The following is a 57,671-nucleotide window of genomic DNA, read 5'->3' as shown; positions in this document are numbered from 1 at the left end:
TGGATTGAGGGATATGATAGGGCGCAACGCGACCCTGCACCGCGCAGTTCCGGATTGAATGTTGGAATGGTCGCGGGGGCGGACCAACCCCATATTGGTTTTTATGCAACACCTTTTCATTCGCAATAGAGTGCGGGAACCATTCAGCAGCACCGCGTGTTGGGGAGACAATAAATGATCGCATCAAACCGCAAGATCGCGACGCCGAGAAGGAGCACTACACCGAAACGAAAGAGTTGAGCAGAGCACATGGACCCTATTTCAAAAAACCTCAAGCGCGCCTATCGCGAGACAGAGCCGCCACAGTTGCCACCCGAGCTGGCAGAATTGCTGCGCAAGCTGCGAGAGCAGGACGAAGGCGGCCAGAGCTAGACCGGTATCCCATGGGACGTCACGGCTAACGTGGGACCGTGTCCGCATATTGCACTTCGGAACCTGCACCTCGCCCCCTGCGTTAACGTTGGCCACAGTGTCTGAACGCGGCAGAGTCTAAGAGGCGGCATGGCGGATCAGATTTCTCAGAATTATCAGAACTTTCTGGACGACCTGCCAGATGTCTCGGTGCTGTTGACAGCGTCCGAGGTTTATCCGGCGATGGAACGTGCCTTTCTCGCAGCGCAGGACCAGATTTCCGCAGGTTACCGCGTGTTTGATCTGTCGACTAAATTGCGCAGCAACGAGGGCCGCGCGATCGGTGAGGACTGGTTTGATCTGATCGTGTATGTCCTGCGGCAAGGCGTCGAGGTGAAGTTCGTCATCTGCGATTTCGACGCGGTTCTGGCACCCGAGCTTCACCAAGATTCGTGGAAAACGCGCCGCGCCTTTGTCGCCGCCCGCGAACTGGCTGGGCCGGATGCGCGGCTGAATGTCACCAACGCCGCCCATTCCGCGCGCACCGGCATCCTGCCACGGCTGCTTCTGTGGCCGCGCCTCGTCAAAGAGGTGAACAAGACGGCGGCCAAGCTGAACGACATGACCCCATCTGCCCGTGCGCGCGTATTGGAGTGCAGTCCCGGACTGCGTCCTATGCTGCGCGATACGGGCGACGGCACGCTGGCTGCGCGGCGCTGGCCCATACCGAAGCTGATCCCCGGCACGCATCATCAAAAGATCTGTGTGATTGACCAGCGCGTCGCCTTTATCGGTGGTCTGGATCTGAACGAGCGACGCTATGACGACAAAAGCCATCAGCGCGATCGGGAAGAGACGTGGCAAGACGTTCAGCTACGTTGCACCGGCCCGGTCGCCAAGGATGTGCACAGCCATCTGGAGGAATTTCTGGCCGTCGTCGCGGGCACCAAGGCAGCCACCGCCGAGGGCCGCCTGCTGCGCACCCTCTCGCGCAAGCGCAAGACGGACTGGCGCTTTCTGGGGCCAAAGCCGCTGGTCCACACGATCTCGGACGATCATCACCGCCTGATCGCGCGCGCGCGCGGGCTGATCTATCTTGAAACGCAATTTCTGCGTGACCGACCGCTATGCGATCGACTGGCGCGGGCAGCGCGGGATAATCCAGCGCTGACGCTGATCGTGGTCGTGCCCGCCGCACCCGAAGAGGTCGCGTTCTATGGCGCCACCGGATCGGACAAGCGGTATGGCGAATTCCTGCAGGCCAAATGCGTGACCATGCTGCGCGGCGCCTTTGGCGAGCGGATGACGATATGCTCGCCCGTTCGACCCAAGGCACTGGAGTCCAAAGCGCGCGACACGCTCTGCGGCTCGCCCATCATCTATGTGCACTCCAAGGTGTCGATTTTTGACGCAGATCGCGCGATCGTATCATCGGCTAACCTGAACGGACGCTCGATGAATTGGGATACCGAGGCGGGCGTCATGCTGAACGACCCGGCCCATGTCGAGGATCTGCGCCAGCGCATCTTTGGTCACTGGCTGGGCGCGGATGCCGGCCCCGAGTTCTTCGCCGCCGAGAGCGCCGCTGCCCTCTGGGCGGAACGCGCGCGCCGCAACGCCGAGATCGCGCCAGAGGATCGTCGCGGATTCCTTGTGCCCTATGAAGTGCGTCCGGCTGTGGAATTCGGACGCCGCCTGCCCGGAGTCCCTGAATCGATGGTTTGAGACGCACCAACCGCGCCCGACAACAGAGTTTACAATAAGGAGACTACCATGACCGACCAATACACCCCCCATGATCCCGCAATGCCGGACACCCCTGCCTCCGAAGCGGCGTATGCCGCCGGACAGGAGGCCGCACATAACAAATGGTTGCTGCTGATCATCGGTATCGTCACGCTGATCGGTGGCCTGCTCGCTATCGCCATGCCGCTGATTGCATCCTTCACCGCCGCGTTGGTGATGGCTTGGGTGCTGATCGCCAGCGGGATCGTCGGCATCATCGCCGCGTTCAGGCGTCGGCACGGTTGGCACATGCTGGCCGCGTTTCTCAGTGCCGCGCTGTCGGTGGTGATCGGCCTCTTGATCCTGGCGCAGCCGATGATCGGCCTCATCACGATCACGGCGCTGATCATCGTGTTCTTTGCCACCAGCGGCGCGCTGCGCATTTATTATGGCGCGCGCCTGATAAAGACCGGCGCAGGCGGTGGCTGGATGATCGCGGGCGGTGCGCTGTCGCTGCTCCTTGCGGTGATGCTGATCAGCGGCCTGCCGTTCAGCGCCGCGTGGGTGCCGGGCGTTCTGCTGGGCATCGACCTGACGATCTGGGGCGCGATCCTGATTGCCATCGGCACGCGCGCAGCACAGCTATCGGCGGCGCGCGACATATCTGTCACCGCGTCCTGAGGCGATGACGTCACGGTTACCGGCGCAAAGAGGGGCGGAACAATTGGGCTTTCCTGAACGTTGAAGGCGGTACAGCGCGCATTCCCGAAAGGACACGCTATGGATTTTCTAAGAATCATTATCGCCATTTTCCTGCCCCCGCTGGGCGTTTTTCTACAGGAGGGGCTGGGCAAGCATTTCTGGATCAACATCCTACTGACGCTGCTTGGCTATATCCCCGGCATCGTGCACGCGGTCTATATCATCGCCTCGCGGGGGCCGGGCCGTGCGTCGACCTGACGAATTGGCGGGCGACACGCGCGCCGTAGCAGAGCGGGGCGTTCAAAAAACCAAAGTCGCGCGTGATCTGGACCGGATCGACCGTATGGCGCGGTTGATGGATGCGCAGTTTCGCCTGCCGGTGGTGGGTGTGCGTATCGGCCTTGACGGGTTGATCGGGTTGGTGCCGGGGGTTGGCGATATGGTGACCTTTGCCCCATCGGTCTGGATGATAGCCAAAGGCTGGCAGCATGGCGCGCGCAAGCGCACGATTGCGCGCATGGTCGCAAACAGTGGCACGGATCTGATCATCGGCATCGTGCCGCTGGTAGGCGATCTGTTCGACATCGGCTTCAAGGCGAATTTGCGCAACGCCCGGCTTTTGCGCCGTGATCTGGATCGCAACCCTGACGGACGGCGCTAGTGACGCGGCCTGCGCAGCGGGCCGTCCGGTGTGATGCTGTCCAGCGCCAGCGTCTGGTCCATGTGTCGCATCCGGTGACGTAGCATCGCGCGCGTCATGCGTGCCAGATCGGCGGCATAGTCAGACCGGTCGGCCACGTTCAGCGCCAGTCCCTCGCGCGTGTCCAACAGGATGGGTGGCAGATCGGCGGCGAACTCCACCAGCGTCAGTTGCTCTTCGCGCAGGATAGCGAGGTTCGAGGCGCAAATGTCCGCGCCCAGCGCCTTCTGCCACAGTGAGGGCGCATTCGGGTTGCCGAAATCCAACTCCGAGTACGTGTGCGTGCGCCAGTCCTGCGGTGCCTCGCCCCGGAGCAGCGGCAACAGCGAGTGCCCATCCATCGAATTCGGCGGCACCGCTCCCGCCCATTCCAGAATCGTCGGTGCAATGTCGATAGATTCCGTTGGCAGGTCCAGTTGCATGCCTGCGCGTGCCGCATTCCCGGGTAGACGGACGACCAGCGGGGTGTGAAACGCTGCGTCATGCACGTTCATTTTGCCCCATGCGTGCCTGTCGCCCAGCATTTCGCCGTGATCGGCAGTCAGCACTATCAGCGTGTCGTCATACTGCCCGCTTTCTTGCAACCATTCCATCACGCGACCGATATGGTGATCCACCTCGGCGGCCAGCCCCAGATAGATCGCGCGCAAGGCCTGCACAGTCTCGTCCGTCGCGGGCAGATCGTCCAGCCCATGCACCATGCTATCCGGCGTCGCAGCTGCCAGCGCGGGCGCAAAGAACGGATGCTGCGCGACCTCATCCTCAGGCCTCTCCAGCCTGCGGGGCAGCGGCAGGGTGGCGGGATCAACGATGCGATTGTAGGGCGCGGGCGCGACCAGTGGTGGATGCGGGCGGATATAGGTCAGATGCGCGCACCACCCCTCGCCGGTGCGGTCCGCCATATGGCTGAGGAAACTGTCGGTGAGAAACGCGGTATCACTATGCGCCGCTGCATAGACTGCCGGGTCGTCGATACGCGGCGCGCGCCCCGGCGCGGACTTGGGCCGGTAGAGGTCCATATATTCAGCAAATTCATAGCCATTGTCGCGCAGATATCCGCGCCATGGCATCGAGCGGCCCAGCCGCATTTCGACCGCCTCATCAAAGCCGCGCATCGGCATTTCGTAGCTGGTCAGTGCTGGATCACCCGGCGGATAGGCGCGCGGATCGGGCGACGTGTCGGTATAGCCAAAGAGCAGGGGCAGATGCCCGACTTGCCTGAGTTCGGTAGCGAGGTTCGGTATGCCCTCACGCAGCGGCGTGCCGTTGCGCACCGAGCGGTGGTTCATCGCATATTGCCCGGTCAGGATTGACGCGCGCGACGGCCCGCACGGATTGGCGACCGAAAAATGCCGCGTGAAGGTGACGCTGTCGGCCATCAGCGCGCGCATGTTCGGCAAGTCCACATGCGCCGCCAGATCGCCCAACAGGCAATCTGCGCGCAGTTGGTCGATGATGATGAAAAGAATCTTGGTCGGCGCGGTCATTTCATGGCCTCGAAGCAGACAGGTGTCAGTTGTCGCCCCCCAGATTGGTGGGATTGAACACGCCACCAAAGCCGGTTTTGGCCTTGGGTTGGTCAGGTTCGGGCACAGGCTCGGGCTCGGACTCACCGCCCAGATTGGTGGGGTTGAACACGCCACCAAAGCTGGAATTGCCACCGCCAGTGCGGGGACTGGGCGTGCTCTCGTCCGGCTCGCGTGCCTCGCGTGCGGCGCGCAGGGCCTCGACGGCCTCTTGAGCCTTCAGGCGCTTGGCCGCGCGGATGTCAGCGACGCATTGATCAGGGCTGTAGGTCATCGCTGTGCCGACCACAGTGATGGCGGCAATCGCGCAAAGAACCAGCAGGATGGCGGCGGGATTGCCCGACAGGATACGCGGCAGGCGCAGGCCGGTTTTGGGCGCACTACCAACCGTCGGGCCAGCAGCAGCCAGTGCCTTGCGCCGGATATTCGCCTCGTTCGCGAGGGCGGCAAAGATTGTCAGCGCGACGATGATAAACGCCAGCGCCGAGATGGCGGGCGTAATCCCGTAACGCACCTTCTGGGCCAACTCGATTGTCAGGGTCGGATATTCACCGAATGTAAATGTGGTGGTGTTGTAGTTCTCAAACGAAGCGAGGAACGCCAGCACGGCAGCGGATGCGAGGGCGGGCCGCATGAAAGGCAGCATGATCTTGCGAAACGCCTGCGCGTGTGTCGCGCCAAGGTCCAGCGCGGCCTCGGTCAGCGAAACATCGTAGCGTTGCAGCCGCGCGACGAGGACGAGCATGCAGTAGGAGGCGATGAATGTGGATTGACCGATGATTGTCAGAAAAATGCCGTTGGACAGGAAGCCGCCCGGCTGTTGACCCAGCATCCGTGCGACCCGGTCCCAGAACACGAGGGTCGAGATGCCCAGAACCACACCGGGGATGAGGATGGGCGCGATGATCAGCGTGTAAAAAGTGGCGCGCAGTTTTGGCCAGATCTGCGTCAGCATCAGCGCCGCCGCCAGCCCCATCGTGACCGACAGGATCACGGTGCCGAGGCCGACGATCAGGCTGTTCTTGATCCCGTTCAGGATACGCTCGTCCCGGAACAGTGCGCCAAACCAGTCGAACGTAAGGCACTCCCACGGGGTCATGCGCGGGAAGGACGGTGAATTGAACGCGGTGATCGACATGATGACCAGAGGGCCCAGAAGGTACGCGAAAAAGAGGGCGAGGTAGAGCCAGAATGACAGGCGCAGGAACGTCAGCTTCATTTGCCGATGTCCCCCATGTTCACCTTAAAGAGGCGCATGACGGCCATGACCAGCAAGATACACGTGACCAGCAGGACCACTGCATAGGCCGCGCCCTGCGGCCAGTTGCTGTTGTCGTTGAACCATTGATAGATGATCTGCGTGAACCACAGACTACTGGGTCCACCCAGAATCTGCGGCGCGGCCAGCGCACCTGCCGACAGCATAAAGACGATCGTGCAACCGCTGCTGATGCCCGGCTTGGCATAGGGGATCACGACGCGGCGATGGATGCGGACCCATGACGCGCCCATATCGCGCGCCGCCTCGATCTGGTTTCGATCAAGGCTCTCGATCACGTTGTAGATGGGGAAGATCATCAGCAGGATGTAGGCATAGCCAAGGCCGGCATAGAGCGCGATGTCGTGCCGAATAAAATCATAGGGCTGATCAAAGATGCCAAGATTAACAAGGACGATGTTCAGCACGCCGGTCTGGCCAAAGATGATGCGCAACGCAAAAGCACGCAGAATTTCGTTGATCCAATAGGGGATGATCAGCATCAGCACAAAGATGCGGACCTTGTTGCCACGGCTCTGGCCCAGATAATAGGCGATCGGATAGCACAGGATCAGGTTAAAGATCGTGATGCAGATGGCGGCGACGATGGTGCGAAAAAACACCTCAAGGTCGACGTAGTTGTAGGCGGCGCTGGCACCTTCGGGACCAAAGATCAGATGGCGATAATTTTCGAGCGTATAGACGTCCTTGGGTCCGCCCATTTCGGGCGGTGGCAGGTTCGGGCGGAATGAGAAATCCAGCATCGACAGCTGTGGCAGGATGATGAGGCCGATGGTCCAAAACAACACTAGCCCCAGCATGAGGCTGCCCATGAGGGTGCCGTTGCGCTTGTAGAATTCTTTCAGGAAAGCCGGCATCCGCGCCCCCTCATTCGGTCGCCATCGGCCCGGCTGGCATGGCGACGGCGTTTTGCACATCGTATTCCAGCGCGATGGTCCGGCCCTGGCGCGACTCAAAGGATTGGCCCAGATTGGGGATCGCCACCTTGATCTGCTTGCCCTGATCGCCCTCCATAAAGATGTTAAAGGCGCTGCCCTCAAATTCCTCGTTTGTCACGCGCGCGGTCACGCGAGTGTTGCCGTCTGACTGGCTCTCGGCCAGCGAAAATGCCTCGGGGCGGATAAAGATCATCGCGTCGTCGCCGGGTTTCAACAGACCCTGATTGGCACCAGAAATGCGCGCGACCAAGTCGCCACTGCGGTTGGTTGCGATCGACGCCTCGGCACCGTTGACCGATTTCACCTTGCCTCGAAAGACATTGTTTTCCCCAACGAAGGACGCAACAAAGGGCGTCGCGGGATCGTTGTAAATCTCCTTACCCCTGCCGATCTGGTCGATCACGCCGGCCTTCATCACCGCGATGCTGTCGGACATGGTCAACGCCTCGCCCTGATCGTGTGTAATGTAGATAAACGTGATGCCAACGCGCTGCTGGATCTCGCGAAGCTCGGTGCGCATGTGCTGGCGCAGTTTCAAATCCAGCGCGGATAGAGGTTCGTCCAGCAGCAGCACGTCCGGCTCGGCACAGAGCGCGCGGGCGATGGCGACGCGCTGGCGCTGGCCGCCGGATAGCTCGCTGGGCAGCTTGTCACCCTGATCCGACAGCGCGATCATGTCCAGCAGCTCGTCCGCACGCTTGCGACGCGCCTTGGCGCTGGCGCCAGAAATCTCCATGGAAAAGGCGATGTTCTCCCAGACCTTCATCAGCGGAAACAGTGCGAGGTTCTGAAAAATTAGCGCCGTCGGCCGCTTGTTCGGGCCGATCCCGCGCATCGAGTTTCCGCCGATCAAAATGTCGCCCTCGCTAGGGTCGAGAAAGCCTGAAACCGCCCGCAGGATTGTTGTTTTGCCACAGCCCGAGGGGCCAAGAAAGCTGAAGAATTCGCCGCCTTTGACGGCGACATTCGCGTCCCTGACGGCCACGAAATCACCAAAGCGGATCCACAGATCCTTGAGGTCGACGCCCACCCCTGCGCTCATGCACTATCCCCCTGCCGCGTCTGTGCGGTCTGATTGCGGCCCTCGGGCCGGACATTCTGATGTAATGAGACACCCCCCGACACTGCCGAGGGGTGCGTTTTTATTAGGCGCTGACGAAACGGTTCACGAACTCGGTCCGTACGTCCGCATACCACGGTGCCTCGGCTGGCCAGGGGTTAAGGTTTGCCAGCGCATCGCCGGGATAGGCCTCGGCAAAGTTCTTCTTGTAGGCGTCGCCGGCGAACTCGTCCGCGCCCAGCACGGGCGAGTTATAGCCGTGATCGTCGATCGCCTTGCCAGCCGGTTCCTTTTGGTAGGCATAGTCGATGAAGGCATAGATCTGGTCGATATTCTCGGCACCGATTGGCAGCGACATACCATCAACCCACGCCATCGAGCCTTCTTTCGGGGCCTGATACGTCACCGGCTCGCCTGCCGTCTTCAACGCCAGAGGCGGGCCATCCCAAGTCTGGCCAACAATCACGCCCTCGTTCAGCAGGCCGTTTTTCTGGGTGTCGGCGTCGTTCCACAGCAGCTTGATGCGGTCCTTACGCTCGATGCACCAGTCGGCGATCTGGTTCCAAACCTTGCGCATCGTTTCCTCGTCCTCGTAGGCAGCCCAGACCGATCCCGGCTCCATCTCGCCCGAGGCTTCCATAAAGAGGCCCGCGCCCAGCAGCATTGAATGGGGGCGACCCATCGTCTTGCCCGCGTTCGCCTCGGCCCAGACATCTCCATAGCTGGGAATATCGCCCTCGGGCAGAAACTTGTCCGTACGATATGCGATGCCTTCGGTGCCCCAAATATGCGGCAGCCAATGCGAGCCTGAATCACCGAAATTCCAGGCCGTCTCACCGATTTGCGACATGGCCGGATTGACGGCATCCAGATTGACGCGACTCATGTCGAAGGGCTGAAGCAGTTCCAGCGGGCCCCATTGCAGCGAGCGGTTGTTGGTGGGCGATATAATGTCAACGCCCTGCCCCTTGGAGGCTTTCATCTTGTTGATGATTTCCTCGTTCGAGCCGATGCCGGTATAATTCACCTTGATGCCCGACTCTTTCTCGAACCCTTCGAGGAAGGCGGGTGGCAGGTAATCCGACCACATCAGGATGTTTAGCTCGCCCGACGAGGCGCGGGCAGATTTACTGTAGAGCGGCGCGGCGAGGGCGGCACCACCCAATGCGGCACCTCCGCGCAAGACCGAGCGGCGGCTGAGGCCATTTTTCATTGTCATTTTCGACTCCCTGTTTGTTTTTTAATTGGGCGCAGTTTGCGCGCCATCGGACTCAAAAGCAATTCTTTGGTAAGGAAGTCGCTAAACCGCTGTAGTGCTTTTTATTTTTCCGCAAAGGCGCGACTAGCTGGGGGGCACTCGGTCGTTTCCTTGGCTGGCTGGATAGGCTGAAAGCAGGTGTCACATCTTTGATCCTTTAAAGTTGACCAGATGGTCTTAAATTAGACAGAAGTGTCGCAGCAATCGCAGCCCGGTTATGACGACTGCGCGTTACAGACCCTTCGGCCGAGAATAAGGAAATCACAGATGAGCGAAGTTAGATCCGCACCCGGCCGCCCGCGCCAGTTCAACGAAGGCGACACGCTGGCAAAGATAATGCAGCTGTTCTGGGAGCATGGGTATGAGGCGACCGGGCTGAGCGACATCATCAAGGCGACCGGACTGGGCAAGGCCAGCCTCTACGCGACGTTCGGCAACAAGCAGTCGATGTATCTACGCGCATTGGCCGCGTTCGAGACGCAAATGATCGACGCGGGCGTGCGCACGCTGCGCGAGGGCCACGGGTCTGCGATGGACCGGATCGGGGCGTTTCTGGACGCCCCCATAGCCGCGCTGCGCGACGCGGGCGACGCGCGCGGTTGTTTCCTGTGCAATGCGTCGGCGGACCGTGCGGCGCTGGACCCGAAAACCGCCGAGATCGTGCAACGCTGTTACGCCAAGTTGGGCAGTGCGCTGGAACATACACTGGCCGAGATCATGCCACCGGCTGACGCCCAGCGCCGCGCGCAGATGGTGCTGGCCGTCTATTCTGGGCTGCGTGTAATGGCGCGCTCTGGCATGGATATCGCCGCGCTGGGACATGCCCGCGACGATGCACTACGCAGCCTTGGCACCCGCTGAGCCGCGTCACTTTTCGAACAGGCGGGCGGCGTCGAATATGCTGTCGAGCCGCTCGTATCGGCTGCGCGTTTCGGGCCAGTTCACCTCCTGCGCGGCGGCGATCAGCGCCTCAAGCAACATCATGGTCGACGTATTGCTGTCCCATGCCGAGGGGATCTGCGTCCAGCAATGAAAGGTATGCGCGGCATGGCTAGCCACCGGGCTGGCCCATTGATCGGTGATCAGGATGATGCGCACGCCGCGTTCAGTCGCCAGTTGGGCAAGGCGCAGTAGGTTCGTCTCGTAGCGGCGCATGTCGAACAGCAGCAGCACGTCGCCCTCATTCATGTCCAGCACGTAATGCGGCCATGTGGCCGAACTGGACGTCATATGCGTGATGCGCTGGCGCACCGCCTGAAAATGCGTAAACGCATACTCGGCCAGCGCGCGGCTGATACGCCCGCCGACGACATAAAGCCGCCTGTCTGTGTCGGCCAGCATCTGCACGGCAGCGTCGAATTGCGCGCTGTCGATGTTGGTCAGTGTTTGCTCGATATTATCGCCGATAGCGGTGGCAAAGCGGTTCAGCAGGTGGGATTCCGGCACGTCGCTGGCCCATTGATCGCGCCGCCGGGTCGGGCCAGAAACCTTGGCCTCAAGCTCGGCCAGTAGTGCCTGCTGGAATTGCGGATACCCCTTAAAGCCCAGCTTTTGCACCAGACGAGCCAGCGTCGGTGTCGAGACGTCCGCATTCGCGGCCGAGATGGTGATCGAGGCGAGGCCCGCTGCGGGATAATTGTCCAGCAGCGCCTGCGCGAACTTGCGCTCGGACTGGGTTAGCGCGGCGTAACGGGTGCGGATCGCCTCGCGCACGGAAGTAGCCGGTTTGCTCATGGGTCCGAATGCCTTTGGAAGGGGCTGCGTGCAAAAAATGTCTGGAAAGATATTGACAGAAATTCTGCGCCGTGAAAACAATTTTTCAGAAATCAGGGGGATGCGATGCCGGGCGAGTCTGTGGCCGAGGGTGTGGTGGAGGTGATCGGGGCGGATGCCAAGGGCGCCGCGCTGATCCTGTGCGAACATGCGGCGCATCATATTCCCGACCGCTATAATGGTTTGGGCCTCAGCCCAGAGGCGGCAATCAGTCATGCCGCGTGGGATCCCGGCGCGCGCGATCTGGCGCTGCATCTGAAGGAGTGCCTTGACGGCACGGTCGTTGCCAGCACCGTCTCGCGGCTGGTCTATGATTGCAACCGCCCGCCCGAGGCGGCCAGCGCCATGCCCGAGAAATCCGAACTGATCGAGGTGCCTGGCAATGTCGGTCTAAGCGCCAGCCAGCGCGATGAGCGAATTGAGACTATCTATGGCCCCTTTTGCGACGCCGTCGCTGCGCAGGTTGAGGTACGCCGCGCCCGCGCGCAGCCGACCGCGCTGATCACGGTCCACAGCTTTACCCCTGTCTATTACGGCGCACCGCGCGAGACGGAAATCGGCATCCTGCATGACAGCGATACCGCGCTGGCCGACCCGATGCTGAAGGCCGGCAAAAAGCTGACGCACCGCGCCGTTCATCGCAATCGCCCCTACGGTCCCGAGGATGGTGTGACCCATTCGCTGCAAATCCACGGGCTGGCCCATGACCTGCCCAACGTCATGATCGAGGTGCGCAACGACCTGCTGCGCACACCCGAAGGTATCGCCACCATCGGCGGCGAGTTGTGTCGCATGATCGCATGCGCGCTGGTCCATCTGGGGCTTCAAACCCAAGGAGCGGCGCATGCCTAGGGTCATTCGCGGCTTTGTACACGGCGTCGACGCGCTGAACTATTTCATCGGGCGCATTGCGATGTACCTGATATTCGCACTGATCGGCGTGCTTATGTGGTCGTCGGTCTCCAAGACCTTCTTTGATCCGACCCTCTGGACGCTGGAAATGGCGCAGTTCATCATGGTCGCCTACTACGTTCTGGGTGGTCCCTATTCGATCCAGATGGGATCGAACGTGCGGATGGACCTATTTTATGGCAACTGGTCTATTCGGCAAAAGGCATGGATGGATGCGTTTACCGTCCTGTTCCTGATGTTCTATCTGGGCGTTCTGCTATATGGCGCTATCGGGTCGGCCGCCTACTCGCTGGGGCATTTTGACGGCGAGCCGTTCGTATTCTTCTGGGATCTGTTCACGACGTTCGTCACCGAAGGCCCGTCTGCGGCCAAGGACAAGATGGGCTTTATGGAGCGCAGCCCGACGGCGTGGCGCCCCTATATCTGGCCCCTCAAGGCCATCATGATCGTCGGCGTCACGCTGATGCTGTTGCAAGTGCTCGCTGAATTCTTCCGCGATATTGGCCGTATCCGCGGGGTGGAGATTTAATGTCATACGAAATGATCGCCACCCTGATGTTCAGCTCGATGATGCTGATGTTGCTGACGGGTCAGCGCGTGTTCGGCGCTATCGGATTTGTCGCCGCTGCCGGGGGGATGCTGCTGTGGGGCACGGGTGGCGCCGACATGCCGTTCTCCGCCGCGATGAAGCTGATGAAATGGTATCCGCTGCTGACGCTGCCGATGTTCATTTTCATGGGCTACGTGCTGTCTGAGTCGCGCATCGCCGATGACCTCTACAAGATGTTTCATGTCTGGATGGGGCCGGTGCGCGGTGGTCTGGCTATTGGCACGATCGGCCTGATGGTGCTGATTTCGGCGATGAACGGACTGTCGGTCGCAGGCATGGCCATCGGCGCGACTATCGCGCTGCCCGAGCTGCTGAAACGCGGTTACGACAAGGTCATGGTGACGGGCGTCATTCAGGCGGGATCAAGTCTTGGCATCCTCGTGCCGCCGTCGGTGGTGCTGGTGCTATACGCGATGATCGCGCGCCAGCCAGTGGGTCAGCTATGGCTGGCTGGTGTAATCCCCGGCCTGATGATGGCAACGATGTTCATCATCTACATCTATGTGCGGTGCCGGATGCAGCCGGACTTGGGCCCGCCCCTGCCCGTAGAAGAGCGTAACGTGTCGACCCGCGAAAAGCTGCGCCTGCTGTCGGCGGGCGTGCTGCCGCTGGTCATCTTTGCGGTGATGATGGTGCCTTTCGTCAAGGGCTGGACCTCGCTGGTCGAGAGCAGCGCGATCGGTGCCATGGCCGCCTTTGTCGCCGCCGTTCTCAAGGGGCGAATGACGCGCGAAGTGTTCGAGAATTCGGTGCGCAATACCCTGGGCATCAGCTGCATGTTCATGTGGATCATCCTCGCCGCGCTGGGGTTCGGCGCGATCTTTGACGGGCTGGGCGCGGTCAGGGCGATCTCGGATCTGTTCACCGCGCAATGGGGGCTGGACCCGTGGATCATCCTGATCCTGATGCAGCTCAGCTTTATCGTGATGGGCACGTTTCTGGACGATACCGCGATGCTGGTCATCGTGGCACCGCTATACGTGCCGCTGGTGGGTGATCTGGGTTTCGATCTGGTGTGGTATGGCATCCTCTATACGATCACTTGCCAGATCGCCTACATGACGCCGCCCTTTGGCTATAACCTGTTCCTGATGCGCGCCATGGCCCCGCCCGAGATTTCGATACGCGACATCTATCGCTCCATCATTCCGTTCGTTGGGGTGATGGTGGCGGCATTGGCAGCCGTCATGGCATTCCCTGAAATAGCGCTATGGCTGCCCAATCTGGTGTATAATTGAGCCACAACCAGAACTCCGCAAAGGAGCGTATAATGACCTCAACAAGGAGAGAAGAGATGACCACACGCAGAAAATTCCTGGCCTCCGCCGGTATCGGCACAGCGGCCACCGCGCTGGGCGCGCCCGCAATCGTCCGCGCGCAAGCGCCGATCAAGTGGCGTTTCCAGACCTACGCCGGCGCAGCGCTGGGCGAAGAGGTGACGAAACCCGCCATCGACTACATCAACAATGCCGCCAACGGCGAGATGGAGATCGAACTTTATTACGCCGATCAGATCGTCCCTACCGGAGAGCTGTTTCAGGCGCTTCAGCGCGGCACCATTGACGCGGTCCATTCGGACGACGATTCCATGGCCTCGCCCACGCCGCTGCAACGGTTTGGCGGGTACTTTCCGTTGGCGACCAAGCATATCCTCGACGTGCCAGTCCTGTTCAACCAATACGGCCTCGCCGATATCTGGCGCGAGGAATACGAAAAGGTTGGCGTCACGTGGCTGTCGGCTGCGGGCCAAGACCCCTGCAACTTCAACACCACCCGCGAAATCACGTCGCTTGAGGATCTGGACGGGCTGAAGCTATACACATTCCCCACAGCGGGGCGGTTCCTGGCGCAGTTCGGCGTCGTGCCGGTCAGCATCCCCTACGAGGATGCCGAGGTGGCGGTGCAAACCGGCGAGTTGGACGGCATGGCATGGTCGGGCATCACCGAGGATTACACGGTCGGCTGGGCGGACGTCACGGATTACTTCCTGACCAACAACATCTCGGGCGCGTGGATCGGGTCGTTCTTTGTCAATCCGCAGCGCTGGGCCGACCTGCCTGAGCATCTGAAGCAGATCGTCATGGCCGGTATCGAGGCCAGCCATACCTACCGCAACCAGTGGTACTGGGGCGGCGAGGCGCGCCTGCGCGCCCAAGGCGACAAGCTGCAGCTGCGCACCATCCCGCAAAACGAATGGAAGGCCGTCGAAGAGGCTGCCGTCACCTTCTGGGACGAGATCGCAGAAGAAGGCGAAGTGCACCAGAAGGTCGTCAAGATCTTCCGCGACTATAACGACGTGATCAGCAAGGCCGGACCTCCCTACACCAACGGCTGATCCGTCATAAAAAAAAATTGGGAGGCCCCGGCACATCGCCGGGGCGCGTCCCGTTCACAACATGCTTTCCTTGAGGTGCATCATGCCTGCCCAGACCCCTGCCCTGACCTTTGATGATCTGAAAAAACAGGTAAAGGACGGCACGATCGACACCGTTCTCGTCTGCCTTGTCGACATGCAGGGGCGCCTTATGGGCAAACGGTTTCACGCCAAGCATTTCGTGAATGGTGCCTACAAGGAAACGCATTGCTGCAACTACCTGCTGGCCACCGATCTGGAGATGGCCACACCCGAAGGCTACGCCAGCACCGGCTGGGAAACCGGATATGGCGATTATGTCATGCAGCCCGATCTGGACACGCTGCGCCCCGTGCCGTGGCTGGAGGGGACCGTCATGATCCTGTGCGACGTGCTGGATCACGACACGCATGAGCCGGTCCCACACTCGCCCCGCGCCGTGCTGAAAAAGCAACTGGCCCGGCTGGAGAAAATGGGGTTCACCGCCATGATGGCGACCGAGCTGGAGTTCTTTCTCTTTGAGAAAAGCTTTGACGAGATCCGCAAGGGCGGCTTTCGCGACCTAGCGCCGATTTCCGGCTATAATGAGGATTACAACATCTTCCAGACCACCAAGGAAGAACACGTGATGCGCCCCCTTCGCAATCATCTGTGGGATGCAGGCCTGCCAATTGAGTGCACCAAGGGCGAGGCCGAGGCCGGTCAGGAAGAGCTGAATATCAAATACGCCGCCGCGCTGGATACGGCGGATTATCACACCATCGCCAAGCACGCGACGAAAGAGATCGCTTGGCAACAGGGTCACGCCGTCAGCTTCTTGCCAAAATGGAGCCCCGACCGCACCGGCAGCTCGTCGCATGTGCATCAATCGCTGTGGAAGGACGGCGAAAACGTCTTCTTCGACAAGAGCGATGGTTTGGGCATGTCCGATATGATGAAGACCTACATGGCCGGAATGCTGAAATACGCGCCCGACTACACCTATTTCCTCGCGCCCTACATCAACAGCTACAAGCGGTTCGTCAAAGGCACATTTGCCCCCACGCGCACCATTTGGTCGGTCGACAACCGCACCGCCGGGTTCCGCCTTTGCGGTGCAAGCACCAAGGCGGTTCGCGTCGAATGCCGCGTTGGCGGATCGGATATCAACCCCTACCTCGCCATGGCCGTGCAGCTGGCCGCCGGAATCGCCGGGATCGAAGAGGGGCTGAAATTGGCCCCACCGTTCAAGGGCGACGCCTATTCGGGCGACGAGGGTATGATCCCGACAAACTTGCGCGACGCCTTTGTATCGCTAAAGAGTTCGGACATGTTGCGCGCGGCGCTGGGGGATGACGTGGTCGACCACTACGCCCGCGCCGCCGAAGTCGAAATCGAGGATTTCGAGGCCGCCGTTACAGATTACGAAATCGCGCGCGGATTCGAGCGGTGCTAGGCTAGGGCGGGTGACTACACCGACTGTGAGCGCCGGAGGCTCCAACGGGGGTATTTGAGGCCACAAGATGCATTGGCCTTTGTGAATGACTGGATAGGTTTGGAATGAGCAAGACACTGACCTGCATTTCGCCGATCGACGGATCGGTTTTCGCCACGCGCGAGACGCTGGATATCGACGGCGCGCGCGCGGCTGCGCATCGGGCGCGGATAGCGCAAGTAAACTGGGCGGCCCGGCCCCTGGACGAGCGTATCCGCCTGGTCATGGCCGGGGTCGCCGCCGTGGGTGCAATGAACGACGAGGTGGTGCCCGAGTTGGCCCTCATGATGGGACGGCCAGTGCGCTATGGCGGCGAATTCGGCGGCTTTGACGAGCGCGCGTCGCACATGGCAAAGATCGCTGGCGAGGCGCTGGCCGATATCGAAGTGGGCGAAGATGCGACGTTCAAGCGCTACATCAAACGGCTGCCACATGGTGTCGTTCTGGTCGTCGCGCCGTGGAATTACCCCTACATGACCGCGATCAACACGGTCGCGCCTGCGCTGATTGCAGGGAATACCGTGCTGCTGAAACATGCCACACAGACACTGCTGGTGGGCGAGCGGATGGCGCAGGCATTCCATGCGGCTGGTGTGCCGGAGGACGTGTTTCAGAACGTGTTTCTCGGCCACGACACCACGTCACAGCTGATCGCGGATCGCGCGGTGGATTTCGTGAACTTCACGGGCTCGGTCGGTGGCGGACGCGCGATGGAGAGCGCGGCGGCCGGCACATTTACGCCCGTTACCACAGAGCTCGGCGGTAAGGATCCAGGTTACGTCATGGACGACGCTGACCTTGATGCCGCCGTCGATACGCTGATCGATGGGGCCATGTTCAACTCGGGCCAATGCTGCTGCGGGATCGAACGGATCTATGTGCACGAAAGCCTCTACGACGCCTTTGTCGAGAAGGCGGTGAAGATCGTTCAGGGCTATAGTCTGGGCGATCCTCTGGACCCCTCCACCACCATCGGCCCGATGGCGCATCTCCGCTTTGCCAAAGAAGTGCGCAACCAGATCGACGAGGCCGTGAAGGCGGGCGCGACCGCGCATATCGAAACGATGGCCGCCGACGATGGCGGCGCTTATCTCACGCCCCAGATCCTGACGAACGTAACGCATGACATGCGCGTGATGCGCGACGAAAGCTTTGGCCCCGTAGTTGGCATCATGAAGGTGTCATCGGACGACGAGGCAATCGAGCTGATGAACGACAGTAATTTCGGCCTGACCGCCAGTCTCTGGACCGCCGATCTGGACCGCGCGCAGGCTGTTGGCGAGCGGATTGAGACGGGTACCGTGTTCATGAACCGGGCCGACTACCTTGATCCCGGTCTGTGCTGGACAGGCTGCAAGGATACCGGCAAGGGCGGCGGGCTGTCGGTCATCGGCTATCACAATCTGACACGCCCCAAATCCTACCATCTCAAAAAGGTGACAAAATGAACCTGACCGGAAACTGGTCCTACCCAACCTCTGTCAAATTCGGCGCTGGCCGCATTGCCGAACTGCCTGACGCTTGCAAGCAGGCCAATATCAAGCGCCCCCTGCTGGTTACAGACAAGGGGCTGGCAGATCTGCCGATCACCGCGCAGGTGCTGGACATCATGGAGGGCGCAGGGCTGGGCCGCGGCATTTTTAGCGAAGTCGATCCCAATCCGAACGAGAAGAATCTGGATGCAGGCGTCGCTGCCTACAAGGCAGGTGGCCATGACGGCGTGATCGCCTTTGGCGGCGGCTCAGGGCTGGACCTTGGCAAAATGGTCGCCTTTATGGCCGGTCAGACGCGTCCCGTCTGGGACTATGAGGATGTCGACGACTGGTGGACGCGCGCCGACGGCGATGCCATCGCGCCGATTATAGCAGTGCCGACGACCGCCGGAACCGGCTCGGAAGTGGGGCGCGCCAGCGTCATCACCAACTCTAAAACGCACGTGAAAAAGATTATTTTTCACCCCAAGGTGATGCCCGAGGTCGTCATATGCGATCCCGAACTAACCACCGGGATGCCAAAGTTCATCACCGCAGGCACTGGCCTTGACGCCTTTGCGCATTGCGTCGAGGCGTTCAGCAGCCCGCATTACCACCCGATGAGCCAAGGCATGGCGCTGGAAGGGATGCGTCTGGTCAAGGATTACCTCCCCCGCGCCTATGCGGACGGCAATAATCTGGAGGCGCGCGCGCATATGATGAGCGCCGCGATGATGGGCGCGACCGCGTTCCAGAAAGGCCTTGGCGCGATCCACGCGATGAGCCATCCGGTCGGCGCGGTTTTCGGCACGCATCATGGCACGACCAACGCTGTTTGCATGCCTGCCGTGCTGAAACTGAACGCGCCCCAGATCAAGGATCGCTTTCGCACTGCCGCCGCTTACCTCGATATCGAGGGCGGCTTTGACGGCTTTTGCAGCTTCGTGCAGGAGTTTAACGACGCGCTGGGCATCCCCCGCAAGCTGAGCGACATGGGCGTCGACGCCGCCCGCATTGACGAACTGGTGAGCGAGGCGGTCAAGGATCCCAGTTGTGGAGGCAATCCTGTCAAGCTGACCAGGGAAAACCTTCGCGCGCTGTATGAGGCGAGCATCTAGGCTTTCATTGTTCCAAAAATACTCAAAAAGAACCCCGGATGCCGACGCAGCGTCCGGGGTTTTTTCCTTGGAATACACCCTATTCGGCAGGCATCGCCACTTGCTGATCGCTCAGCGGGTGGGGCAGTTTGTCCAACATCTCGCGCGGGCAGATTTGCAGGAAATGTGCCCTTTCAACGTCCCAATGCTGTAGGATATCCAGTGCCTTGCGACTGCCCGTCTCATCCGCGTGGCGTTGGATCAGGTTGCGCAACTGCTCCTCCCAGTGGGGGTGCTCGACTGCGCTGGTCACAATCGTCTCGCGGTTCATCAGGGGGGCCGCTCGGCCCTCAGGATCATAAAGATAGGCCATACCGCCCGTCATGCCTGCACCGAAATTCGCGCCGATGCGGCCCAGTATCACGGCGACGCCGCCGGTCATGTATTCGCATCCATTGCTGCCACAGCCCTCGACCACGACTTGCGCGCCCGAATTGCGCACGGCGAACCGCTCGCCCGCGCGCCCGGCCGCAAAGAGATAGCCAGCGGTCGCACCGTATAGCACCGTGTTGCCGATGATCGTATTTTGGCTGGCGTCCAGGGGGCTGGACATGGGCGGGCGCACGACGATGATGCCGCCCGACAGACCCTTGCCGACGTAATCATTGGCATCGCCAGACACTTCCAGCTTCAGCCCCGGCGCGGCGAAGGCGCCCAAGGACTGGCCCGCACTTCCTGACAGCTTGACCGTCAAGTGGTCGGGTTGCAGGCTGTTACGCATCCCGAACTTGCGCACGATATGGCTGCTGAGGCGAGTGCCAACGGTCCGGTGCGTGTTTTGCACGGCGTAGTGCAACTGCATCTTTTCCCCGTCATTCAGGAAACGCGCGGCGTCGCGGACGATCTCGGCGTCCAGTGTGTCGGGCACGGCATTTCTCTCGCGGTTGCGGTTCAGTGGCGCACTGTGGCTCGCGACGGTAATCAGCATCGGATTGAGGTCCAGATCGTCCAGATGTGCGCTGCCACGGCTGACCTGTGTCAGCAGATCAGCGCGCCCTATCACTTCGTCTAGCGAGCGCGCGCCAATGCTGGCCAGTATTTCGCGCACCTCCTGAGCGTAGAAGGTGATGAGGTTCACGACCTTCTCGGCATTGCCGGTGAATTTGGCGCGCAGCGCCTCATCTTGCGTGCACACGCCGACGGGGCAGGTGTTAGACTGGCACTGTCGCACCATGATGCAGCCCATCGAGATCAGGGCGGCGGTGCCGATGCCGTATTCCTCGGCCCCCATCATCGCGGCCATGACGATGTCGCGTCCGGTGCGCAGACCGCCATCGGTGCGCAACGTGATGCGATCGCGAAGATTGTTCATCGACAGAACCTGATGCGCCTCGGTCAGGCCCATTTCCCACGGCAGCCCTGCGTATTTGATCGACGTGGCGGGGCTGGCGCCGGTGCCGCCATTATGGCCCGATATCAGGATGACGTCGGCCTTGGCCTTGGCCACGCCAGCGGCAATCGTGCCGACGCCGGACTGGGCGACCAGCTTTACCGTGACCTTGGCGATAGGATTGATCTGCTTAAGGTCATAGATCAGCTGCGCCAAATCCTCGATCGAATAGATATCATGATGCGGCGGGGGCGAGATCAGCGTCACGCCCGGCGTCGAAAGGCGCAGCCGCGCGATAAGTTCGGTCACCTTCATGCCGGGCAGTTGGCCACCCTCGCCGGGCTTGGCACCCTGAGCGACTTTGATCTCTAACTCTTCGCATTGGTTGAGGTATTCGGCGGTAACGCCGAAGCGACCAGAGGCAACCTGCTTGATCTTGGCCGAGGGGTTGTCGCCATTCGGTTCGGGCGTGAAGTGGGCGGGGTCCTCGCCGCCCTCGCCAGAATCGCTGCGCGCGCCGATGCGGTTCATCGCCACGTTCAGCGTTTTGTGCGCCTCGGGCGACAGCGCGCCCAGTGACATGCCGGGCGTGACGAACCGCCTGCGGATTGCCGTAACGCTTTCGACCTCGTCCAGCGGGATCGCCTTGCCCATCGGCTTGATCGCCATAAGGTCGCGCAGGTGGATCGGCGGGGTGGATTGCATGGCCGCCGAGTATCGCTTCCACAGATCGAAGCTGGCTGTGTTGCAGGCGGTTTGCAGCATATGCATGGTCTGCGCGCCCCATGCGTGGCTCTCGCCTGACTTGCGCGCCTTGTAGAAACCGCCGATGGGCAGGACGTTGTCGGGGCCGCTATAGGCGCGGTCGTGGATCTCTTCCAGCTTGGTCTGGATGCCGCTAACACCGATGCCACTGATGCGACTGACGAGGCCGGGGAAATATTCGGCGCACATCGCCCGGCTGAGACCGATAGCCTCAAAATTCAGGCCGCCGCGATAGGACGAGATGACCGATATCCCCATCTTGGACATGATTTTCAGCAGGCCCGCGTCGATCGCCTTGCGATAGCGCGCGACCACCTCGGTAAGAGTGCCGTCCACCAAGTTCCGGTCGATCCGGTCGGCCAGCGAATCCTGGGCCAGATAGGCGTTAACGATCGTGGCGCCCGCGCCAATCAGCACGGCAAAATAATGCGGGTCAATGCACTCGGCAGAGCGCACATTGAGTGAGCAGAACGTGCGCAGACCCTTGCGCGTGAGGTGGCTGTGCACAGCACTGGTCGCGAGGATCATCGGCATCCCGATGCGCCCCTCGCCCACCGCCTGATCGGTCAGCACCAGATGTCCCGCACCACTGCGCACGGCATCCTCTGCCTCGGCACGGATGCGCGTCAGACCCTCTTGCAAGGCATTCGGGCCGGGCGTGAAGGTGCAATCAATGGTCCCCACATCCGAGCTGAACTGGCTCAGCAGCACGTTCCACTCGCTGTTGCCGACAAAGGGGCTATCCAGCACGATAATCTGGGTCTGCGCGCCGCTCTCGTCCAACACGTTATTCAGATTCCCAAAGCGGGTTTTGAGACTCATCACCCGGTATTCGCGCAAGGAATCAACCGGCGGGTTCGTCACCTGAGAAAAGTTCTGGCGGAAAAAATGGCTGAGCGGGCGGTACTGTGTCGACAAAACCGCGCTGGGCGTGTCGTCACCCATCGAGGCAATCGCCTCTTTGCCATCCTCGCCCATGGGGGCAAGGATCTGCTCCAGCTCTTCGATGGTATAGCCTGCCGCGATCTGGCGGCGGCGCAGATCGCCACCCGTATGCATCGCGGCCTCGCTGGTCACGGTCAGCTTGTCATCAAGATTGTTGATCTTGCCGACCCACTCGCCAAAGGGACGGGCGGCAGCCAGACGGTCCTTAATCTCGACGTCGTTATAGAGCTTGCCCTCTTGCATATCGACAGCCAGCATCTGGCCCGGTCCCAGCGCACCCTTTTCGCGCACGGTTGCCTCGTCAATGGGCACCATCCCCGCCTCACTGCCAGCGATCACCAGCCCGTCGCCGGTCACGACATAGCGCATCGGGCGCAGGCCATTGCGATCAAGGCCCGCACAGACCCATCGGCCATCAGTCATGGCAAGGGCGGCGGGGCCGTCCCACGGTTCCATCACGGAGTTGCAATAGGAATACATATCGCACCATGCCTGCGGCAGTTCCTGTGCCTGATTGGACCAGGATTCCGGCACCAGCATGGTTTTCGCCATCGGGGCCGAGCGGCCCGCGCGTACCAGCACTTCGAACACGGAATCCAGCGCCGCTGAATCGGACGCGCCATTTGGCACGATGGGTTTGATATCTTCGGCGAGGTCTCCGAAGGCGCCGCTAGCCATGCGGATCTCGTGGCTTTTCATCCAGTTGACGTTGCCCCTGAGCGTATTGATCTCGCCGTTATGGGCCAGCATCCGAAACGGCTGTGCCAGCCACCATTGCGGGAAAGTGTTGGTCGAATAGCGCTGGTGATAGATGGCAAAGGCGGATTTGAACCGTTCGTCCATGAGGTCGGGGTAGAAAACCGCGACCTCTTCGGCCAGCATCATGCCCTTGTAGATGATGCTGCGGCACGACAGGGAAGCGATGTAGAAATTGGCGATCCCGGCGGCGATCACAGCCTTTTCCACGCGGCGGCGGATGACGTAAAGCTCGCGCTCGAAATCCTCTTCGTCGATGCCGCGCGCGTTCGAGATCAGGATCTGCTCGATCTCGGGGCGGGTCGCGTTGGCCTTTTCGCCGAGGCAGTCGACATTGACCGGAACGTGCCGCCAGCCATAGATCGTGTGGCCCATGCGCAGCACTTCGGTTTCGACAATCGTGCGGCACGCCTCTTGCGCGCCAAAATCGGTGCGGGGCAGAAACACTTGACCGACGGCGACCAATTGATCCTGTCGTGGCTCGTGCCCTGTGCGGCGGATCTGGTCGTAGATGAAGGAGACTGGAATCTGCACATGGATACCCGCGCCATCGCCGGTCTTGCCATCCGCGTCGACCGCGCCGCGGTGCCATATCGCCTTTAGCGCGTCGATGCCTGCCTGCACCACGCGGCGCGACCGCTTGCCGCTGACGGCGACAACAAGGCCAACACCACAAGACGAATGCTCCTCGTCATGGGCATACATGCCGTTCTCGGCCATCCAGTCGCGCTTGGCCTGCTCTGCGGAGGCCCATTTGGCATCGTAGGTGGTCATGGGTCGTCTCCTTCGACATGGTTGTGAGCGGCTTCATACTCGGCGCGGGTATGCGTCGCATGGTCGCCGACAATCGGCAGATAAGCCGGGCGGCGGTCGATGTAGATTTCTGAGATAAGCGGAAACTCGGCCGCCGCCGGGAACGGTCCCGGCATTAACTCGTAGGGCGCATCCTGCACGTTCGTATCACGCAGCCAGAGGTTGCTGCCACAGGCCGGGCAGAACGCCCGCTCCGAAAAGTGCGTAGACGGATAGCGCGTCACGGCGCCCTCCACCTGTACTGCATCCGCATCTGCGTCAAACGTGGCAAAGAGCGCGCCCGCCCAGCGTTGGCACATACTGCAATGACAGGCCGCGATGGCGGCGATATATCCGCCATCGACCTTTACCGTCACCGCACCGCAGAGGCAACGCCCCTCCAGCCTGCCGCTGGTGCGGTATTGCCCGCCACCGCTCATTCCGCCGCCACCGCTTGCGCCGCCTTCAGGTCGTCCAGCAAAGCGGCGGCGGTGTCGCGCCCGTCGCGGATGGCCCAGACCACCAGCGACGCGCCGCGCACGATGTCGCCCACAGCATAGACGCCGGGCAGCGACGTGCGGCCTGAGGTGAATTCAGCCTTGATCGTGCCCCAGCGGGTGATTTCCAATTCGGGCTGTTCCCAGAGCACCGGCAATTCTTCGGCCTCGAATCCCAGCGCCTTGATCACCAGATCGGCAGGCTCGTTATGCACGGCGCCCTCGATTTCCTCGGGCGATTGGCGACCTGTGGCATCCGGCGCGCCAAGGCGCATCTGCTGGACGCGGACCGCGCTGACCGGATCGCCGCTGAACCCCTTGGGCAGGCTGAGCCAGTCAAAGACGACGCCCTCTTCCTCGGCATTGGCGACCTCGCGCTGGCTGCCGGGCATGTTGGCGCGGTCGCGGCGATAGAGGCATTTGACCGAGGTTGCGCCCTGCCGAATGGCGGTGCGCACGCAGTCCATCGCCGTGTCACCTCCGCCGATGACGACGACGCGCTTGCCGCTTGCGTTCAGTTCGCCACTGTCGAAATCCGGCACCGCATCGCCAAAAGACTGGCGGTTGCTGGTCGTCAGATAGTCGATGGCGCGCACGATGCCTTGCGCACCCGCGCCCGGCCCGGGCAGATCGCGGGATTTATAGACGCCAGTGGCGATGATGATCGCGTGATGCTTTGCGCGCAGATCGGCGAATGACGTATCCTCGCCAATGTTGCAATTCAGCTCGAACGCCACGCCGCTATCCTCGAGCTGCTGCATCCGGCGCATCACGACGTCCTTCTCCAGCTTGAAGCCGGGGATGCCGTAGGTCATCAATCCGCCGCCGCGATCATATCGGTCATAGACAGTGACCTGCACGCCCGCGCGCCGCAGCATGTCAGCAGCGGCGAGGCCGCCGGGACCGGCGCCGATGATGCCGACACTCTCGATACGCTCATGCGTCGGCTGCGCGGGCGAGACCCAGCCCTCGTCCCACGCGGTATCGGTGATGTACTTCTCGACCGCGCCGATGGTGACAGTGCCGTGGCCGGAGGTCTCGATTACGCAGTTGCCTTCGCACAGGCGGTCCTGCGGGCAGATGCGACCACAAATCTCGGGGAATGTGTTGGTAGCTTGGCTAAGTTCATACGCCTCGCGCAGGCGACCCTCGGCGGTCAGGCGCAGCCAGTCGGGGATGTTGTTGTGCAGGGGGCAATGGCTTTGGCAATAGGGCACGCCACATTGGCTGCACCGGCTAGACTGTTCCTTTGCCTTTTCACTTGCGTATTCTGCGTAGATCTCGCGAAAATCGCGGGCGCGCAGGTCTGGCGCACGCTTGTCGGGCATATCGCGCATCACTGTCGTGAACTTCAGCATCGAGTTGTCGGCCATCGGCGCACCTATCTATTCAGCCTTGAACGGATAAACCGATATCGAATGCTATAAAAGACAGCATTACTGTCTCATATTAAGGAAAATGACGGCTCAGCAGAAAAACGCCGCCACAGATACTCCGATTTGGGTAAGCTTACGTTACCTTTAGGTCAGTAACCCGTTAACAGCAGCGCCAGCGCCACCGATCCAATGATGATTCGCCACCATCCAAACGGCGCATAGCCATTACGCGATACGAACCCGAGCAGCCATCTGACAACCGCGATGCCACTGACAAACGCCAGCGCAAATCCTATGGCGATGTCGCCCATTGCGCTCAGGTCCAGCACGGCACGATTCTGAAAGAGGTCGTAGGCCACCGCCCCCATCATCGTCGGTATCGACAAAAAGAACGAGAATTCCGCCGCCGCCCGTTTATCCACGCCCATCAGCAGTGCGCCCACGATCGTCGCGCCAGACCGGCTGGTACCGGGGATCATCGCGAGGCACTGAAACAGACCGATACGCAACGCCACCCATATCGGCAGATCAGTCGCGTCGTCATGGTGAGGCGGCGGCGCAAAACGGTCAACGAAGACGAGAACGATTCCCCCGAGGATCAGCATCACCGCCACCAGCACAGGCGTCTCGAACAGAACATGCTTGATGAAATCATGCGCCAGAACACCGATAAAGAGCGCGGGCAGGAAGGCCACGATGACCGTCGCCAGAAATCGCCGCGCGCGCCGGCTGTGCGGCGCGTCGATCAGAACCTGCGTCAGTTGGGTGAAGTAGACAAACAGCAGCGCCAGCACCGCGCCCAGCTGAATCACGACCTCGAAACTGCGCCCCGGGCTGTTAAAGCCGAGGAAATGACCGGTCAGCAGCAGATGGCCAGTGGACGAAACTGGAATGAACTCGGTCAGGCCCTCGATCAGCCCGAGGGCGGCTGCGACCAATGTGGTGTCGGACATAGCTGTCCCGATCTTGCCTGTTTCGATTGACCGCCATTTGGCGGGTGCCTCAGCCTACCGCTCTGTGGCGGCGTTTACGGCGTCGTTAATTAGCGCTTAGCTTGCTTTCGGCATCCTTGGCCGATTCCTTGATCGCTGCATATTGGCCCGATGGGCGAAAGCGCCACAGGTAGTCAGGCAGAACGGCCATGATCGCCGTCGGCGCGATGCCCAGATCAGCAAGACCGCGCGCACCGTCCTGCACAATATTATCGGATTTAAGCGTCGTCACCTGATCGCGCGTGATCTGCGCCGGAACCAATCCCAGCGTCACAGTCTGGCCCAGCTCCATCACCGCCGCCAAGGCGCGCGCCGGGAGGAAGGGAATATTCATGATCAGGCGACGGCGACGAATGACGTCCAGCATCGTCTGCATCAACTCGCGGAAGGTGTGCACATCCGGACCGCCCAGCTCATAGATGCCGGGCGCGGCCTTGCCCTCGGCGCACAGCGCGGCGGCCTGCGCAACGTCATCTACATAGACTGGCTGAAACCGTGTGCCCGCCCCGACGACCGGCAGGATCGGACCCATCTTGGTCATCCCGGCAAAGCGGTTGAAAAACTGATCCTCGGGGCCAAAGACGACCGAGGGACGCAGGATGACGGCATTCGGGAAATGCTCCAGCACGCCCTCTTCGCCGCGGCCCTTGCTCTGGGCGTAAAGACTGTTGGCCTCGACATCCGCGCCGATGGCCGAAATGTGCACGAGGTGCGATGCGCCCTCTTCGGCAGCGATACGCGCGATGCGCGATGCGCCCTCATCCTGCACGGCGCCGAAATTGTTCTTGCCCTTGCGATCAAACGTGCCAACGCAGTTAACCACGGCGTCGGCGTCATGGGTCACAGCACGCACACTGGCGTCATTGCGGATGTTGCACATCACAGGCTCGACCTGCCCGACAACGCCGTAGGTGCGCACAAATCCGGCATATTCCGGCCTGCGGCAAGCGACGCGTATGCGCCAGCCATCCTGCGCCATGCGATACGCGACATAGCGACCGACAAAGCCCGATCCACCAAAGATAGTGACCAGTTTCGACATTTGAGTAACCTCCGGCGCGCTTAGCTGAGTTCCCGTGCGTCTTCTGTCCTACCTGCGCAGGGCGCGGCGGGCAAGGCAGCATCGCGACCTGCGCGAAAAACGCCGTTGACACGCCACTGGCCGGGGTCTAAACGCCCCCTCACGTGACCTGCCCAGGTGGCGGAATGGTAGACGCGCTAGCTTCAGGTGCTAGTACTGGCAACGGTGTGGAGGTTCGAGTCCTCTCCTGGGCACCAAAATTCCCGAAGTTTGTTGAAATCGCGGAATTTTTATAGGCATTCGGTCGCCACCTCGCGCTAAAATCCGGCCGTTCAGCTAGCAGTGGGCGAGGCGGAGGTCGCAGGAGTCTGCACCGTGCCTCTGCTGGTGCTTTAAAGTGGCCCTACGCGTTCGTAGCAGACTAGATCATGGGTCGAACCGTCAATTCCGCAGCTCACTTACAACAGGTTTGTTGTTCTTCAGATGCCGCGCGATGAGTTGCTTTTGCAATCTGCTGGACGGGATAAAGCGGGCCGGTTCTGGTGAGTAATCCAACTCTGCAATTTCCGGAAAGATCGAAAGGATTTCCTCACGCGCCTCCAAGCTGATGCCTTTCAGGGCTTCGGGACCAGTGAACAGGCTTTCGGTCGGTGCGCCCTCTGCATAGATGATTTCGTGCTGTTCAAAAAGCACGTGGACGTATTCGACGGCCGTAATGGATTCATCAACGAAAATTCCGGCCATTCCTGTCAATTTGATTGCCGAGATCAACACTTCGGACGTATCGAACATGCGCTCGGCGATCCGCGATTGTACCAGCATTCTGTGTTGGCGCGATACAAGCAGATCACGTTCAGGAAGCCCGTTCCCCAACGATCCGGCCATGATCCGGACCGGACGTAGATTGGGATTATTGACGAGATCGCGGATAAAGAGAGAACTGCGCAATACCTTCGTCAGTATCAACTGTTCACCACCATATCCGATAATGATCTCGCCGGGCTCGAGCGTCTCGACTGCCTTCTTGCCGTCCGCTGTCTCGATCAAAGTACCGGCGACAAAACACGGCGGCCCCAGCGACGAGACCGGCAATGGTCCTTGCGTGTTCACAAAGGTGCTGCTGACGAACGTCGAGGTTTCCAAAGCACTTCCGTCGGAGGGCGTGAATACGACCCGGCCGTCAGCTAGATAAAAGGTTACGCCTGTAATTGTGACGGTTGCACCGCCAGGAATCGTCACAGTTACCGTGTCGCCCGGGTAAGAGCGCGTAATGCCCACGCCGTCGACCGAGTCGCCTGCTAACTGGTCGATCAGATCGTTGTCGTCTTGGTCAATAATGTCGAACACGGACACGCTAAGTGTGCTTCCCGCAGTCGGCGGAGCAGATGGATCGATCAGCCAGAATTGGTCTGAATATGTCGTTGGCATGGCGGCCTGTCCTGATGGCCAGCGCGTTTCGCGCGGCCTTGCTCCCGTGATTTTAAATGAAACTGCGTGATTTCGCTACCTTGAAGAATCGTACGTCGATTTTTGTCACTCACCGGCCACAACTTTGGTCATCCGATCTAGTTGCCGATCTTTGGCCCTGCAGGTCCGGATTGATCGGTCCCGTCTAAGTGTTCCAGACTGAAAGTTAGTCTATCATTGGTTGGAGTTCACCCCGTTTGAGGTCCGATCTTAATGCGACCTTTCGGGTTGGTTCAGTTGGGCCGCAAATTCGCTCGGCTTCAAGTTTCCGAGCGATGAATACGGCCGAGTTTCGGCGTAATCGGCCCGCCATTCGTTGATCCGCGTCCGTGCATTCGCCATGGACAGGAGGCATTCAGGCATTCCTGGCGTAGGCGGCCGTTGAAGGCCGCGATATAGGCGTTGTCAGTTGGCTTTCCGGGGCTACCAGATCAATATGAACTGGATCGTCTGGCAAGGATGCGGAGTAAGCCGCGCAGCATTGCCTGCGCCTTTACCGTGCTCGACGCGCTGGTCGATCTTGGAGATGACGGGAGCCTTGCCCAGCGACTGACCGAGGTGGCAACTCCAACCGCAGTAACATTTTCATCCTGACGGCGTTGATCTAGGCGCTACATCACACCGGCGCGCAGCAGGTCGTGGATATGCAGAACGCCCAGCGGCTTGCGGTTTTCATCCGCGACCAGCAACACGTTGACCTTGCGCGCGTTGAGGACCGCCAACGCCTCGGAGGCGAGGCAATCGGGCGGCACGGTCAGCGGGTCAGTGTTGGCCACGTCGATCGCGCGGCGCTCCATCAGGCCGGCCATGTTGCGGCGCAAATCGCCATCGGTGATGACGCCGGCGATATGCTCGCCGCGCATCACCACGGCAAGGCCAAGGCCATGCGACGTCATCGCCAGTAGCACGTCGCTCATCGCAGTATTCTCATCCACCGCCGGAATTTCATCGCCGCCATGCATCAGATCGCTGACCCGGCGCAGCTGCGCGCCCAGCTTGCCGCCAGGATGGAACACGCCGAAATCAGCGGCCGAGATGCCGCGCCGCTCCATCAAGGCCACAGCCAGCGCATCGCCCAGCGCCAGCGCCAGCGTGGTCGACGTGGTCGGTGCCATGCCAATCGGGCACGCCTCGGGGCGGTCGGGCAGGGTCAGGCGGTAGTCGGCAGCGCGCATTAGGGTGCTGGACGCGTTCGACGAAATGCCGATCAGCGGAATTGAAAACCGCTGCGTGTGGTAGATCATATCGTGCATTTCCGCCGTCTCGCCCGAGTTCGAGATCAGCACGCAGACATCATGGCTGCCCAGCATCCCCAGATCGCCATGGCTGGCCTCGGCGACATGGACGAAGTGCGACGGCGTGCCGGTCGAGGCCAGCGTTGCCGCAATCTTGCGCCCGATATGGCCGGACTTACCGATGCCGGCCACGATCACGCGGCCCGTGCAGGCCATCATGCATTCGACCGCAGGTGCGAAATCGGCAGGCAGATGCGCGGCCATATGCGCCAGTGCGTCGGCCTCGATCGTCAGCACGCGGGTCGCACTACGCCGTATGTCGTCTGGCGAGGCGGAACCGGATGGGCCTTTGGCGGATTGGATCATCATGCGCATCCCTTGCATGTGGCATAAGCGCCTTTGCGCTAACACAAGGACCCCGTAAATGCCATGACCACGGCGCAAGATTGCCCCTGCGGCCATGTTATGATGTATGGAACCGAACAGGCATCCGAGAGGCAGCATATGAAAACGGTGATCTTTATTCCGGCGCGATACGCCTCGACCCGCTATCCCGGCAAGCCGCTGGTTGAACTACGCCAGAAGGACGGCAGCGCCAAAAGCCTCATTCACATGAGTTGGGAGGCGGCCAGCGCCATCGAGGGCGTCGATGCAGTCTATGTCGCCACCGACGATGCGCGCATCGCCGAACACGCGCGCAGCTTTGGCGCCGATGTGGTCATGACCTCCGAGGATTGCGAGAACGGCACCGCCCGCTGCGCGGATGCGTTGGCGCAGATGGATACGGCCCCCGATCTGGTGATTAACTTTCAAGGCGACGCGCCGCTGACGCCGCCGTGGTTCGTCGAGGGGCTGATGGCCGCGATGGCGACCGATCCGACTGTGGCGATGGCGACGCCCGTGCTGCGCTGTGACCAGCAAACCTACGATAATTTCATCGAGGATCGCAAAAACGACCGCGTGGGCGGCACGACGGCGGTTTTCGACCGGCATATGAACGCGCTCTACTTCTCCAAGGAGGTGATCCCTTACATCGCCCCCGGCACCCTGCCCCAGCCGATCCCGGTCTTTCACCATGTGGGTGTCTATGCCTATCGTCCGGATGCGTTGAAATCCTATGTAAAGACGCCTGCCTCTTCGCTCGAACAGCTTGAGGGATTGGAGCAGTTGCGATTCCTCAGCGCGGGCATCGGCGTGCGCTGCGTCGAAGTGGATGCGCGCGGGCGGGTATTTTGGGAGCTAAACAATCCCGGCGACGTTGCCCGCATTGAGGCAGCATTGGAGTCACAATGATCGAAACACGCATTATCACCGTCCGCGATATCGACATCGGCGCGCGTTTGCCATTCGCACTGATCACCGGCCCATGCCAATTGGAAAGCTTGGACCACACGCGCATGATGGCCGAACGGATCGCGGAGGCCTGCGCGCCGACCGGCACGCGGTTCATCTTTAAGGCCAGCTACGACAAGGCGAACCGGTCCTCTCTGGCGACGCAACGGGGCTTGGGTATGGACGAGGGGCTGACCATTCTCAGCAAGATCCGTGATGAGTTCGGATGCCCCGTCCTGACGGACGTGCATGACGCACGTCAATGCGCCCCGGCGGGCGAGGTCGTGGATGTGATCCAGATCCCCGCGTTCCTCTGTCGCCAGACCGATCTGCTACTAGCCGCTGGCGAAACCGGCTGCGCGATCAACGTTAAGAAGGGCCAATTCCTGGCCCCATGGGACATGGGCAATGTCGCAGACAAGATCGCCAGCACCGGGAACGAGCGGATCATGCTGTGCGATCGCGGCACGTCCTTTGGCTATAACACGCTGGTTAGTGACTTTCGCGGGCTGCCGACGATGGCACGCACGGGGTATCCGGTGGTGTTCGACGCCACGCATTCGGTCCAACAACCGGGCGGTCAGGGCACGACCAGCGGCGGGCAGCGCGAATTCGCGCCCGTGCTGGCGCGGGCGGCTGTAGCGGTAGGCGTCTCGGCGCTGTTTATCGAGACGCATGAAGATCCCGATAACGCGCCCAGTGATGGACCAAACATGATCCCCGTCGACCGTATGGAGGCGCTTATCGGCCAACTACGTTCGCTGGACGATCTGACGAAATCCCAGCCGGACATCGAACTGACGCACTAAGCCTGTCAGCGTGCGTGACACCAATTCAGGGGTCAGGCCAATACCACTGATCCTGCTGCTCGGCTGAACCGCGCAACGTTGCCGCGTCGCTGGTGCAGTCGCCCACCTATATGCGGCAAAGCGGTGACAGAGCCAGCTACACTACTGGTGACAAAGGTTGTCCGGGCCGCGCCCGTGTTCTAAAGCAGAGGCATTGAGCCCAATCTGACATGCCAAGGCGAGTGATTTAATGAAAATAGCGGTTGCCGGTATCGGCTATGTCGGATTGTCGAACGCGGTCCTGCTGGCGGGGGCACATGATGTGATCGCAATTGACATTTCGCCTCAGCGGGCCGAGATGGTGAATGCGGGTCAAAGCCCCGTCGTTGACCCGGATATAGAGGCGTATCTAGCGGCCGGAACGCTTAGCCTGACCGCGACCACGGACGGGGACAACGCTTACTCGGACGCGGATTTCGTCATTGTCGCGACACCCACGAACTACGATGCGCAGAGCAACTATTTCGACACCTCTTCGGTCGAGGCGGTGATCCGTGACGTGATCGCGGTGAACACCCGCGCGACGATCGTGATCAAATCGACCGTGCCGGTCGGCTTCGTGCGGGAACTCCGCAAACGGCTGAACACCGATCAGGTGATCTTTTCGCCCGAGTTCCTGCGTGAGGGGCGCGCGTTGCATGACAATCTGCACCCTAGCCGCATCATCGTCGGCGAACGGTCGGAACGCGCGCGCATCTTTGCTGATCTGCTGCTTGAGGGCGCGATCACCAAGGACGCGCCGATCCTTTTTACCGACCCCGACGAGGCCGAGGCGATCAAGCTCTTTGCCAATACCTACCTCGCGATGCGCGTCGCCTTTTTTAACGAGCTGGACAGTTATGCGATGGCGGGCGGCATGGACACGCGCCAGATCATCGACGGTATCGGCCTCGATCCGCGCATCGGCGCGCACTATAACAACCCCTCCTTCGGCTATGGTGGCTATTGCCTGCCCAAAGATACCAAGCAGCTTTTGGCGAACTATTCCGAAGTGCCCCAGAACCTGATACGCGCTATTGTGGACGCCAACCGCACCCGCAAGGATTTTCTGTCGGACCAGATCATCGCGCGCCGCCCGCGCATCGTCGGCGTCTACCGGTTGGTCATGAAGGCGGGCAGCGACAATTTTCGCCAGTCGTCGATCCAAGGCATCATGAAGCGGATCAAAGCCAAGGGGATCGAAGTTATCGTCTATGAGCCCGCGTTGCACGAGGATCACTTCTTTGGCTCGCGCGTGCTGGCCGATCTTGAGGCGTTCAAGGCCGAGAGCGATATCATCGTCGCCAACCGCGTGACGGACGACATTTCAGATTGCGCGGACAAAATATTTACCCGCGATCTGTCGGGTCAGGACTGACAATCGGGTGAATTGCGTCTCTATCCTGATGGGTGTCGTTATTAGCACAGCGCACCTCGCACAGCAATTGGCCAGCCTGCCACAGCAGCAACGTCATGCGAACTGGCGGCTGATCTGTAGATACGATGAATCTAGCAATGCTTCGCGCGGTGGTTGAGCGATTCGTGACCTGAGTGCCTCAGCCGGCGACACAGAGAGTTAGCCGCCGGAAGGGCTTCTCCGAGAACGTCGAGCCTATGTTCCGGCAGCCTGTCTAACGTGCCGATTAGTGTCGCGCCGGCTGATCAGAGCGACATTTGGCTGGAGGGAAATCTGGTCCGCGCACAGGCATTGGCACGCTGACCATCGGCCCGCCGCATGTGCTGCGGCAGATCGCCGATATGCTGGCCCAGCGTGCCGGGTGCGTATTAATCTAGCGCCGTACCATACAACCCAGCATCGCAGTTTGCAGGAACAAGCGAAGCCCCTTGGCCTAAGTGGTAAATAGCCCGGCATTATCGGACGCTAACATCTGCTGCCCAGCGCCCTGCCGTGGACCTGTTGCCAGCGATCAAATGCGGCGCTGCGCATGTCGGTGACCGGCACGGTCTCGGCCTCGGGGTGGATTTGGGAAGCCCGGAGGATGGCCTTCTCTCGCTTATGCGCGCACGATGACAGCCGGAGATTTCGATGATATGAAGATGATAACGCCTGCGTTTATCGACTAACTCAGTATCGACAGGCCCGGCATCGGCTGGTGGCGCTTCCTTGCAGTCTTGACGCCCGGTGATGGAACTTGGGCGCGCCGACATTGCGTAACGAACGCTGTAGCGGCACATTCTTCGAACTGCGGCAAAGGGAACACTGTGCCACAGTCGCGCGTTGTCTTAATGTTAATGAAGGAGCCTGCCATGTCTTCCTTTCGCGCCAGATACATTACCCGGCCCATTCACCGCTGGGCTAAGGCCGCTTTGCCCGCCCTTTCGGACACCGAAAGCGAAGCGTTGAACGCGGGCGAAGTCTGGTGGGATGCCGAGCTTTTCTCGGGCAATCCGGACTGGTCCAAGTTACGTTCCGTCGCCGCCCCGCGCCTGACCAAAGACGAACAGGCGTTTCTGGACGGACCATGCCGTGAGCTGTGCGATATGCTGGACGACTGGACGATCAATCAGGACACCGCAGACCTGCCGCCCGAAGTGTGGAAATTTCTGCGCGAGAACGGGTTTTTCGGGATGATCATCCCGAAATCGCATGGTGGTCTCGCCTTTTCCGCGTTTGCGCATAGTGAAGTGGTGCGTTTTATCTCGACCCGCTCAGTCGCGGCTGCGGTGACGGTGATGGTGCCAAATTCGTTGGGGCCGGGTGAGCTGCTGCATCAGTTCGGCACGCAGGAGCAGCAGGATTACTGGCTACCCCGCCTTGCCGATGGGCGCGAGCTACCTGCCTTTGGCCTGACCAGTGCCGAGGCTGGATCTGACGCCAGTGCAATGGTGGATGATGGCGTGATCTGCAAGGGGCAGTGGGACGGCAAGGAGGTGCTGGGCATCCGCCTGAACTGGGCCAAGCGCTACATCACGCTGTCGCCCGTCTGCACGGTGCTGGGACTGGCGTTCAAGCTGCGCGATCCTGACGGGTTGATCGGCGATACCGAAGAAATCGGTATCACCTGCGCGCTGGTTCCGACTGATCTGGATGGGGTCGAAACCGGGCGTAGGCATATCCCGGCCTCGACCATGTTCATGAACGGGCCAACTACGGGCAAGGATGTGTTCATTCCGCTCGACAATATCATCGGCGGGCCGGATTACGCCGGACGCGGCTGGATGATGCTGATGAGCGCGCTGGCCGCCGGGCGGGGCATCTCGCTACCCTCGATGGGCTGCGCCGCCATTGCGCTGAGCGCGCACACGACAGGGGCATATGCGCGTATTCGCGAGCAATTTCGCCTGCCGATCGGCAAGTTTGGTGGTGTGCAGATGCGCATGGGCAAGCTGGCGGCAGATGCTTATGCGATGGACGCCGCACGGCATCTGACCTGTGCGGGGCTGGACGAAGGGCGCGCACTGTCGGTGATTTCGGCCATCATGAAGGCGCACGCAACGTTCCGGATGCGCGAGGCACTGAACGATGCAATGGACGTGCATTCGGGCAAGGCTGTTATCGACGGGCCGTCGAACTATCTACTGCCGCTTTATCGCGCCGTTCCCATCGGGATTACGGTAGAGGGGGCGAATATCGTCACACGCAGCCTGATCATCTTTGGGCAGGGGTCAATCCGCGCGCATCCGCATATGCTGGACAATATGATGGCCTTGCAGGAGCCTGATCCAGAAAAATCGCTGGAGATGTTCGACAAGTCCGTTTGGGCCCATATCGGGCATACGACGCGCACGCTGTTTCGCGCGTGGGGCCGCGCACTGACCGGGGGCCGCTTTGCGCCCGCACCCGATGCGGGCAAAGCCACACATATCTATCGCCGCCTTGGTCGCTGGTCTGCCGCTTATGCGCTGACGGCCGATGTCTGTTTCCTGACACTGGGTGGTGCTCTAAAACGCAAAGAGATGCTGTCGTCGCGCATGGGCGATATCCTGTCCGAGATGTATATCATTTCCGCCGCACTCAAACGCTGGGACGATGAGGGGCGTCAGGAGGCCGATCTGCCGGTGCTTAACTACGCTGCCGAGGCGGGATTCCAGCGCATCCAGACAGCACTGGACGATGTGATCGTCAATCTGCCCGCGCGCTGGGCCGCCGCCATTCTGCGGGGCATCACTTGGCCCGGTCGGCGCGAGAAGGGGCCCGACGATGTGCTGGTCGAGACATGCAGCGATCTGATCTATGCCCCGTCGCCCACGCGCGAGCGCATTACTGGACGCATCGCAGGCGGGTGCAATCATCCTAGCATCATGCTGCTGAACGATTGCTACGCCAAGGTGAACGAAATGGCACCCGTGATGAAGCGGCTGCGCGACGCTCGCAAGACGCCTCAGGAAGGGTTGGAGGCGGGCATCGTCAGCGACGCTGAAATGAGGGATATCGCTGAAATGAGCGATCTGGTCGCCCGCGTCATCGCCGTCGACGATTTCACCCCGGACGAGCTGTCGCGCTACTTTAGAGGCTACACGCCCAACGCACAGAACCACTATTCACAGAAAAACCCCTCACAGGAGGCCGCACAATGACGCAATCCCAACGCGTTTTTCTGGTCGATGGTGCGCGCACGCCGTTCCTCAAGGCGCGCGGCACCCCCGGCCCGTTCACCCCCGTCGATCTGGCGGTGCAGTGCGGGCGACCCCTGCTGGCGCGACAGCCGTTTGATCGCACCGCATTCGATCTGGTCATCCTCGGCTGCGTAAACGTCATGGCGGACGAGGCGAACCCCGCCCGTGTTGCCGCCCTCAGGCTGGGGCTGGGCGAAAAGATGGTCGCATTCAACGTGCAGATCAACTGCGGCTCGGGGATGCAGAGTATCGACACGGCGTATCGCTATATCCGCTCGGGCAGCCACGACATGATCCTTGCGGGCGGGGCCGAAGCCCTCAGCCATGCGCCCCTGATCCTGCGCCAGTCGGCTGCTGAATGGATGGGGGGCCTGGCCGCTGCGCGCAGTCCGCTGGACAAAGTAAAGCTGATGACCGGGATCAAGCCTGAATTTTTCAAGCCGATCATCGGGCTGGAGCGCGGATTGACCGACCCCATCACAGATCTGGGCATGGGCCAGACCGCCGAAATCCTTGCGCACCGTTTTGGCATCGACCGGCAATCAGCGGACGCCTACGCGATGCAGAGCCACCACCGCCTAGCCGCTGCCCAAAAGGACGGCACGCTTGAAAACGAGGTCATGACAGCCTTCGACCCTGATGGCACCGTTTACGACCATGACAACGGCGTGCGTCCGGATAGCGACATGCAGGGGCTGGCCAAGCCGAAGCCGGTCTTCGAGAGGCCATACGGCAAGGTGACGGCCGGTAATTCCAGCCAGATTACCGATGGCGCAAGCTGGGTGATCGTCGCGTCCGAAAAGGCCGTCAATGCCCACGGGTTGGAGCCACTGGCCGAGATTACCGACAGCGAATGGGCGGGGCTGGATCCTGCCGTCATGGGCCTCGGGCCAGTGATGGCGTCGACACCCATTGCCCAGCGACATGGTTATGGGGTGGACGACATCGATCTCTGGGAATTGAACGAGGCGTTTGCGGCGCAGGTTCTGGCTTGCGTGGCCGCATGGAGTGACGACGATTTCTGCCGCGAGGTACTGGGATACGATGCCGCATTCGGGCGGATCGACCGCGATAGGCTGAACGTCGATGGCGGCGCGATCTCGCTGGGGCATCCCGTCGGAACCAGCGGCAACCGGATCGTGCTGCATCTGGCGAATGCGATGAAGAAACGCGGAGCCAAGCGCGGGATCGCGACCGAATGTATCGGTGGCGGACTGGGTGGCGCCATGCTGTTGGAGGCTGTGCAATGACCGGGGCTGTGATGGAATTTCTGGGCGCTGAACTGCGCGAAATGGGCGGCGCGGGTGCGCGGCAAGGCAACTGGCGCAGTGGGCGGGATGCGAATGGCGTCCTGTGGCTGGTCATGGATTGCGAGGGCAGCGGGGTCAATGTCATTTCCCGCAAGGTTTTGGAGGAGCTGGATCAACTTCTGGCTGCGGCGGAAAAGGACATGCCAAAGGCGCTTGTCATCCGCTCTGCCAAGGATGCTGGTTTTGCCGCCGGGGCGGATATTTCCGAATTCAAGGATGTGGCCGCCGACCCCGAAAAGCTGCTGAAAGAGGGGCACGCGGTGTTCGACCGCCTCGCCGCGTTATCCTGTCCCACGATTTGCGTCGTGCATGGTGCGGCGTTGGGCGGGGGATTCGAGATGGCGCTGGCTTGTGATATCCGTATCGGGGTAAAGGGCGCCTCTTTTGCCTTTCCAGAGGTGCAATTGGGCTTGCATCCGGGCCTAGGCGGAACCTTTCGCTCGATTGCGTTGATCGACCCTACTGAGGCGATGACGCTGATGCTGACTGGCAAGAGCGCGCACACGAGGAAGGCGAAATCGCTGGGGCTGCTCGATGCCGTGGTAGAGGAACGCCATGTCGCCGCCGCGGTCGAGGCCGCTGCCAATGGCAAGCTGGAAGAGCGTGAGCAAGGGCTGAAAAGCCGCGCTTTCGGTCTTGGCGCTGCGCGCAGCTACGCGGCGCGGCAGATGCGCAGCGCGACCGAAAAGAAGGCCCCCAAGGCGCATTATCCGGCGCCCTACGCGCTGATCGACCTGTGGGAAGAGCATGGGGATGACGCCAAGGCGATGCAAAAGGCCGAAATCGAGTCGTTCGGCAAGCTGCTTCAGACCGACACGTCCAAGAACCTGCAACGCGCATTTTTCCTACGTCAGCGGCTGCGCGGCAATGCCAAGGGTGAGGACGGTATTGCGCATGTCCATGTCATCGGCGCGGGCGCCATGGGCGCCGAGATCGCCGCAGTTGCCGCGATCCAGGGCAAGCAGGTTACGCTGGGGGACACGTCGCCCGAGGCGCTGGGGCGCGCGATCAAGCTGGCACGTGAGATATGTGGCTCTAAACACCTTAGTAGTGTCGATAAACGTGACGCGCTGGACCGGCTGATGCCCGACCCCAAAGGTTATGGCATTGCCGCTGCGGACCTGATCATCGAGGCTGGACCGGAAAAGGTCGACATCAAGCAAAAGATCTATGACGGGCTGAAATCCGGCATGAAAAAGGGCGCGATACTGGCTAGCAACACTTCCAGCCTTTCGGTGGATGAACTGGCCGAACACGCGCCCGACGCCGCACGCTTTGCCGGGCTGCATTTCTTTAACCCCGTGTCCAAAGTCGACCTTGTCGAGGTTATCAAGGGGGCAGATACGTCAAGCGATACCGCCACCCGCCTCGCCGCCTTTTGCGGAACGATCAAAAAGCTGCCGGTGCATGTTTCCGATTACCCCGGTTTCCTAGTCAATCGGGCGCTGGTGCCTTACATGATGGAGGCGATGGCGCTGATGGACGAGGGCGTGTCGAAAGAGGTCATCGACACCGCTGCGCTGCGCTTTGGGATGCCGATGGGGCCGGTCACGCTGGCCGATCAGGTAGGCCTCGATATTGGTTTGCATGTGGCGACAAGCCTGTCGGACGGTCTGGAAAAGCCGATGGCGCCTATTTCGCAGATTCTGCGGGACAAGGTCGCGGCAGGCGAAACAGGCAAGAAGACTGGCAAAGGGTTTTACGATTGGTTTGACGGCACGCCGCACCCAAGTAGCGACGAGGACGCGCCTGACGACCTGACCGATAGGCTGATTCTGCCAATGCTGGACGCTTGTGTCGAGGTGCTGCGCCAGGGGATCGTGGCCGAGGCCGACGATATCGACGCTGCGATGATATTCGCCACCGGGTGGGCACCATTCCGCGGCGGTCCGATGCATTACGCGCAGGCGCGCGGAATCGATGAGATCGTCAGGCGGCTGGAGCAGCTGGAACAAGCGTATGGCCCCCGCTTTGCGCCCGATCCCGGCTGGAAAACGCTTGGCTAAGCCAGAGGTTTTTCAGGACGACAGTGAAATGGCGCAGGCCATTTTCGCGCAAATGGATGGTGTTGTGCGCCTCGCCCTGCCCTTGGGGCTCGGCAAGCCCGTCAGCATCGTCAACGCGCTGGTGCGCGCGGCCGAGACCGATCCAACGCTGCATCTGTCGATCTTTACCGCGCTAACGCTTAGCCGCCCGCGTCCCAAGACGGATATGGAGCGGCGATTCCTGGAGCCGGCTATGGATCGCCTGTTTGGCGCATACCCACCGCTGCGCTATGCCGAGTTGATCCGCGACGGAGCTATGCCCGATAATATCAGCGTGTCAGAGTTCTTTTTTCAGGCTGGTGATTGGTTGGGTAACGACTACGCGCAGCGTCACTATATCGCCGCGAACTATACACATGCGCGCGATGTTCTGATAGCGCAGCGGCCCAATGTCGTCGCTCAGCTTTTCGCATCCGATGGTGAGCGGCTGAGCATGTCATGCAACACCGATATTTCCGCCGATCTGTTCACCAAACGGGCGGAGGGGGAGATGGAGTTTATCGCTGTCGCCGAGATCAGTGATGAATTGCCCTTCATGGGCGGTGCGGCGGCGCTGGAGATGTCTGAAATTGGCATGATATTAGAGCCTATCGCGCCTTATAGTCTCTTTTCTGCAGTGCGGCGCCCGGTCGCGAACGCGCAGCATGCCATCGGGCTGCATGTCGCGCGGTTGGTGCCTGATGGTGGAACGCTACAGATCGGAATCGGTGCGATTGGCGATGCCGTCGCCAATGCGCTGCTGTTGCGCGATCGTCGCGCGCTGGACGACCTCTGGAAAGCGGCGCCGTTCCCGCTGGTGGGCGCGGAAACCGGCTCTTTTGATGCCGGACTGTACGCCGTAACTGAGATGCTGGTTGGCGGGATCGTTGCCCTTTTTGAGGCGGGAATACTGCGCCGCGAGGTGGACGGCGCGACGATACACGCCGGGTTCTTTATCGAAGCGCGCGATATGTATGCCCGCCTGCGCGCCATGCCGTCTGCGCAGCGGGCCAAAATCGCGATGATGCCGGTCAGCTATACCAACGCGCTGTACGGCGACGAGGCCGTCAAGCGGGCAGCGCGCGTCAATGCCCGGTTTGTCAACGGCGCGATGCAGGCCAGCCTTCTGGGTGATCTCATGTCGGATTCGGCCAAAATGGGGCAGGTGGTCAGTGGTGTCGGCGGTCAGTTCGACTTTTTCGAGCAAGCCTTTGCGCTGGAGGCCGCGCGAGCCATTGCCACGCTGCCTGCGACGCGCACCAGTGGCGGGCGCGTGACATCAAACATCGTGTGGCAGACCCAAGTCGTCACTATTCCGCGCCACATGCGCGATATAGTGGTCACTGAATACGGCACCGCAGATCTGCGCGGGCAGACCGATGAAGAGGTGATCAAACGTATGATTGCCATCGCCGACAGCCGGTTTCAGGACAAGGTCACGCAAGAAGCGCAGAAGGCTGGCAAGCTGGACAGCGCGTGGCGCGTGCCGGACGCGCATCGCCAGAATACGCCTGAACAGGTCAAGCGTTGGCTGGCACCATGGCGGGACAACGATCTACCGGATTTTCCGCTGGGCAGCGATTTCGACCCTGTCGAGCGCAGGTTGCTGCCCGCGCTCTTGCGTTTGAAGGAGGCGGCAATGAATAAGGTGCAGATGGCGCAGTTGATCGTTGCGTCTGTCACGGCCCCGCCCGCTACCAGCGAAGGTGAGGCGATGCAGCGTATGGGTTTCAAAAGCCAGGCCGGCCTGTTCGAACCGCTGGCGGCACGGGCGCTGCGCGGAGCGCTTAGATTTCGGGACTGATATGGCCATCAGAGCTGATTCTAACCTAATCGGCCAGTCTCCTTATCGCTATCGCACAAACGTCGCCTCGAATTTGCCGTTCCCAGCGGCGGCGATCCGCAGTAGGGCGATGACATGAAACTGACCCTCACAGATATCGCCCAACTGGCGGAACTGCCCATCGACATGCTGATCGACGCACGCTCGCCCGCCGAGTTCGCCGAGGATCATCTGCCGGGTGCGGTCAACCTGCCCAGCCTAGACGACGATGAGCGTGCGCGCGTCGGCACGATCTATGTGCAGGATGACCGATTCAAGGCGCGGCGCATCGGCGCGGCATTGGTCGCGCGCAATGTCGCGGCGCATCTCGAGGGGCCACTGGCTGAGCACGACGGCAGCTGGCGACCTATGATCTATTGCTGGCGGGGCGGTCAGCGATCGGGATCATTTGCCTCAATTCTGGATCAGATCGGATGGCGCGTCAGTCTGCTGGACGGAGGGTATCGCGCCTATCGGCGACTGGTGGTGCAGATGCTGTACGAACAACCTTTGGCGCTGCGCCCCGTGCTGCTGGACGGCAATACCGGCACGGCCAAGACACGCCTGCTAGAACTGCTGAGCGACACGGGCGTGCAGGTGATCGACCTTGAAGGGTTGGCCAATCATCGCGGCTCGGCCCTTGGGGCGCGGCCGGGTGGTCAGCCCCCTCAGAAGCTATTCGAGGGACGGCTGGCGCAGTGTATTGCGGCGCTGGATCCCGCCCGCCCGGTGGTGATCGAAGCCGAGTCGCATAAGGTGGGCACGCGCATCGTGCCGCCCAGTCTATGGGCAGTGATGAAAATGGCGCCGGTCGTGAGGGTTACGGCCTCCGTCGAAGCGCGAGCGGAATATCTGGCCCATGCTTACGGCGACATGACCGACAAGCCTGATGATCTGCGCACCAGTCTCGATCTGCTCAGGCCGCTGCGCGGGCATGAGATTGTCAATCACTGGCAAGAGATGGTCGGGACAGGCGATTTTGCAGCCTTGGCCGAGGAATTGATCCGCCTTCATTATGACCCAGGTTACCAGCGCGCCCGGGATCGTCAGGATATGGCAACGCCCAAGACAGTCCCATTGCCTGCGCTGGACGATGCCACGCTGCGCGCTGCACTGCCAGATCTGATCGAGGCAATAGACGCATCGGCAGGCACTAACGAAGGGTAATACGCGACGGAGCATCGTCTATCGTGCCAATCTCGGTAGCGGGGATGCCGATTTCGGACAGATGCGCGAGGGCGCTTTCTGCATCTTTGGGCGCGAGAGCGGCGAGAAAGCCGCCGGCTGTCTGGGGGTCGAAAAGAATCTCGCTCTGCGCGTCATTGCCGAGGCCGTGTATATGAGGTCCTGAATAGGCCTTATTGGCGCTATGCAAAGATGAGCTGTGTCCCGCTTCCAGCAGCAATTGCGCGCCCTCCAGCAGCGGTAGGGCCGACATGTCTAGCGTCGCCCCACAGCCGCTGGCCCGGCAGATAGCAAGGAGGTGCCCGGCCAGGCCAAAGCCAGTCACGTCAGTCATCGCATGGGCAGATATCAGGCTCTGTGCAGCTCGTTTGGGGTTTGTGGCCATATGATCCAGCGCGCCGCGCACCACGTCGCCGTCCGCCTTTCCAGCCATATCAGCGGCGAGGATCACGCCGGTGCCAAGTGCGCCGGTCATTATCAGGCGATCGCCGGGCCGCGCGCCACCGATGCCAATGGGCACGCGGCCCGGCTCCATAAGGCCGGTCACTGTGCACCCAATGGTCAGCTCGGCCCCTTGGGTGGTGTGGCCGCCGATGATTTCGGCGCCTGCGTCGGTCATGACGTCTTGGGTGCCCGACATGATTTCGGCCAGTGTTCGGGCCTGTAGAGGGTCGCTCATCCGGGGCAGGACAATATTGATCAGCACAGCCTGGGGCGCGGCACCCATGGCCCAGATATCGCCCAGCGCGTGAAGGGCCGTAATGCGCGCCATGAGCCACGGATCAGCGGTGAAGGCGCGCAGATGATCGGTGCTGATGACCTGCACCTGCCCGCCAATGGATAACGCGCCTGCGTCGTCGCCGGGGCGGATGAGGACATCGGCGCGCTGGCCCTTGGAATGAGCCGCGCGCGCGTTATCAAGTGCGGCGTGTAGCGCGCCGGGACCGACCTTGGCACCGCAGCCGCCGCAGATCATGGGATGGTGGGCCAGTTCCTGCGCCACGCCTGTCGCCATTTCGCGCGGGAGCGGCGGGGTGGGCATTGTGGGGAAGTCGTGAAACTTCTGCATGAAGCGCTGGTCAATCCGGTCCTTCCAGTGCCAGAGGCCCGGCAGGGAAAGGCCTAGCGCGCCGCGATCCGCAACGGCAGCTCTGACACCCAGTGAGACCAGCTTAAGATAGCGCTTTTGCGGCTTGAATCGGCGGGTTTGGGTCTGATCTGTGAGAGCAGCGCGCAGATTGTCGTGCAGGATCGGAGCGGCGCGAACGGCGTAGACGCCAGCCTTGGGGCGCGGGGCATGTGCGAAATGGGCGCAATCACCTGCAGCAAATATGGCCGGATCGTTCCTGCTGCGCAGGTCGGGACCGACGGTGATAAAACCTTCCGTCAGGTCCAGCCCCGTGTCCGCGAGCCACGGCCATGGGCGCGCGCCGGCGGCTGCGACGGTGAGACTAGAGGGAATGGCGATGCCATTCGCGATTTCGACACTATCAAAGGCTACTTTAATGATTTCTGCGTCTTCGCTGAGACTGATCCCGGCTTTTCTCATCCGCGCGCGCAGGATGCGGGCGGTTGCGGGCGCGACGCCGGTGAGGGCGCGTTTGGTGTCGATAACATGCACGCGGGGTGCTGCAGTGACATGGGACAAACGGTATTGCATGGCGAGCGCCAGTTCGACCCCGGCCACTCCGCCACCCAGAATGACGCAATCGGGCGATGCGGAGCCGGCTTGCACGGCCTCGACGAAATTCTGCCAGCGGTCCGCGAAAGGGCCCAGCGGCTTGGCGGCGATGCCGTGGCTGTCGAATCCTGGGATTTTGGCGGGTGCGGACGTAATGCCGACATCAATGGACAGCACATCATACGCGATGTCTGGCCGTCCCTCGACCTGCACACGGCGAGCGGCGCGGTCAACCCCGACCGCGCTGCCGACAATCAGACGTGCCTCGGCGAAACGCGCGAGGCGGCCGAGATCGATATCGAGCGTAGCGCGCGGATAATGCCCGGCGATATGGCCGGGCAGCATGCCGGTATAGGGCGCCTTGGGGTTCGGGTCGATCAGCGTCAGGCGCGCGCCAGGCAAGGGGTTCATACCCCATTTGCGCAGCACCAGCGCATGGGCGTGGCCGCCGCCGATCAGCACAAGGTCACGAGTGAGGGGAAAATTACTGTTCATGTCAACGCAGGCATAAAGCAGTGTTGCATTGTGAAACAAGATGTAGAGACTTAAGCCTAAGCCTGCGCATTCAGTCCGAGGACATTTTTTATGACCGATATCATACATCCGCTGTTGCTGTGCGGCGGTTCCGGGACGCGGCTGTGGCCCCTGTCGCGCAAGAGCTATCCCAAGCAATTCGCCAAGCTGACCGGCGATGAGAGCCTGTTTCAGGCGTCAGCGCGGCGCCTTTCAGGCGAGGGGTTTGCGCCGCCGACGATCATCACCGGCAGCGATTTCCGCTTTATCGTGACCGAGCAGCTGGCAGCGATAGAAATCTCGCCCGCAGCGACGCTGATCGAGCCAGAAGGACGTAATACCGCGCCTGCGGTGCTGGCCGGGGCGCTGATATTGGAGGCGGAAAACCCCGAAGCGGTGATGCTGGTGGCGCCGTCCGATCATGTGATCCCCGACGCGGCGGCGTTTCGCGCTGCGGTGCGCGCAGCGGTGCCTGCTGCAAAGGATGGCCAGTTGGTGACATTTGGTATCCGACCCGACCGCGCCGAGACAGGCTATGGCTGGCTGGCGATGTCCGAAGCGCCTGAGGCTGATTTTGCGCCTGTGCCACAACCGCTGAAGGGCTTTGTCGAGAAGCCTGACGCGGCCAAGGCGCAGGCGTTGCTGGATGGGGGCGCGCATTTGTGGAATGCAGGCATTTTCCTGCTGTCCGTGCGTGCGATCATCGACGCCTTTGCCGCACATGCGCCTGACATGTTGAAAAGTGTACGCGCCGCTGTCGAGGGGGCCGAGAACGATCTAAACTTTATCCGCCTCGCGGCCGCGCCTTGGGCGACGCTGGACGATATTTCGATCGACTATGCCGTGATGGAGAAGGCGGACAATCTGACGGTTGTGCCCTTTGGCGGCGACTGGTCCGATCTGGGCGGCTGGGACGCTGTCTGGCGCAAGAGTGGGCCGGACGACGATGGCGTCGTCACTTGGGGGCCTGCGACGGCGCTGGACTGCCATGACACGCTGCTGCGCGCCGAGGATAGCAATCAGGAGCTGGTTGGGATCGGGCTGAGCGACGTGATCGTTGTTGCGATGCCCGACGCGGTGCTGGTGGCACACAAGGACCGGGCGCAGGAAGTGAAAAGGGCCGTTGCCGCGCTGAAAGCCAAGGGTGCTGTGCAGGCCGAGACGTTACCGCGTGACTATCGCCCCTGGGGCTGGTTCGAGAGCCTCGCAATCGGTGCGCGCTTTCAGGTCAAGCGCATCCATGTGCATCCCGGCGCGGCTCTGAGTCTGCAAAGCCACCACCACCGTTCTGAGCATTGGATCGTCGTCGAGGGCACTGCGAAGGTTACGATTGACGACAAGGTGAGCCTGATCAGCGAGAACCAGTCGGTCTATATCCCGCTGGGCGCGGTGCACCGAATGGAGAACCCCGGCAAGCTGCCAATGGTGCTGATCGAGGTGCAGACTGGTAGTTATCTGGGCGAGGACGACATCATCCGCTATGAGGATGTCTATGCGCGTGGCCAGGGCGCCAAAGGCTAGCGACACCTATTGGCGGTAGTCGCGATACCAGTCGATAAATTTCCCGATCCCTTCGGCGACCGGTGTATTTGGCCGATAGCCTGTCAAATCCTCAAGCAGGGACGAATCGGCCCAAGTGCCGGGCACGTCGCCCTTTTGCATCTCCATCATGTTCTTCTTCATCTCAAAGCCCAGCTTGGCCTCGATCGCGGCGATGAAATCCATCAGTTCGACCCGCTCGCCATTGCCGATATTGACCACGCGGAACGGCGCGGCTGCGCTAAGGCTGTCGTTCGGGGCGATATCATCGGGGTTGTCGGGCTGGACGGGGGGCGTGTCGATCAGCAGTCTAATGCCGTGGACCAGATCATCGACATAGGTGAAATCGCGGGCCATGCGGCCATGATTATATACGTCGATTGCCTCGCCATCCAGCGCGGCGCGCACGAATTTATAGAGCGCCAGATCGGGGCGGCCCCACGGTCCGTAGACGGTGAAAAAGCGGAACATCGTTGTCGGGATTTTCCACAGGTGGGCGTAGGAATGTGCCATATGCTCGTTCGCGCGCTTGGTCGCGGCATAGAGTGTGAGCGGCATGTCGGCCTTTTGCAGTTCATTGAATGGCATGTTGGTGTTCGCGCCATAGACGGATGAGGTTGAGGCCATCAGCAGATGCGCGGGCGCTAGTTCGCGGGCGCATTCCATCAGGTTGAACGTGCCCTCAATATTGGCGGAAATATAGCTACGCGGATTTTCAAGGCTGTAGCGCACGCCCGCCTGTCCGGCGAGGTGGACGATGACGTCAGGCGCAGCGTTCTGAATGCACCGGGACAGCAGGTCCATATCCTCAAGCAGACCCTCATGAGCGGTAAAGCCGGGGGTTTGCAGCAGCATCTGATGGCGGCGACGTTTCAGCGCAACATCGTAGTAATCGGTCATGCCGTCGAAACCGACCACGCGGAAGCCTTCGGCCAGAAGGTGCCGGGCGAGGTGATAGCCGATGAAGCCGGCAGTGCCGGTGACGAAAATCGTGCGCATCTGCATGGTCCTTGCTTTGCCGCCTCGGGGGAGGGTCCGCCGCTGGTTTACACGCGGCTGCACTAAAAAGTCACTGGGCTAATTCGCTGGGCTGATTCGCCATGGAAACCCGGCGCAACTTGTGTGACGGTCCCGGCTGTCGCGCCCTTTCCATGCTGGGACGGCGCGCCTCAAGCGGGAGCAACACCTTGGAGCAGCGACTGACGCCTTTCACGCTGGTCATGGTTGCGCTGGTGGGTGTCCTTTGGGGGCTGAACTGGCCTGCGGTTAAATTCATGCTGCGCGAGGTGCCGCCCTTTACGCTGCGGGCGGCGGGATTCACCGGCGGGGCGGTGGTGCTGTTCTGCATCGTGCGCGGTTTGGGTCACCGGCTGCGTCCCGCACCGAGGGAGGCGCTGCCGATCATTGCGGCGGGTCTGTTCGTGATCTTTGGCTTCAACGTCACGACCGCGCTTGGCCAATTGCTGACAGAAGCATCACGGGCCGCGATCATCGCCTATACGATGCCAGCCATCACAGCTGTGCTGGCGTCAATTTTCTTAGGCGAGCGGTTGACCAAGCGGCGGATCGCGGCAGTGCTGATCGGGCTGGCCGGGCTGTGCGTATTGGCGTCGGTTGATCTGGCGGCGCTGGTCGCAGCACCGCTGGGGCCGTTCCTGATATTGATGGCCGCGCTCTCGTGGTCCATCGGCAACGTGCTGGTGCAAGGGCGTAAATGGTCGCTATCGCCGCTGGCGCTGACATTTTGGTTCTTCGTGGTCTCGTTGATTCTGGCCTGGCCATTGGCGCTGTGGCTGGAGCCGGATGCCTTGGCCATATGGCCGGGACGGGCAACGTGGATGGTATTCGCCTTTCACGTCGCGGGACCGATGGCGACCTGTTATTTCCTGTGGAGCGTTCTGCTGCGTCGCCTGCCTGCGACGGTCGCTGCCATTTCCATCCTGACCGCGCCGACAGTCGGAGTGATTTCGGCCATTGTTCTGCTGGGCGAGCCGGTGAGTTGGCAAAAGATCGTCGCTCTGGGCTTGATCGTGTTGTCGATCGCGATCACCCTGACAGGGCGCGCCAAGCGTCCTACCCAGCCCGACTAGCCCAAGAGGAACCCTGCCATGCGTATCGTCGCCGCCCGTTTCAATCATGAGACAAACACGTTTTCGCCCGTGCAGACACCGCTGGAGGATTTTGGCCCGCTACATGGCGCGGCGGCGCTGGAATTCGGCACTGGGTCGGCAACCGCCTTTGGGGCGTTCATTGAATATGCTCAGGCTCAGGGTGCGGAGTTGGTGACACCGCTGTGCGCGACGGCCAACCCCAGCGGACCGGCAGAAGCAGACGTGTTCGAGGCGCTGGCCGCGCCGATAGTGGAGGCGGTGCAGGATGGCTGCGATGCGATCCTGCTTGACCTGCACGGCGCGATGGTGGCGCGCGGTATCGACGACTGCGAGGGCGAGTTGCTGGCGCGTTTGCGGACCGCAGCACCGGGTGTGCCGATGGGCGTGGCGCTGGACCTGCATGGCAATATCACCACGCGGATGGTCGAAAATTGTGACTGCATTGCCGGGTTCAAGACCTATCCGCATATCGACATGTACGAGACGGGTCGCCACGTGGTGCGCATGATGGATGCCATGTTGCAGGGCGGTCCAGCGCCGGTCATGGCGCTGTCGCATCCGCCGATCCTGGCACAAACATTGAAGATGAACACCGAAGAGCCGGGGATCATGACCGACCTCGTGGCGGCTGCGCGCGAGGCGGAATTGCGCGAAGGCGTTCATGCGGTGACGGTCTTTGGCGGGTTTCCACTATCTGACATTGCCGATGTTGGCGTATCGGTCGTCGCTGTCGCGAACAACGCTGCACTGGCGCGCGGAGTGGCCGATGAACTGGCCCGCGCGGCATGGTCGGGGCGGGAAGGGTTTGTCTATAATGAGGCGCCCTTGGCCGAGACGCTGGCCAGCGCCGTGCGCGCCTCCGAAGAGCCGGGGGATGGCCCGGTTTTGTTACTGGATCATGGTGATAACTGTATGTCGGGCGGCACCTGCGACACAATCGGTGTGTTGGAGGCGGCGCTGGACGCCGGATTGACTGGCATTATCGCCGGGCCGATTTGCGATCCCGAGGTCGTTGCGCAGATGAGAGCGGCTGGAACCGGGGCCGAGATAACGATCGCGCTGGGAAACAAGGTGCCTCTGGAGGGGTTTCCTGCGAAGGCTCCATTGGCTCTAAGTGGCGTTGTGGGCTTTGTTGGGGAAGGTCGTTATGTTGTTAGCGGGCCGATCTATACAGGGCAGACCTGCGACATGGGGCGCGCTGCGGTACTGGAGATGGGTGCGGCAACTGTTCTGATCACCGAGCGCCCGCATGAACCTTGGGATTTGGGTGTGTTCGCGTGCGCAGGCATCGACCCCATCGCGGCGCGGTTTTTGATCCTCAAGTCGCGGATGTATTGCCGCCCTGTCTTTGGCCCGCTATCGCGGATCGTACTGGAATGTGCGAGCGCAGGGATCACCAGTTCGAATCTGGATCTGTTCGCGTTTGAGAAGATCGCGCGGCCGATCTTTCCCATTGATCGCGGTATGGACTGGACGCCCGGTGAGTAGGCGATCGGGTCGCAGCCACACGGAACGGATAGTGTCAGGCCGCGTTCTGACCTTAACCCCAGAAGGAGACGAGACATGACGTTCAACGCCTTGGTCGTAAGTAAGGACGAAGAGAGCGGCAAGACCAGCGCCGCTGTGACCCAGCTATCCGAGAGTGATCTGCCCGATGGCGACGTGACGGTGGCGGTCGAATATTCGACGGTCAACTACAAGGATGGTCTTTGCATCGGGCCCGGTGGTGGGCTGGTACGGAAATATCCGCATGTGCCGGGGATTGATTTTGCCGGCACGATCGAGTCGTCGGATGACGCGCGCTACAAGGCGGGCGACAAGGTGGTTCTGACCGGCTGGCGCGTGGGTGAGGCGCACTGGGGCGGCTACTCTCAAAAAGCGCGGGTCAAGGCCGACTGGCTGGTGCCTTTGCCAGACGGTCTGGACACGCGTCAGGCGATGGCAGTGGGCACGGCGGGATTAACCGCGATGCTCGCAATCATGGCGCTGGAGGATGCGGGGCTGGTGCCCGACGCGGATCCGGTGCTGGTGACGGGGGCCGCTGGCGGCGTGGGGAGCGTGGCTGTCGCCGTACTGTCGCAGTTGGGCTACAAGGTGGCCGCGGTGACGGGACGACCCGAGACGGAAGATTATCTGAAAGACTTGGGGGCGACGCAGATCGTGCCCCGTGACGAACTGACCGAAGTCACGCGGAAGCCTCTGGAGGCCGAGAAATGGTCGGGCTGCGTCGATGCGGTGGCCGGTGTGATGCTGGGGCGGGTACTGAAGCAGATGAAGTACGGCTCGTCCGTCGCCGCGATTGGTCTGGCAGGCGGCGCGCCTATCGAGGGCGCGCTGATTACGCCGTTTATCCTGCGGGGAGTGAACCTCTTGGGCATCGATTCGGTCATGCAGCCATATGAGCGGCGTGTCGAAGCGTGGAAGCGGATCGCGTCGGATCTGCCGATGGAGAAGCTGGAAGCGATGGTGCAACCGGCCACGCTGAGCGATCTGCCGGAACTGGGCCAGGATATCCTGAAGGGTAAGGTGAAGGGTCGCGTTGTGGTGGACGTGAACGGCTAAACCTTAAGAAAGTGTGATCAATACGGGCGGTTAGAGTCGCTCAGCCTATTGAAATCGTTTGACTTTGCGAACGGTCTCGCGTATAGGTTGTGACATGCTGGAAGAAGTGGGCAAGCGGCCCCGAGGGTAAAACCTCGGCGGTCGCTTTTTCATTTTGCGCGGGCGGTGGGGCAACAACGCAATCGCATGAGGCAGTGATCACGAATGAGTTTGATAACACCCGAAGAAGGCCCCTCGGGTCTGAGCGCGACTGTCACTACGCTGGAACGTCAGCTGCGCGGCATGTGTGAGGATCTGGAGGCGCTGTCGGACAAGGTCCGGGCCGAGGATTTTGACGATATCAAAAACCGAAGCCGAATTCTGGGCGACATTCGGCAATGGCTGAAAATGGCAATAGAAGCGGAGACACAACTTGAGCAACGCAAGAAGAAAGAACAGGGGATCGTCAATGGATACGCCCTCGACATGGACGCAGCACGGGATTCGATCGGGTGCCGTCTGGATCGCCTCAGAAGGGCCGGATGTCCGGGACGCTTTCCTAGATAGCCTTGATGAAGGGGAACTGCTGGCGCTGCCCTATCTGTTCGAGTTCTGGGCGATGAAACATCAGCTGCCGCCTGAGGGCGACTGGCGGTCATGGGTCATCATGGGCGGTCGCGGCGCGGGGAAAACCCGCGCCGGGGCGGAGTGGGTGCGCGCGCAGGTCGAAGGATCGACACCCTTGGACGCTGGGCCGTGCCGGCGGCTGGCACTGATTGGAGAGACTGTAGCGCAGGTTAGAGACGTAATGGTGTTCGGCGAGAGCGGTATATTGGCCTGCTCTCCGCCCGACAGGCGACCTGAGTGGCAGGCGTCCAAGGCGCGGCTGATCTGGCCGAACGGGGCCGTCGCGCAGGTGTTTTCCGCGCATGAGCCGGAGGGGTTGCGCGGGCCGCAGTTCGACGGGGCGTGGGTCGACGAGATGGCGAAGTGGAAGAAGGCGCGCGAGACTTGGGATATGCTTCAGTTCGCGTTGCGATTAGGGGAGCGACCGCGCGTCTGCGTGACGACGACGCCGCGCAACGTGGGGGTTTTGAAGGAGTTGCTAAAATCGTCTTCGACCGTCACGACCAGCGCCCCAACTGAGGCGAACAAGGCGTTTCTGGCCGAGAGCTTTTTGGAGGAGGTGCGCACGCGCTATGCCGGGACGCGGTTAGGGCGCCAGGAACTGGACGGCGTTCTGATGGAGGATGCGGAAGGGGCATTGTGGACGACCAGTATGCTGGAAGAGATCCGGGTGGAGTTAGCGCCCGAGATGGATCGTATTGTCGTGGCGGTCGACCCACCTGTGACGGGTGGTCCAAAGGCAGATGAGTGCGGGATCGTCGTGGTCGGCGCAATCACGCGGGGACCGGTGCAGGATTGGCGCGCCTATGTGCTGGCTGACGAGTCGGTCAGCGCAGCCAGCCCGGCCAAATGGGCGGCTGCATCCGTGCGCGCGATGCAGTCATGGGGGGCCGAGCGACTGGTCGCCGAGGTCAATCAGGGTGGTGAGATGGTATCGGAGGTCATCCGGCAAATCGACCCCATGGTCCCGATCAAGACCGTTCATGCAAGCCGGGGCAAGGTGGCGCGGGCCGAGCCTATTGCGGCATTGTATGAGCAGGGACGCGTGCATCACTTGCGCGGGCTAGGCGATCTGGAGGATCAGATGTGCGCGATGACCGTGCAGGGCTACGAGGGCAAGGGCAGCCCTGATCGCGTCGATGCGCTGGTCTGGGCCTTACATGAACTGATGATCGAACCAGCGGCAAAGTGGCGACACCCACGGGTGCGAGCGGTTTAAGGCGTTAGCCGGGCGGTCTGACCTAGGCCGCCCGGCGCGATCACGCTGGATGCGGTTCGGCCCAGAGCGCCCAAAAGGCGAAAAGTGGCGCGTCGCCCGAATGCATCGCGTGCAAGATACCGGGCGGATTGTAGAGAGTGCCGCCAATGCCCGGCTCGAACCAGTTATCCAAGCCTTGCATGAACTGACCGGGGCTGAGAACCAGATAGGTCTCTTCTGGCGGGTGGTCGTGGTCGGGATAGCGGATGTTAGGCGCGACCAGTGATGCGCCGATCCAGACGTCGCTGCGCCGCTCGGCCCCGCCGGGACCGACAATCATGGCGTTGGCATGATTGTCGCCAAAGCCCGGCCCGGCGTTGGTCCAGTCGCCTTTGCGCGGCCACCATTGAAGATCCGACTCGAGCGTCTGAAACGTCTCTATCAGGCGGTGCAGAGTCGGATCAGGGAAATTCTGTGGATTGGCCGCCTGTTCCAGATGGACGCAGGGTGGAAGCCGGGAGCCGAGGGCGTCCGATGGTGTTCCGTGCGTCTCAAGTGCTGCAAAGATGCGCGACAGAGACGCGGTGGCGTGCGGATTCTGGACGCGCGTGGCAAAGGCGCTTTGGGCAGCATCAAGGAAATTTTGCAGAGATTCGGATCGCATTTTGGGGCCTCCTAGCCGTTGTACGTTAGCGGCGCCGTGCAGGGTTGCCCAGAAAAACCGTGTTGGGGACAACGCAGCAAGGGTCGCACCCACCAGCGCACGGTCTGATTTAATTTTCTTAAACCTTTAGGTGTCTGATGCCTTCAACAGCGGATCAAAGGCAGTCGCCTAAAGTTCGGTACGGCACAGCAAGGAGTGACGACAGATGATCATGGACTTCTTTCGGCAAGGCGCGGCGCAGCCTAGCGTCCCCGAGGTCAAGGCCAGCGCGGCGGGCCGCGTGATGGCATGGCATGGCTCAAACCGGGTGGCGTGGAGCGCGCGGGACAGCGGAACGCTGACGCGGCAGGGTTTTGCTGGCAATCCGGTGGGTTTTCGCTGCGTCAAGATGATCGCCGAGGCGGCCGCGGCGCTGCCTCTGGTCTTGCAGGACGCGGAACAGCGTTATGCAGAGCATCCGATGCTGTCGCTGATCCGCAGCCCGAACCCTGCGCAGGGACGCGCAGAGTTGTTGGAGGCGCTTTATGGTCAGCTACTGTTGACTGGCAATGCCTATGTCGAAGCCGTAGGCGGTGCAGATGGCGCGCCGGTCGAGCTGCATGTGCTGCGCTCGGACCGGATGAGTGTTGTACCCGGCGCAGATGGCTGGCCGGTAGCGTATGAATACGCCGTGAGCGGCCGCAAGCATCGGTTCGACGTAAGCCAGGGACATCCGGCGGTTTGTCATATCAAGAGCTTTCATCCGCAGGACGATCACTATGGGCTGTCGCCCATGCAGGCAGCGGCACAGGCCGTGGATGTGCATAATTCGGCTTCGCGTTGGTCCAAGGCGTTGCTGGACAATGCGGCGCGGCCTTCGGGGGCGATTATTTATCGCGGCGCTGAGGGCCAAGGAACGCTGAGCACGGATCAGTATCAGCGGCTGGTGGATGAGATGGAAAGCCATCATCAGGGCGCGCGCAACGCAGGGCGGCCGATGCTGCTGGAAGGCGGGCTGGATTGGAAGCCGATGGGATTTTCGCCCTCGGACATGGAGTTTCAGAAGACCAAGGAGAGCGCGGCGCGCGAGATTGCGCTGGCCTTTGGCGTGCCTCCAATGCTGCTGGGGGTACCGGGGGATGCGACCTATTCTAACTATCAGGAGGCGAACCGGGCGTTTTTCCGGCTGACTATTCTGCCGCTGGCGAGCCGAGTGGCGGCAAGTCTGTCGGACTGGTTGAGTGGGTTCGAAGGCACGGCGCTGGATCTGAAGCCTGATCTGGATCAGGTGCCTGCGCTGGCCGCTGAACGCGATGCGCAATGGGCACGGGTTGCAGGCGCTGATTTCCTGACCGACGGCGAAAAGCGCAGTCTGCTGGGGTTGCCTGCCCTGCCTGAGCCGGGTTGCGCGGATGAATGAAGAGCGCAGGCCGGATGACAGGCGGCCAGAGCGCTATGGCTTTGAGGCGTTCGATTGTGCGCCTGCGCTGCGGCTGGAAGCGAACGAGCGGGTGGCGGTGCTGAAATTTCAAGCGTTGGCAGATCGGCAGAAGAAACTGGAAGAGGCGATGGAGCGTCTGGAGCGGCGTCTATGGCTGGCGGTTTACGGCATCGCGGGCGCGATGCTGGCACAGGCATTGCAGCCCCTTCTAACGGCGGTGCCATGAGGTTTGAGGAAAGGATGAGGCGTATGGATATCGACACAGGGCTGGAGCGCAAGTTTGCACGGTTCGATGCGGACCTGACTGTCAAGGACGGCGTCGAGATCGAGGGTTATGCCAGCTATTTTGGCGACACCGATCAAGGCGGCGATGTGGTGATGGCGGGTGCCTATACCAAATCACTCGCCAAGCTGAGCGCCGAGAGCCGCCAGGTCAAGATGCTGTGGCAGCATGACCCGGCGCAGCCTATCGGCATCTGGGATGAGGTGCGAGAGGACAAGCGCGGGCTTTACGTCAAGGGCCGTCTGCTGGAGGCGATCGGGCGCGGGCGTGAAGCCGCCGCGCTGATCGGTGCAGGTGCAATTGATGGCCTCAGCATTGGGTATCGCACGGTGCGGGCGAGTAAGAACAACAAGGGTCAGAGGCTCTTGCAGGAACTGGAGTTGTGGGAAGTGTCGCTAGTGACGTTCCCCATGCTTCCCAGTGCGCGGGTGGCGGCAAAGGGCGACAACCTGAATGCCGGCGATCTGCGTGAATTGGCGGCGACCTTCGAGGCCGCGCGCCGGGAATTGGCGCGGGGCTAGCGCCGGAAAAACCGACAACGAAACAAGGAGCAGGTGATGAATGAAACCGGGATTTCTCGGGCCGGGGAAGATGTGTCCGAGGGCCACCAGCCGGTGGCCGAGGTGAAGTCCGCCGTGGCGGGCTTTGTGCAAGAGTTGAAGGGCTTTCAGTCCGACATCGAAGAACGACTGCAACAACAAGAAGAGAAAATGACCATGTTCGAACGTAAATCCTTTGTGCCTGCGCGTCCTGTTTTGGCGGGCGGCAATGACGGCCCCGCGCCACATCAGAAGGCATTCAATGCCTATCTGCGTTCGGGCGATGATGACGGCCTGCGCGGTCTGGAGCTGGAAGGCAAGGCGCTGGGCACGTCCGTCGCTGGCGATGGCGGCTATCTGGTCGATCCGCAGACGGCCAGCACGATCAAGTCGACGCTGAGCGCAACAGCATCGATCCGTGCGATTGCCAATGTCGTGGCTGTCGAGGCAACCAGCTTTGATGTTTTGATCGATCATGGCGATGTCGGTCATGGTTGGGCCACCGAGGCAGCTGGCGTAAATGAGACGGCGACCCCCGGCATCGACCGCATCACTATTCCACTGCACGAGTTGAGCGCCCTGCCCAAAGCATCGCAGCGTCTGCTGGATGATTCAGCTTTCGACATCGAAGGCTGGCTGGCTGGCCGTATCGCGGACAAGTTCGCGCGTGCCGAGGCGGCGGCGTTCGTTGCGGGTGACGGTGTGGATAAGCCGACTGGTTTTCTGACCAAGCCGTCGATCGACAATGACGTCTGGACCTGGGGCAACCTCGGCTACGTTCCGACGGGCGTGGATGGCGATTTCGACAGTGCCGATGCGGTGATCGATCTGGTCTATGCCCTGGGTGCCGAATACCGCGCTAATGCCAGCTTTGTGATGAACTCCAAGACTGCTGGCGCGCTGCGCAAGATGAAAGACGCTGATGGCCGCTTCCTTTGGTCCGATGGCTTGGCTGCGGGCGAGCCTGCGCGCCTGCTGGGTTATGCTGTGCTGATTGCCGAGGACATGCCG

Annotated in this window: 47 protein-coding genes, 1 tRNA gene and 1 pseudogene (1 of these 49 running past the window's edge); 32 read left to right on the top strand and 17 right to left on the bottom strand. The window is 61.3% G+C overall.

Annotation, left to right across the window (positions count from 1 at the left end; genetic code table 11):
- Positions 1–249: 249 nt before the first annotated feature.
- The 5 genes from U3654_RS18545 (at position 250) to U3654_RS18525 (ending at position 3,439) form a co-directional block, all read left to right on the top strand.
- Entirely contained in the window at positions 250–372 is a 123-nt protein-coding gene (locus U3654_RS18545; RefSeq protein ID WP_324753008.1) for a hypothetical protein, read from the top strand.
- A gap of 129 nt (positions 373–501) precedes the next feature.
- Positions 502–2,076, top strand: a complete 1,575-nt coding sequence (locus U3654_RS18540; RefSeq protein ID WP_324753007.1) for a phospholipase D-like domain-containing protein — start codon at positions 502–504, stop codon at positions 2,074–2,076.
- A 48-nt stretch (positions 2,077–2,124) separates the two neighbouring features.
- The gene (locus tag U3654_RS18535) at positions 2,125–2,757 is read left to right on the top strand and encodes an HdeD family acid-resistance protein (RefSeq protein WP_324753006.1); all 633 of its coding nucleotides are present in this window, start codon (positions 2,125–2,127) and stop codon (positions 2,755–2,757) included.
- 99 nt (positions 2,758–2,856) lie between these two features.
- Positions 2,857–3,036 carry a YqaE/Pmp3 family membrane protein gene (locus U3654_RS18530; protein ID WP_324753005.1) on the top strand — a complete coding sequence of 60 codons (180 nt, stop codon included), beginning with the start codon at positions 2,857–2,859 and terminating at the stop codon, positions 3,034–3,036.
- A complete protein-coding gene (locus U3654_RS18525) occupies positions 3,023–3,439 on the top strand; it encodes a DUF4112 domain-containing protein (protein WP_324753004.1) in 417 nt (138 codons plus the stop codon). The genes U3654_RS18530 and U3654_RS18525 overlap by 14 nt, the downstream gene beginning before the upstream one ends.
- On the opposite strand, the gene U3654_RS18520 is transcribed toward U3654_RS18525, so the two are convergent.
- From U3654_RS18520 to U3654_RS18500, 5 genes are all read right to left on the bottom strand, one after another.
- The gene (locus U3654_RS18520; RefSeq protein ID WP_324753003.1) at positions 3,436–4,965 is read right to left on the bottom strand and encodes a sulfatase-like hydrolase/transferase; all 1,530 of its coding nucleotides are present in this window, start codon (positions 4,963–4,965) and stop codon (positions 3,436–3,438) included. The two genes, U3654_RS18525 and U3654_RS18520, sit on opposite strands and share 4 nt — an antisense overlap.
- Before the next feature lie 25 nt (positions 4,966–4,990).
- Positions 4,991–6,223: an ABC transporter permease gene (locus U3654_RS18515; RefSeq protein ID WP_324753002.1), complete on the bottom strand. Its 1,233-nt coding sequence runs from the start codon at positions 6,221–6,223 to the stop codon at positions 4,991–4,993.
- The gene (locus U3654_RS18510) at positions 6,220–7,140 is read right to left on the bottom strand and encodes an ABC transporter permease (protein ID WP_324753001.1); all 921 of its coding nucleotides are present in this window, start codon (positions 7,138–7,140) and stop codon (positions 6,220–6,222) included. Before U3654_RS18510 ends, U3654_RS18515 begins: the two co-directional genes overlap by 4 nt.
- 10 nt (positions 7,141–7,150) lie before the next feature.
- Positions 7,151–8,263, bottom strand: a complete 1,113-nt coding sequence (locus U3654_RS18505; protein ID WP_324753000.1) for an ABC transporter ATP-binding protein — start codon at positions 8,261–8,263, stop codon at positions 7,151–7,153.
- Positions 8,264–8,366: 103 nt separating this feature from the next.
- Positions 8,367–9,500 (bottom strand): extracellular solute-binding protein, encoded by a 1,134-nt coding sequence (locus U3654_RS18500; RefSeq protein WP_324752999.1) that lies wholly within the window; start codon positions 9,498–9,500, stop codon positions 8,367–8,369.
- A 306-nt stretch (positions 9,501–9,806) separates the two neighbouring features.
- Between U3654_RS18500 and U3654_RS18495 the strand changes: the two genes are divergently transcribed.
- The gene (locus U3654_RS18495) at positions 9,807–10,400 is read left to right on the top strand and encodes a TetR/AcrR family transcriptional regulator (protein WP_324752998.1); all 594 of its coding nucleotides are present in this window, start codon (positions 9,807–9,809) and stop codon (positions 10,398–10,400) included.
- Positions 10,401–10,406: 6 nt separating this feature from the next.
- Here the strand turns inward: U3654_RS18495 and U3654_RS18490 are convergent, their stop codons facing one another.
- Positions 10,407–11,273 (bottom strand): MurR/RpiR family transcriptional regulator, encoded by an 867-nt coding sequence (locus U3654_RS18490; protein ID WP_324752997.1) that lies wholly within the window; start codon positions 11,271–11,273, stop codon positions 10,407–10,409.
- A 105-nt stretch (positions 11,274–11,378) separates the two neighbouring features.
- Here U3654_RS18490 and U3654_RS18485 point away from each other — a divergent pair, with 105 nt between their 5' ends.
- From U3654_RS18485 to U3654_RS18455, 7 genes are all read left to right on the top strand, one after another.
- Entirely contained in the window at positions 11,379–12,164 is a 786-nt protein-coding gene (locus U3654_RS18485) for an N-formylglutamate amidohydrolase (RefSeq protein ID WP_324752996.1), read from the top strand.
- The gene (locus tag U3654_RS18480; RefSeq protein WP_324752995.1) at positions 12,157–12,753 is read left to right on the top strand and encodes a TRAP transporter small permease subunit; all 597 of its coding nucleotides are present in this window, start codon (positions 12,157–12,159) and stop codon (positions 12,751–12,753) included. Before U3654_RS18485 ends, U3654_RS18480 begins: the two co-directional genes overlap by 8 nt.
- Entirely contained in the window at positions 12,753–14,072 is a 1,320-nt protein-coding gene (locus tag U3654_RS18475) for a TRAP transporter large permease (protein ID WP_324752994.1), read from the top strand. Before U3654_RS18480 ends, U3654_RS18475 begins: the two co-directional genes overlap by 1 nt.
- A 56-nt stretch (positions 14,073–14,128) precedes the next feature.
- Positions 14,129–15,169, top strand: a complete 1,041-nt coding sequence (locus tag U3654_RS18470; protein WP_324752993.1) for a TRAP transporter substrate-binding protein — start codon at positions 14,129–14,131, stop codon at positions 15,167–15,169.
- Positions 15,170–15,251: 82 nt separating this feature from the next.
- Positions 15,252–16,622, top strand: coding sequence for a glutamine synthetase family protein (locus U3654_RS18465; RefSeq protein ID WP_324752992.1), 1,371 nt, complete (start codon positions 15,252–15,254; stop codon positions 16,620–16,622).
- A 104-nt stretch (positions 16,623–16,726) separates the two neighbouring features.
- Entirely contained in the window at positions 16,727–18,109 is a 1,383-nt protein-coding gene (locus U3654_RS18460) for an aldehyde dehydrogenase family protein (protein WP_324752991.1), read from the top strand.
- On the top strand, positions 18,106–19,251 hold the full coding sequence (locus tag U3654_RS18455; protein WP_324752990.1) for an iron-containing alcohol dehydrogenase: 1,146 nt from the start codon (positions 18,106–18,108) through the stop codon (positions 19,249–19,251). The genes U3654_RS18460 and U3654_RS18455 overlap by 4 nt, the downstream gene beginning before the upstream one ends.
- A 79-nt stretch (positions 19,252–19,330) precedes the next feature.
- Here U3654_RS18455 and gltB read toward each other — a convergent pair whose 3' ends face one another.
- The 5 genes from gltB to U3654_RS18430 form a co-directional block, all read right to left on the bottom strand.
- Complete coding sequence (gene gltB / locus U3654_RS18450; RefSeq protein WP_324752989.1) at positions 19,331–23,860, bottom strand: glutamate synthase large subunit; 4,530 nt, start codon at positions 23,858–23,860, stop codon at positions 19,331–19,333.
- Positions 23,857–24,318 carry a GFA family protein gene (locus tag U3654_RS18445; protein WP_324752988.1) on the bottom strand — a complete coding sequence of 154 codons (462 nt, stop codon included), beginning with the start codon at positions 24,316–24,318 and terminating at the stop codon, positions 23,857–23,859. Before U3654_RS18445 ends, gltB begins: the two co-directional genes overlap by 4 nt.
- On the bottom strand, positions 24,315–25,748 hold the full coding sequence (locus tag U3654_RS18440; protein ID WP_324752987.1) for an NAD(P)-dependent oxidoreductase: 1,434 nt from the start codon (positions 25,746–25,748) through the stop codon (positions 24,315–24,317). The genes U3654_RS18445 and U3654_RS18440 overlap by 4 nt, the downstream gene beginning before the upstream one ends.
- A 152-nt stretch (positions 25,749–25,900) precedes the next feature.
- Entirely contained in the window at positions 25,901–26,704 is an 804-nt protein-coding gene (locus tag U3654_RS18435; RefSeq protein ID WP_324752986.1) for an undecaprenyl-diphosphate phosphatase, read from the bottom strand.
- Positions 26,705–26,789: 85 nt separating this feature from the next.
- Positions 26,790–27,785, bottom strand: coding sequence for a complex I NDUFA9 subunit family protein (locus U3654_RS18430; protein WP_324752985.1), 996 nt, complete (start codon positions 27,783–27,785; stop codon positions 26,790–26,792).
- A gap of 150 nt (positions 27,786–27,935) precedes the next feature.
- On the opposite strand from U3654_RS18430, the gene U3654_RS18425 reads away from it, so the two are divergent.
- Positions 27,936–28,021 (top strand) — tRNA-Leu (locus U3654_RS18425).
- A 184-nt stretch (positions 28,022–28,205) separates the two neighbouring features.
- Here U3654_RS18425 and U3654_RS18420 read toward each other — a convergent pair.
- From U3654_RS18420 to U3654_RS18410, 3 genes and pseudogenes are all read right to left on the bottom strand, one after another.
- Positions 28,206–29,192 carry a Hint domain-containing protein gene (locus U3654_RS18420; protein WP_324752984.1) on the bottom strand — a complete coding sequence of 329 codons (987 nt, stop codon included), beginning with the start codon at positions 29,190–29,192 and terminating at the stop codon, positions 28,206–28,208.
- Between the two features lie 249 nt (positions 29,193–29,441).
- Positions 29,442–29,653 (bottom strand): annotated as a pseudogene (locus U3654_RS18415) (integrase core domain-containing protein); the annotation flags it as partial.
- A 189-nt stretch (positions 29,654–29,842) separates the two neighbouring features.
- Positions 29,843–30,835 (bottom strand): KpsF/GutQ family sugar-phosphate isomerase, encoded by a 993-nt coding sequence (locus U3654_RS18410; protein WP_416384533.1) that lies wholly within the window; start codon positions 30,833–30,835, stop codon positions 29,843–29,845.
- A 135-nt stretch (positions 30,836–30,970) separates the two neighbouring features.
- Here U3654_RS18410 and U3654_RS18405 point away from each other — a divergent pair, with 135 nt between their 5' ends.
- From U3654_RS18405 to mnmH, 8 genes are all read left to right on the top strand, one after another.
- Positions 30,971–31,759 carry a manno-octulosonate cytidylyltransferase gene (locus U3654_RS18405; protein WP_324755327.1) on the top strand — a complete coding sequence of 263 codons (789 nt, stop codon included), beginning with the start codon at positions 30,971–30,973 and terminating at the stop codon, positions 31,757–31,759.
- Positions 31,756–32,607, top strand: coding sequence for a 3-deoxy-8-phosphooctulonate synthase (gene kdsA, locus U3654_RS18400; protein ID WP_324752983.1), 852 nt, complete (start codon positions 31,756–31,758; stop codon positions 32,605–32,607). The genes U3654_RS18405 and kdsA overlap by 4 nt, the downstream gene beginning before the upstream one ends.
- A gap of 229 nt (positions 32,608–32,836) precedes the next feature.
- Entirely contained in the window at positions 32,837–34,003 is a 1,167-nt protein-coding gene (locus U3654_RS18395) for a nucleotide sugar dehydrogenase (protein ID WP_324752982.1), read from the top strand.
- An 890-nt stretch (positions 34,004–34,893) separates the two neighbouring features.
- Entirely contained in the window at positions 34,894–37,164 is a 2,271-nt protein-coding gene (locus U3654_RS18390) for an acyl-CoA dehydrogenase (RefSeq protein ID WP_324752981.1), read from the top strand.
- Positions 37,161–38,453 (top strand): acetyl-CoA C-acetyltransferase, encoded by a 1,293-nt coding sequence (locus U3654_RS18385; protein WP_324752980.1) that lies wholly within the window; start codon positions 37,161–37,163, stop codon positions 38,451–38,453. The genes U3654_RS18390 and U3654_RS18385 overlap by 4 nt, the downstream gene beginning before the upstream one ends.
- Positions 38,450–40,519 carry a 3-hydroxyacyl-CoA dehydrogenase NAD-binding domain-containing protein gene (locus tag U3654_RS18380; RefSeq protein WP_324752979.1) on the top strand — a complete coding sequence of 690 codons (2,070 nt, stop codon included), beginning with the start codon at positions 38,450–38,452 and terminating at the stop codon, positions 40,517–40,519. Before U3654_RS18385 ends, U3654_RS18380 begins: the two co-directional genes overlap by 4 nt.
- The gene (locus U3654_RS18375; RefSeq protein WP_324752978.1) at positions 40,512–42,341 is read left to right on the top strand and encodes an acetyl-CoA hydrolase/transferase C-terminal domain-containing protein; all 1,830 of its coding nucleotides are present in this window, start codon (positions 40,512–40,514) and stop codon (positions 42,339–42,341) included. Before U3654_RS18380 ends, U3654_RS18375 begins: the two co-directional genes overlap by 8 nt.
- 114 nt (positions 42,342–42,455) lie before the next feature.
- Positions 42,456–43,526, top strand: a complete 1,071-nt coding sequence (gene mnmH / locus U3654_RS18370) for a tRNA 2-selenouridine(34) synthase MnmH (RefSeq protein ID WP_324752977.1) — start codon at positions 42,456–42,458, stop codon at positions 43,524–43,526.
- Here the strand turns inward: mnmH and selD are convergent.
- A complete protein-coding gene (selD, locus tag U3654_RS18365) occupies positions 43,513–45,720 on the bottom strand; it encodes a selenide, water dikinase SelD (protein ID WP_324752976.1) in 2,208 nt (735 codons plus the stop codon). The two genes, mnmH and selD, sit on opposite strands and share 14 nt — an antisense overlap.
- 90 nt (positions 45,721–45,810) lie before the next feature.
- On the opposite strand from selD, the gene U3654_RS18360 reads away from it, so the two are divergent.
- On the top strand, positions 45,811–47,259 hold the full coding sequence (locus U3654_RS18360) for a mannose-1-phosphate guanylyltransferase/mannose-6-phosphate isomerase (protein WP_324752975.1): 1,449 nt from the start codon (positions 45,811–45,813) through the stop codon (positions 47,257–47,259).
- Between the two features lie 6 nt (positions 47,260–47,265).
- Here the strand turns inward: U3654_RS18360 and U3654_RS18355 are convergent, their stop codons facing one another.
- On the bottom strand, positions 47,266–48,276 hold the full coding sequence (locus U3654_RS18355; protein WP_324752974.1) for an NAD-dependent epimerase/dehydratase family protein: 1,011 nt from the start codon (positions 48,274–48,276) through the stop codon (positions 47,266–47,268).
- 188 nt (positions 48,277–48,464) lie between these two features.
- Between U3654_RS18355 and U3654_RS18350 the strand changes: the two genes are divergently transcribed.
- The 5 genes from U3654_RS18350 (at position 48,465) to U3654_RS18330 (ending at position 53,775) form a co-directional block, all read left to right on the top strand.
- Positions 48,465–49,367: a DMT family transporter gene (locus tag U3654_RS18350; protein WP_324752973.1), complete on the top strand. Its 903-nt coding sequence runs from the start codon at positions 48,465–48,467 to the stop codon at positions 49,365–49,367.
- Between the two features lie 18 nt (positions 49,368–49,385).
- On the top strand, positions 49,386–50,876 hold the full coding sequence (locus U3654_RS18345) for a M81 family metallopeptidase (RefSeq protein ID WP_324752972.1): 1,491 nt from the start codon (positions 49,386–49,388) through the stop codon (positions 50,874–50,876).
- A gap of 75 nt (positions 50,877–50,951) precedes the next feature.
- The gene (locus U3654_RS18340; protein WP_324752971.1) at positions 50,952–51,950 is read left to right on the top strand and encodes an MDR family oxidoreductase; all 999 of its coding nucleotides are present in this window, start codon (positions 50,952–50,954) and stop codon (positions 51,948–51,950) included.
- 204 nt (positions 51,951–52,154) lie between these two features.
- On the top strand, positions 52,155–52,496 hold the full coding sequence (locus U3654_RS18335; RefSeq protein WP_324752970.1) for a hypothetical protein: 342 nt from the start codon (positions 52,155–52,157) through the stop codon (positions 52,494–52,496).
- Positions 52,399–53,775, top strand: coding sequence for a DNA-packaging protein (locus U3654_RS18330; RefSeq protein WP_324752969.1), 1,377 nt, complete (start codon positions 52,399–52,401; stop codon positions 53,773–53,775). Before U3654_RS18335 ends, U3654_RS18330 begins: the two co-directional genes overlap by 98 nt.
- A gap of 40 nt (positions 53,776–53,815) precedes the next feature.
- Here U3654_RS18330 and U3654_RS18325 read toward each other — a convergent pair whose 3' ends face one another.
- On the bottom strand, positions 53,816–54,418 hold the full coding sequence (locus U3654_RS18325) for a dimethylsulfonioproprionate lyase family protein (RefSeq protein ID WP_324752968.1): 603 nt from the start codon (positions 54,416–54,418) through the stop codon (positions 53,816–53,818).
- Positions 54,419–54,623: 205 nt separating this feature from the next.
- Here U3654_RS18325 and U3654_RS18320 point away from each other — a divergent pair, with 205 nt between their 5' ends.
- The 4 genes in view from U3654_RS18320 to U3654_RS18305 are tightly spaced (at most 36 nt apart) and all read left to right on the top strand, a layout consistent with a single transcriptional unit that may run on beyond the window.
- Positions 54,624–55,817: a phage portal protein gene (locus U3654_RS18320; RefSeq protein ID WP_324752967.1), complete on the top strand. Its 1,194-nt coding sequence runs from the start codon at positions 54,624–54,626 to the stop codon at positions 55,815–55,817.
- The gene (locus U3654_RS18315) at positions 55,810–56,064 is read left to right on the top strand and encodes a GTA head formation protein, RCAP_rcc01685 family (RefSeq protein WP_324752966.1); all 255 of its coding nucleotides are present in this window, start codon (positions 55,810–55,812) and stop codon (positions 56,062–56,064) included. The genes U3654_RS18320 and U3654_RS18315 overlap by 8 nt, the downstream gene beginning before the upstream one ends.
- 23 nt (positions 56,065–56,087) lie before the next feature.
- Positions 56,088–56,642 (top strand): HK97 family phage prohead protease, encoded by a 555-nt coding sequence (locus U3654_RS18310; RefSeq protein ID WP_324752965.1) that lies wholly within the window; start codon positions 56,088–56,090, stop codon positions 56,640–56,642.
- 36 nt (positions 56,643–56,678) lie between these two features.
- Positions 56,679–57,671 carry the 5' portion of a phage major capsid protein gene (locus U3654_RS18305; RefSeq protein WP_324752964.1) on the top strand. The gene runs 198 nt beyond the window's last position, so 993 of the gene's 1,191 nt are visible here — the first part of the coding sequence; it begins with the start codon at positions 56,679–56,681; its stop codon lies off the right edge, out of view.

It is taken from the genome of Roseovarius sp. Pro17, assembly GCF_035599575.1.
Classification (GTDB): Bacteria; Pseudomonadota; Alphaproteobacteria; order Rhodobacterales; family Rhodobacteraceae; genus Roseovarius.
The sequence above is the reverse complement of the archived record's forward strand: the minus strand, read 5'-3'. Positions and strand labels throughout refer to the sequence as shown.

Coding starts and splice junctions, on each gene's coding strand:
- U3654_RS18545 (WP_324753008.1), top strand. CDS start 250: ATGGACCCTATTTCAAAAAACCTCAAGCGCGCCTATCGCGAGACAGAG.
- U3654_RS18540 (WP_324753007.1), top strand. CDS start 502: ATGGCGGATCAGATTTCTCAGAATTATCAGAACTTTCTGGACGACCTG.
- U3654_RS18535 (WP_324753006.1), top strand. CDS start 2,125: ATGACCGACCAATACACCCCCCATGATCCCGCAATGCCGGACACCCCT.
- U3654_RS18530 (WP_324753005.1), top strand. CDS start 2,857: ATGGATTTTCTAAGAATCATTATCGCCATTTTCCTGCCCCCGCTGGGC.
- U3654_RS18520 (WP_324753003.1), bottom strand. CDS start 4,965: ATGACCGCGCCGACCAAGATTCTTTTCATCATCATCGACCAACTGCGC.
- U3654_RS18515 (WP_324753002.1), bottom strand. CDS start 6,223: ATGAAGCTGACGTTCCTGCGCCTGTCATTCTGGCTCTACCTCGCCCTC.
- U3654_RS18510 (WP_324753001.1), bottom strand. CDS start 7,140: ATGCCGGCTTTCCTGAAAGAATTCTACAAGCGCAACGGCACCCTCATG.
- U3654_RS18505 (WP_324753000.1), bottom strand. CDS start 8,263: ATGAGCGCAGGGGTGGGCGTCGACCTCAAGGATCTGTGGATCCGCTTT.
- U3654_RS18500 (WP_324752999.1), bottom strand. CDS start 9,500: ATGACAATGAAAAATGGCCTCAGCCGCCGCTCGGTCTTGCGCGGAGGT.
- U3654_RS18495 (WP_324752998.1), top strand. CDS start 9,807: ATGAGCGAAGTTAGATCCGCACCCGGCCGCCCGCGCCAGTTCAACGAA.
- U3654_RS18490 (WP_324752997.1), bottom strand. CDS start 11,273: ATGAGCAAACCGGCTACTTCCGTGCGCGAGGCGATCCGCACCCGTTAC.
- U3654_RS18485 (WP_324752996.1), top strand. CDS start 11,379: ATGCCGGGCGAGTCTGTGGCCGAGGGTGTGGTGGAGGTGATCGGGGCG.
- U3654_RS18480 (WP_324752995.1), top strand. CDS start 12,157: ATGCCTAGGGTCATTCGCGGCTTTGTACACGGCGTCGACGCGCTGAAC.
- U3654_RS18475 (WP_324752994.1), top strand. CDS start 12,753: ATGTCATACGAAATGATCGCCACCCTGATGTTCAGCTCGATGATGCTG.
- U3654_RS18470 (WP_324752993.1), top strand. CDS start 14,129: ATGACCACACGCAGAAAATTCCTGGCCTCCGCCGGTATCGGCACAGCG.
- U3654_RS18465 (WP_324752992.1), top strand. CDS start 15,252: ATGCCTGCCCAGACCCCTGCCCTGACCTTTGATGATCTGAAAAAACAG.
- U3654_RS18460 (WP_324752991.1), top strand. CDS start 16,727: ATGAGCAAGACACTGACCTGCATTTCGCCGATCGACGGATCGGTTTTC.
- U3654_RS18455 (WP_324752990.1), top strand. CDS start 18,106: ATGAACCTGACCGGAAACTGGTCCTACCCAACCTCTGTCAAATTCGGC.
- gltB (WP_324752989.1), bottom strand. CDS start 23,860: ATGACCACCTACGATGCCAAATGGGCCTCCGCAGAGCAGGCCAAGCGC.
- U3654_RS18445 (WP_324752988.1), bottom strand. CDS start 24,318: ATGAGCGGTGGCGGGCAATACCGCACCAGCGGCAGGCTGGAGGGGCGT.
- U3654_RS18440 (WP_324752987.1), bottom strand. CDS start 25,748: ATGGCCGACAACTCGATGCTGAAGTTCACGACAGTGATGCGCGATATG.
- U3654_RS18435 (WP_324752986.1), bottom strand. CDS start 26,704: ATGTCCGACACCACATTGGTCGCAGCCGCCCTCGGGCTGATCGAGGGC.
- U3654_RS18430 (WP_324752985.1), bottom strand. CDS start 27,785: ATGTCGAAACTGGTCACTATCTTTGGTGGATCGGGCTTTGTCGGTCGC.
- U3654_RS18420 (WP_324752984.1), bottom strand. CDS start 29,192: ATGCCAACGACATATTCAGACCAATTCTGGCTGATCGATCCATCTGCT.
- U3654_RS18410 (WP_416384533.1), bottom strand. CDS start 30,835: ATGATGATCCAATCCGCCAAAGGCCCATCCGGTTCCGCCTCGCCAGAC.
- U3654_RS18405 (WP_324755327.1), top strand. CDS start 30,971: ATGAAAACGGTGATCTTTATTCCGGCGCGATACGCCTCGACCCGCTAT.
- kdsA (WP_324752983.1), top strand. CDS start 31,756: ATGATCGAAACACGCATTATCACCGTCCGCGATATCGACATCGGCGCG.
- U3654_RS18395 (WP_324752982.1), top strand. CDS start 32,837: ATGAAAATAGCGGTTGCCGGTATCGGCTATGTCGGATTGTCGAACGCG.
- U3654_RS18390 (WP_324752981.1), top strand. CDS start 34,894: ATGTCTTCCTTTCGCGCCAGATACATTACCCGGCCCATTCACCGCTGG.
- U3654_RS18385 (WP_324752980.1), top strand. CDS start 37,161: ATGACGCAATCCCAACGCGTTTTTCTGGTCGATGGTGCGCGCACGCCG.
- U3654_RS18380 (WP_324752979.1), top strand. CDS start 38,450: ATGACCGGGGCTGTGATGGAATTTCTGGGCGCTGAACTGCGCGAAATG.
- mnmH (WP_324752977.1), top strand. CDS start 42,456: ATGAAACTGACCCTCACAGATATCGCCCAACTGGCGGAACTGCCCATC.
- selD (WP_324752976.1), bottom strand. CDS start 45,720: ATGAACAGTAATTTTCCCCTCACTCGTGACCTTGTGCTGATCGGCGGC.
- U3654_RS18360 (WP_324752975.1), top strand. CDS start 45,811: ATGACCGATATCATACATCCGCTGTTGCTGTGCGGCGGTTCCGGGACG.
- U3654_RS18355 (WP_324752974.1), bottom strand. CDS start 48,276: ATGCGCACGATTTTCGTCACCGGCACTGCCGGCTTCATCGGCTATCAC.
- U3654_RS18345 (WP_324752972.1), top strand. CDS start 49,386: ATGCGTATCGTCGCCGCCCGTTTCAATCATGAGACAAACACGTTTTCG.
- U3654_RS18340 (WP_324752971.1), top strand. CDS start 50,952: ATGACGTTCAACGCCTTGGTCGTAAGTAAGGACGAAGAGAGCGGCAAG.
- U3654_RS18335 (WP_324752970.1), top strand. CDS start 52,155: ATGAGTTTGATAACACCCGAAGAAGGCCCCTCGGGTCTGAGCGCGACT.
- U3654_RS18330 (WP_324752969.1), top strand. CDS start 52,399: ATGGATACGCCCTCGACATGGACGCAGCACGGGATTCGATCGGGTGCC.
- U3654_RS18325 (WP_324752968.1), bottom strand. CDS start 54,418: ATGCGATCCGAATCTCTGCAAAATTTCCTTGATGCTGCCCAAAGCGCC.
- U3654_RS18320 (WP_324752967.1), top strand. CDS start 54,624: ATGATCATGGACTTCTTTCGGCAAGGCGCGGCGCAGCCTAGCGTCCCC.
- U3654_RS18315 (WP_324752966.1), top strand. CDS start 55,810: ATGAATGAAGAGCGCAGGCCGGATGACAGGCGGCCAGAGCGCTATGGC.
- U3654_RS18310 (WP_324752965.1), top strand. CDS start 56,088: ATGGATATCGACACAGGGCTGGAGCGCAAGTTTGCACGGTTCGATGCG.